General features: G+C 34.1%; 62 protein-coding genes and 1 pseudogene (2 of these 63 running past the window's edge). 8 read left to right on the forward strand and 55 right to left on the reverse strand.

The window, feature by feature from the left end; genetic code table 11:
- The 5 genes from BLT22_RS00540 to BLT22_RS00560 all read right to left on the reverse strand — a co-directional run.
- A protein-coding gene (locus tag BLT22_RS00540) for an iron chelate uptake ABC transporter family permease subunit (protein WP_091759470.1) crosses the window boundary here: on the reverse strand, positions 1-145 show its beginning. 815 nt of this gene lie to the left of the window's left edge; only the first 145 of its 960 coding nucleotides appear in the window; its start codon is at positions 143-145; its stop codon lies off the left edge, out of view.
- Positions 142-1,089 (reverse strand): ABC transporter permease, encoded by a 948-nt coding sequence (locus BLT22_RS00545; RefSeq protein WP_091759472.1) that lies wholly within the window; start codon positions 1,087-1,089, stop codon positions 142-144. The genes BLT22_RS00540 and BLT22_RS00545 overlap by 4 nt, the downstream gene beginning before the upstream one ends.
- Positions 1,090-1,258: 169 nt before the next feature.
- Positions 1,259-1,948, reverse strand: a complete 690-nt coding sequence (locus tag BLT22_RS00550) for a 5'-methylthioadenosine/adenosylhomocysteine nucleosidase (RefSeq protein WP_087057206.1) — start codon at positions 1,946-1,948, stop codon at positions 1,259-1,261.
- Between the two features lie 21 nt (positions 1,949-1,969).
- Entirely contained in the window at positions 1,970-2,218 is a 249-nt protein-coding gene (locus BLT22_RS00555) for a hypothetical protein (protein ID WP_087057205.1), read from the reverse strand.
- Between the two features lie 14 nt (positions 2,219-2,232).
- Entirely contained in the window at positions 2,233-2,787 is a 555-nt protein-coding gene (locus tag BLT22_RS00560) for an NUDIX hydrolase (protein WP_091759474.1), read from the reverse strand.
- 198 nt (positions 2,788-2,985) lie between these two features.
- Here BLT22_RS00560 and BLT22_RS00565 point away from each other — a divergent pair, with 198 nt between their 5' ends.
- The 3 genes from BLT22_RS00565 (at position 2,986) to BLT22_RS00575 (ending at position 6,145) form a co-directional block, all read left to right on the forward strand.
- Complete coding sequence (locus tag BLT22_RS00565; protein ID WP_091759477.1) at positions 2,986-3,687, forward strand: 5-bromo-4-chloroindolyl phosphate hydrolysis family protein; 702 nt, start codon at positions 2,986-2,988, stop codon at positions 3,685-3,687.
- 55 nt (positions 3,688-3,742) lie between these two features.
- Entirely contained in the window at positions 3,743-4,957 is a 1,215-nt protein-coding gene (locus tag BLT22_RS00570) for a toxic anion resistance protein (protein ID WP_091759479.1), read from the forward strand.
- 942 nt (positions 4,958-5,899) lie between these two features.
- The gene (locus tag BLT22_RS00575; RefSeq protein WP_087057201.1) at positions 5,900-6,145 is read left to right on the forward strand and encodes a GlsB/YeaQ/YmgE family stress response membrane protein; all 246 of its coding nucleotides are present in this window, start codon (positions 5,900-5,902) and stop codon (positions 6,143-6,145) included.
- Positions 6,146-6,233: 88 nt separating this feature from the next.
- Here BLT22_RS00575 and BLT22_RS00580 read toward each other — a convergent pair whose 3' ends face one another.
- The 28 genes from BLT22_RS00580 to BLT22_RS00715 form a co-directional block, all read right to left on the reverse strand.
- Positions 6,234-6,434 (reverse strand): cold-shock protein, encoded by a 201-nt coding sequence (locus BLT22_RS00580; RefSeq protein ID WP_087057200.1) that lies wholly within the window; start codon positions 6,432-6,434, stop codon positions 6,234-6,236.
- Positions 6,435-6,740: 306 nt separating this feature from the next.
- Complete coding sequence (gene ileS, locus BLT22_RS00585) at positions 6,741-9,518, reverse strand: isoleucine--tRNA ligase (RefSeq protein ID WP_091759482.1); 2,778 nt, start codon at positions 9,516-9,518, stop codon at positions 6,741-6,743.
- A 309-nt stretch (positions 9,519-9,827) separates the two neighbouring features.
- Positions 9,828-10,487, reverse strand: coding sequence for a DivIVA domain-containing protein (locus BLT22_RS00590; protein ID WP_087057198.1), 660 nt, complete (start codon positions 10,485-10,487; stop codon positions 9,828-9,830).
- An 89-nt stretch (positions 10,488-10,576) separates the two neighbouring features.
- Entirely contained in the window at positions 10,577-11,362 is a 786-nt protein-coding gene (locus tag BLT22_RS00595; protein WP_171034374.1) for a YlmH family RNA-binding protein, read from the reverse strand.
- A gap of 8 nt (positions 11,363-11,370) precedes the next feature.
- Positions 11,371-11,676 (reverse strand): YggT family protein, encoded by a 306-nt coding sequence (locus tag BLT22_RS00600; protein ID WP_091759485.1) that lies wholly within the window; start codon positions 11,674-11,676, stop codon positions 11,371-11,373.
- A gap of 21 nt (positions 11,677-11,697) precedes the next feature.
- Positions 11,698-12,180: a cell division protein SepF gene (locus BLT22_RS00605; protein WP_087057195.1), complete on the reverse strand. Its 483-nt coding sequence runs from the start codon at positions 12,178-12,180 to the stop codon at positions 11,698-11,700.
- Positions 12,181-12,212: 32 nt separating this feature from the next.
- Positions 12,213-13,442, reverse strand: a complete 1,230-nt coding sequence (gene ftsZ / locus BLT22_RS00610; RefSeq protein ID WP_091759487.1) for a cell division protein FtsZ — start codon at positions 13,440-13,442, stop codon at positions 12,213-12,215.
- Positions 13,443-13,466: 24 nt separating this feature from the next.
- The gene (gene ftsA, locus BLT22_RS00615) at positions 13,467-14,786 is read right to left on the reverse strand and encodes a cell division protein FtsA (RefSeq protein ID WP_091759489.1); all 1,320 of its coding nucleotides are present in this window, start codon (positions 14,784-14,786) and stop codon (positions 13,467-13,469) included.
- Between the two features lie 256 nt (positions 14,787-15,042).
- The gene (locus BLT22_RS00620; RefSeq protein ID WP_091759491.1) at positions 15,043-15,882 is read right to left on the reverse strand and encodes a cell division protein FtsQ/DivIB; all 840 of its coding nucleotides are present in this window, start codon (positions 15,880-15,882) and stop codon (positions 15,043-15,045) included.
- 23 nt (positions 15,883-15,905) lie between these two features.
- Complete coding sequence (gene murG / locus BLT22_RS00625) at positions 15,906-17,024, reverse strand: undecaprenyldiphospho-muramoylpentapeptide beta-N-acetylglucosaminyltransferase (protein ID WP_091759493.1); 1,119 nt, start codon at positions 17,022-17,024, stop codon at positions 15,906-15,908.
- A gap of 26 nt (positions 17,025-17,050) precedes the next feature.
- The gene (gene murD / locus BLT22_RS00630) at positions 17,051-18,436 is read right to left on the reverse strand and encodes a UDP-N-acetylmuramoyl-L-alanine--D-glutamate ligase (protein ID WP_091759495.1); all 1,386 of its coding nucleotides are present in this window, start codon (positions 18,434-18,436) and stop codon (positions 17,051-17,053) included.
- Between the two features lie 95 nt (positions 18,437-18,531).
- Positions 18,532-19,500 carry a phospho-N-acetylmuramoyl-pentapeptide-transferase gene (gene mraY, locus BLT22_RS00635; protein WP_091759498.1) on the reverse strand — a complete coding sequence of 323 codons (969 nt, stop codon included), beginning with the start codon at positions 19,498-19,500 and terminating at the stop codon, positions 18,532-18,534.
- Between the two features lie 32 nt (positions 19,501-19,532).
- Positions 19,533-21,731 carry a penicillin-binding protein gene (locus BLT22_RS00640; protein WP_236048732.1) on the reverse strand — a complete coding sequence of 733 codons (2,199 nt, stop codon included), beginning with the start codon at positions 21,729-21,731 and terminating at the stop codon, positions 19,533-19,535.
- Complete coding sequence (ftsL, locus tag BLT22_RS00645; RefSeq protein ID WP_171034373.1) at positions 21,728-22,111, reverse strand: cell division protein FtsL; 384 nt, start codon at positions 22,109-22,111, stop codon at positions 21,728-21,730. The genes BLT22_RS00640 and ftsL overlap by 4 nt, the downstream gene beginning before the upstream one ends.
- Before the next feature lie 33 nt (positions 22,112-22,144).
- On the reverse strand, positions 22,145-23,089 hold the full coding sequence (gene rsmH, locus BLT22_RS00650) for a 16S rRNA (cytosine(1402)-N(4))-methyltransferase RsmH (protein WP_091759501.1): 945 nt from the start codon (positions 23,087-23,089) through the stop codon (positions 22,145-22,147).
- A 51-nt stretch (positions 23,090-23,140) separates the two neighbouring features.
- Positions 23,141-23,572: a division/cell wall cluster transcriptional repressor MraZ gene (mraZ, locus tag BLT22_RS00655; RefSeq protein ID WP_087057186.1), complete on the reverse strand. Its 432-nt coding sequence runs from the start codon at positions 23,570-23,572 to the stop codon at positions 23,141-23,143.
- A gap of 286 nt (positions 23,573-23,858) precedes the next feature.
- Positions 23,859-24,239: a DUF3397 domain-containing protein gene (locus tag BLT22_RS12545; protein ID WP_091759503.1), complete on the reverse strand. Its 381-nt coding sequence runs from the start codon at positions 24,237-24,239 to the stop codon at positions 23,859-23,861.
- 127 nt (positions 24,240-24,366) lie between these two features.
- Positions 24,367-24,537 carry a 50S ribosomal protein L32 gene (gene rpmF, locus BLT22_RS00665; RefSeq protein WP_072694533.1) on the reverse strand — a complete coding sequence of 57 codons (171 nt, stop codon included), beginning with the start codon at positions 24,535-24,537 and terminating at the stop codon, positions 24,367-24,369.
- Between the two features lie 77 nt (positions 24,538-24,614).
- Positions 24,615-25,178, reverse strand: a complete 564-nt coding sequence (locus BLT22_RS00670) for a YceD family protein (protein WP_087057184.1) — start codon at positions 25,176-25,178, stop codon at positions 24,615-24,617.
- A 143-nt stretch (positions 25,179-25,321) separates the two neighbouring features.
- Positions 25,322-26,521 carry a nucleotidyltransferase gene (locus BLT22_RS00675; RefSeq protein WP_091759505.1) on the reverse strand — a complete coding sequence of 400 codons (1,200 nt, stop codon included), beginning with the start codon at positions 26,519-26,521 and terminating at the stop codon, positions 25,322-25,324.
- Between the two features lie 10 nt (positions 26,522-26,531).
- Positions 26,532-27,266: a class I SAM-dependent DNA methyltransferase gene (locus BLT22_RS00680; protein ID WP_087057182.1), complete on the reverse strand. Its 735-nt coding sequence runs from the start codon at positions 27,264-27,266 to the stop codon at positions 26,532-26,534.
- Positions 27,251-27,613 (reverse strand): ribosome silencing factor, encoded by a 363-nt coding sequence (rsfS, locus tag BLT22_RS00685; RefSeq protein ID WP_091759508.1) that lies wholly within the window; start codon positions 27,611-27,613, stop codon positions 27,251-27,253. Before rsfS ends, BLT22_RS00680 begins: the two co-directional genes overlap by 16 nt.
- Before the next feature lie 10 nt (positions 27,614-27,623).
- On the reverse strand, positions 27,624-28,226 hold the full coding sequence (yqeK, locus tag BLT22_RS00690) for a bis(5'-nucleosyl)-tetraphosphatase (symmetrical) YqeK (protein WP_091759682.1): 603 nt from the start codon (positions 28,224-28,226) through the stop codon (positions 27,624-27,626).
- Entirely contained in the window at positions 28,216-28,857 is a 642-nt protein-coding gene (locus tag BLT22_RS00695) for a nicotinate-nucleotide adenylyltransferase (RefSeq protein ID WP_091759510.1), read from the reverse strand. The genes yqeK and BLT22_RS00695 overlap by 11 nt, the downstream gene beginning before the upstream one ends.
- 54 nt (positions 28,858-28,911) lie before the next feature.
- Positions 28,912-29,229: a ribosome assembly RNA-binding protein YhbY gene (gene yhbY / locus BLT22_RS00700; protein WP_091759513.1), complete on the reverse strand. Its 318-nt coding sequence runs from the start codon at positions 29,227-29,229 to the stop codon at positions 28,912-28,914.
- A 38-nt stretch (positions 29,230-29,267) separates the two neighbouring features.
- Positions 29,268-30,398 carry a ribosome biogenesis GTPase YqeH gene (gene yqeH / locus BLT22_RS00705; protein WP_091759516.1) on the reverse strand — a complete coding sequence of 377 codons (1,131 nt, stop codon included), beginning with the start codon at positions 30,396-30,398 and terminating at the stop codon, positions 29,268-29,270.
- Entirely contained in the window at positions 30,379-30,921 is a 543-nt protein-coding gene (locus tag BLT22_RS00710) for a YqeG family HAD IIIA-type phosphatase (RefSeq protein WP_091759519.1), read from the reverse strand. Before BLT22_RS00710 ends, yqeH begins: the two co-directional genes overlap by 20 nt.
- Positions 30,922-31,082: 161 nt before the next feature.
- The gene (locus BLT22_RS00715; RefSeq protein WP_091759522.1) at positions 31,083-31,334 is read right to left on the reverse strand and encodes a YkuJ family protein; all 252 of its coding nucleotides are present in this window, start codon (positions 31,332-31,334) and stop codon (positions 31,083-31,085) included.
- Between the two features lie 194 nt (positions 31,335-31,528).
- On the opposite strand from BLT22_RS00715, the gene BLT22_RS00720 reads away from it, so the two are divergent.
- On the forward strand, positions 31,529-32,713 hold the full coding sequence (locus BLT22_RS00720; protein ID WP_087057210.1) for a pyridoxal phosphate-dependent aminotransferase: 1,185 nt from the start codon (positions 31,529-31,531) through the stop codon (positions 32,711-32,713).
- A 52-nt stretch (positions 32,714-32,765) separates the two neighbouring features.
- Here the strand turns inward: BLT22_RS00720 and BLT22_RS00725 are convergent, their stop codons facing one another.
- From BLT22_RS00725 to BLT22_RS00735, 3 genes are all read right to left on the reverse strand, one after another.
- Positions 32,766-33,632 carry an NAD(P)-dependent oxidoreductase gene (locus BLT22_RS00725; RefSeq protein WP_091759525.1) on the reverse strand — a complete coding sequence of 289 codons (867 nt, stop codon included), beginning with the start codon at positions 33,630-33,632 and terminating at the stop codon, positions 32,766-32,768.
- Positions 33,633-33,760: 128 nt separating this feature from the next.
- Positions 33,761-35,485, reverse strand: coding sequence for a phosphoenolpyruvate--protein phosphotransferase (gene ptsP, locus BLT22_RS00730; RefSeq protein WP_091759528.1), 1,725 nt, complete (start codon positions 35,483-35,485; stop codon positions 33,761-33,763).
- Positions 35,485-35,751 (reverse strand): phosphocarrier protein HPr, encoded by a 267-nt coding sequence (locus tag BLT22_RS00735; protein WP_087057174.1) that lies wholly within the window; start codon positions 35,749-35,751, stop codon positions 35,485-35,487. The genes ptsP and BLT22_RS00735 overlap by 1 nt, the downstream gene beginning before the upstream one ends.
- Positions 35,752-36,117: 366 nt before the next feature.
- Here BLT22_RS00735 and BLT22_RS00740 point away from each other — a divergent pair, with 366 nt between their 5' ends.
- Positions 36,118-38,388: an ATP-dependent Clp protease ATP-binding subunit gene (locus BLT22_RS00740; RefSeq protein ID WP_091759531.1), complete on the forward strand. Its 2,271-nt coding sequence runs from the start codon at positions 36,118-36,120 to the stop codon at positions 38,386-38,388.
- 96 nt (positions 38,389-38,484) lie between these two features.
- Here BLT22_RS00740 and BLT22_RS00745 read toward each other — a convergent pair whose 3' ends face one another.
- On the reverse strand, positions 38,485-40,083 hold the full coding sequence (locus BLT22_RS00745; RefSeq protein ID WP_091759533.1) for a peptide chain release factor 3: 1,599 nt from the start codon (positions 40,081-40,083) through the stop codon (positions 38,485-38,487).
- A gap of 71 nt (positions 40,084-40,154) precedes the next feature.
- Positions 40,155-41,246 (reverse strand): AI-2E family transporter, encoded by a 1,092-nt coding sequence (locus tag BLT22_RS00750; RefSeq protein WP_087057171.1) that lies wholly within the window; start codon positions 41,244-41,246, stop codon positions 40,155-40,157.
- Between the two features lie 146 nt (positions 41,247-41,392).
- Here BLT22_RS00750 and BLT22_RS00755 point away from each other — a divergent pair, with 146 nt between their 5' ends.
- On the forward strand, positions 41,393-41,824 hold the full coding sequence (locus tag BLT22_RS00755) for a GNAT family N-acetyltransferase (protein ID WP_087057170.1): 432 nt from the start codon (positions 41,393-41,395) through the stop codon (positions 41,822-41,824).
- 46 nt (positions 41,825-41,870) lie between these two features.
- Here the strand turns inward: BLT22_RS00755 and BLT22_RS00760 are convergent, their stop codons facing one another.
- The 5 genes from BLT22_RS00760 to yjbM are packed head-to-tail and all read right to left on the reverse strand — an operon-like array spanning position 41,871 to position 45,525.
- Entirely contained in the window at positions 41,871-42,119 is a 249-nt protein-coding gene (locus BLT22_RS00760; RefSeq protein WP_087057169.1) for a DUF3006 family protein, read from the reverse strand.
- Between the two features lie 53 nt (positions 42,120-42,172).
- Entirely contained in the window at positions 42,173-43,171 is a 999-nt protein-coding gene (locus tag BLT22_RS00765; protein WP_091759537.1) for a ComEC/Rec2 family competence protein, read from the reverse strand.
- A complete protein-coding gene (locus BLT22_RS00770; protein WP_087057167.1) occupies positions 43,172-44,065 on the reverse strand; it encodes an RluA family pseudouridine synthase in 894 nt (297 codons plus the stop codon).
- A complete protein-coding gene (locus BLT22_RS00775; RefSeq protein ID WP_236048730.1) occupies positions 44,055-44,867 on the reverse strand; it encodes an NAD kinase in 813 nt (270 codons plus the stop codon). The genes BLT22_RS00770 and BLT22_RS00775 overlap by 11 nt, the downstream gene beginning before the upstream one ends.
- Positions 44,868-44,871: 4 nt before the next feature.
- Positions 44,872-45,525, reverse strand: a complete 654-nt coding sequence (yjbM, locus tag BLT22_RS00780; protein ID WP_087057165.1) for a GTP diphosphokinase — start codon at positions 45,523-45,525, stop codon at positions 44,872-44,874.
- A gap of 102 nt (positions 45,526-45,627) precedes the next feature.
- On the opposite strand from yjbM, the gene BLT22_RS00785 reads away from it, so the two are divergent.
- Together BLT22_RS00785 and BLT22_RS00790 are read left to right on the forward strand one after the other, a co-directional pair.
- Positions 45,628-46,224, forward strand: a complete 597-nt coding sequence (locus tag BLT22_RS00785) for a CYTH domain-containing protein (RefSeq protein WP_087057164.1) — start codon at positions 45,628-45,630, stop codon at positions 46,222-46,224.
- A 213-nt stretch (positions 46,225-46,437) separates the two neighbouring features.
- Positions 46,438-47,067, forward strand: coding sequence for a DsbA family protein (locus BLT22_RS00790; RefSeq protein ID WP_091759540.1), 630 nt, complete (start codon positions 46,438-46,440; stop codon positions 47,065-47,067).
- 49 nt (positions 47,068-47,116) lie between these two features.
- Here BLT22_RS00790 and pepF read toward each other — a convergent pair whose 3' ends face one another.
- From pepF to thrS, 12 genes and pseudogenes are all read right to left on the reverse strand, one after another.
- On the reverse strand, positions 47,117-48,934 hold the full coding sequence (gene pepF, locus BLT22_RS00795; protein ID WP_091759543.1) for an oligoendopeptidase F: 1,818 nt from the start codon (positions 48,932-48,934) through the stop codon (positions 47,117-47,119).
- Between the two features lie 68 nt (positions 48,935-49,002).
- Positions 49,003-49,473 (reverse strand): hypothetical protein, encoded by a 471-nt coding sequence (locus BLT22_RS12585; protein WP_407142425.1) that lies wholly within the window; start codon positions 49,471-49,473, stop codon positions 49,003-49,005.
- A gap of 162 nt (positions 49,474-49,635) precedes the next feature.
- A pseudogene (locus tag BLT22_RS12590) lies at positions 49,636-50,168 on the reverse strand (competence protein CoiA); the annotation flags it as partial.
- Between the two features lie 93 nt (positions 50,169-50,261).
- Positions 50,262-50,921, reverse strand: a complete 660-nt coding sequence (locus BLT22_RS00810; RefSeq protein ID WP_087057159.1) for an adaptor protein MecA — start codon at positions 50,919-50,921, stop codon at positions 50,262-50,264.
- A gap of 281 nt (positions 50,922-51,202) precedes the next feature.
- Positions 51,203-51,610: a transcriptional regulator SpxA gene (gene spxA, locus BLT22_RS00815; protein ID WP_087057158.1), complete on the reverse strand. Its 408-nt coding sequence runs from the start codon at positions 51,608-51,610 to the stop codon at positions 51,203-51,205.
- A gap of 390 nt (positions 51,611-52,000) precedes the next feature.
- Positions 52,001-53,020, reverse strand: a complete 1,020-nt coding sequence (gene lplA / locus BLT22_RS00820) for a lipoate--protein ligase (protein ID WP_091759550.1) — start codon at positions 53,018-53,020, stop codon at positions 52,001-52,003.
- 13 nt (positions 53,021-53,033) lie between these two features.
- Complete coding sequence (locus BLT22_RS00825; RefSeq protein ID WP_087057156.1) at positions 53,034-53,777, reverse strand: MBL fold metallo-hydrolase; 744 nt, start codon at positions 53,775-53,777, stop codon at positions 53,034-53,036.
- A 117-nt stretch (positions 53,778-53,894) separates the two neighbouring features.
- Positions 53,895-55,292, reverse strand: a complete 1,398-nt coding sequence (gene hemG / locus BLT22_RS00830; protein WP_091759555.1) for a protoporphyrinogen oxidase — start codon at positions 55,290-55,292, stop codon at positions 53,895-53,897.
- A gap of 549 nt (positions 55,293-55,841) precedes the next feature.
- Positions 55,842-56,201 carry a 50S ribosomal protein L20 gene (rplT, locus tag BLT22_RS00835; protein ID WP_087057873.1) on the reverse strand — a complete coding sequence of 120 codons (360 nt, stop codon included), beginning with the start codon at positions 56,199-56,201 and terminating at the stop codon, positions 55,842-55,844.
- 54 nt (positions 56,202-56,255) lie between these two features.
- Entirely contained in the window at positions 56,256-56,456 is a 201-nt protein-coding gene (rpmI, locus tag BLT22_RS00840) for a 50S ribosomal protein L35 (RefSeq protein ID WP_072694501.1), read from the reverse strand.
- Positions 56,457-56,482: 26 nt separating this feature from the next.
- Positions 56,483-56,986: a translation initiation factor IF-3 gene (gene infC / locus BLT22_RS00845; protein WP_072694500.1), complete on the reverse strand. Its 504-nt coding sequence runs from the start codon at positions 56,984-56,986 to the stop codon at positions 56,483-56,485.
- A gap of 291 nt (positions 56,987-57,277) precedes the next feature.
- Positions 57,278-57,671: the 3' portion of a threonine--tRNA ligase gene (gene thrS / locus BLT22_RS00850; protein WP_091759558.1), read on the reverse strand. It continues 1,535 nt past the right edge of the window; 394 of the gene's 1,929 nt are visible here — the last part of the coding sequence; its start codon lies beyond the right edge, outside the window; the stop codon is at positions 57,278-57,280.

Consider the following 57,671-nt stretch of genomic DNA (forward strand, 5'->3'; position numbering starts at 1 on the left):
TAAAAGCGATAATCTTTTTTCCTCTTAATGGAAGTATATATCCCCAATTATTATTAGATTGAACCAGAAGATAAACGCCTACGCTAAATATTACAAGGAAAAATAATATAATAATACGTATAGGAGATTTGTAATTCTTTTTCATAATTGCTCTCCTTTTAGTAATAAGAACAAGAATAATCCCGTTCCAATAATTCCAACAATCAAACTAACTGGTACTTCATAAGGTGCAATAATCACTCGAGCAAAGATATCACACACAACAAGAAATAATCCTCCAAAATAAGCTGTTGGAAAAAGCACTTTTTTAAAATGATCTCCTTGTTTCATAGATATTAGGTTAGGAATAATTACGCCAATAAATGGAACATTTCCCGCTGTAAGTATAACTGCTGAGGTTGCAATAGATATAATAATAATGACAAGTATTTCAAGAATTAAAAAGGGGACTCCTAAACTTGTCACTTGATCTTTACCTAAATTCATTACAGAGAAGTAATGTGAAAATAAATAGATAATGATCATAAGCGGGAACACTAAAAAAATTAATTGATAATTATTCGAACTAATTAATGAAAAATTTCCCTGAAGCCATGCTGTAGCATTCTGTATAAGGTCATGCTGATAGGCTAAAAAAGTTCCGATAGCGCCTACAACATTACCGTACATTAGCCCAACTAATGGGATCATAATTGAGCTTTTCAGTTTCACTGAGTTTAAAAATGAAACAAAAATAAGCGTTCCAGCAATAGAAAATATAAAGGCAAATAGCGTTTTATGTAAAAGACTACTTTGATTAAATAAAATCATAGATAAAATAATTCCTAAACGAGCACTATCCATTGTTCCTGCAGTAGTTGGAGATACAAATTTGTTTTGTGTTAGCTGCTGCATCAGAACACCAGATACGGCAAGTGTAGCGCCTGCAAGTAGTAAACTAAGTGTCCGTGGAATCCTTAAAGAAAACAAAATAATTTTCTGTAACTCATTAGGTGAAAAAAGCTCGATAAACGTTATATCTTCTGCCCCTACTAATAAAGAAATCAGAATACTACACACTAAAAGAGAAAAGAAACCGATTTTTTCCATTTCCATCATCCTTCACTATATAGAGAATAGTTTAATAATGTAAAAACGCTCTAAATGAGAATGATTATCACTATCATAGATTAAGTATACTGAATTTCTAATGTATAATCAATCATTCACAATCTTTTATGCCAAAAAAAAAGAAGGCTTATTCAGCCCTCTTTAACAACTATAAGTCTTCTAATAAATTCAACACCATCTCAGCAGATCTTTCCCCCGCTTGTACAATAAATTCTTCAAAAGAAACAGACGCTTTTTCATCAGAAGTATCAGACAATGCTCGTATAACAACGACCGGAACGTTAAACTGGTAACAAGTTTGCGCTACAGCAGCACCCTCCATTTCCGTAACAAGTGTTTCAGGAAACTTTTCTATGATGTAATTGATTTTATCTGAATCAGCTATAAATGAATCTCCAGTAACAATCAACCCCTTGTGAATCGGCCACCCCACTTTTTTTGCGGCTCGTGAAACTTTACTAATTAACTCATTGTCCGCTTTATATCTGCTAGGCATCTGCGGTATTTGACCAAAATCATATCCGAATACTCTAGCATCTGCGTCATTATATGTTAGTTCAGTAGAAACTACTAAATCTCCAATTTGTAGATCCTTCCCAATACCACCAGCTGATCCTGTGTTGATAACCACATCAGCCTTATACTTTTCAATTAATAACGCTGTCGCAATTGTAGCATTTACTTTTCCAATTCCCGATTGAACTAAAACAACTTCTGTATGATTTATAATTCCATTATAGAAGGTCTGATTTGCACTCGTACTCACTGTCTTATCTTTTAATTTTTCTACTAAAATATTTACTTCTTGCTCCATGGCAGCAATAATCCCTATTTTCAACAGCCCAAACTCCTTTTATGTCTATGGTCCATAAATTGTATAAATTAATACAATAACCAATAGCAATGTAACTATAATGATCGCTTGCGTTAATCTTTTTTCAACTCGTCTATAACGCTCCATCTCATTTATTCTTTTTTTTGAAGTTCTACCTTCTTTAGATAATTGTCGTTCTTTCTTTCGATTCTCTTTTTTCAATTGCTTTTGAAGGCGATTTTTTTCTTTCGATTCTATTTGCTTCTGTTTTTTTAGTTCTTTCCTAGATTGCATAAGCTCATACCCTTTTAATTAAATCCTTGGATTTTCTTCATTTTCCAGTAAAATAATGCAAATACACTCTTAGAATCTCTCAAATGCCCTTCTTCATAAGCATGCCAAGCTTCTTCAAAAGTTAATGCTAATACTTCTATTGTTTCGTCTTCATCTTTTGGTAATGGGTTATCTACCTTTATTAGTTGTCGTGCTTCATAGATTTCTAAAAACTCATCTGTAAAACCTGGAGTGCTATAAAAAGATGTGATAAAAGACCAATCTTGTGCTTGAAATCCTGTTTCTTCTTCCAGTTCTCTTTTTGCTGTTTTTAAACCATTTTCATCTTCAGCATCTTTAAGTCCAGCAGGAATTTCGATACTAATCTTTTCAATTGCTTTACGATACTGTTTTACTAGCAGCAGCTTTTGATCATCAGTAAAAGCTATGACAGCAGCAGCACCATCGTGCCTAACAATCTCTCTTTTAGACTGTTTTCCATTTGGAAGTAATACATCTTCAACAATATATTTTGTTACTTTTCCATCATAAATAAGTTCGCTTTTAATTGTCTTTTCTTCAAATTCCATCTTATCAACTCCCCTATATACTATAGATATCATACAATAGATTACTTTATTTTTCATTAACGAATATCAACCTCTAAGATTATTCTATAAGCCTCTATGTAAATTAAGGAATATCATCCTTAGGTCCTATGTCACTCTTTTCAATATTTATGATAAAATAAATATACAAATCAAAACGAACTTTTTGGAGGAGCCAATATGAATAAAAATCGTTTAGCAGATACACTTATTTATCTTTTAACCTGTATTACCATCCTATTTATTTTTATTACGCTCGTGGCTGTTGATTTCCCTATTATACCAGCAGCATTATTTAGTGCAACAGTAGGGGTTTTATTGCTTTATATGCGAGGAAGAAAACACAATAATCATGATGAAAAAACCAAATTACCCAAATTATCCGCAGAAAAAGAGGCCTTCTATGAATCAAAAGGATTAGGTAAAGAAGATATTCAATACTTCCGTCAAACTATGCAGAATGCAAAAGCACAAATCAAGAAAATCGAAACAAACTTACAAGCAACTGGTAAATTAAAAGCGATTGAAAACCGTAACAATACGGTTCATTTAACAAAGTCTTTATTCAGAGAAATTATTAAGGAACCAAACCGATTGCATGAAGTTGATCAGTTTTTATACGTTCATTTGCCTTCTCTTGCTGATCTTTCTGAAAAGTATGTTGAAATTGACAATCATGAAGCTAAAAGTAAAGCAACCTATGATATGTTAGATAGATCTTCACAGACACTTGATGAAATGTGTCAACAAATAGCTGGTGATTATGTTGAATTCAAATCAGATGACATCGAAGATATGGAAGTAGAGGTTGAACTTGCAAAAAGATCTCTAGACAAGGATAATGGTCTTAATCAAGAATCGATTCAAAATGATGAAGTATAATTTATACGATGATTTAAACGAAATCGTAAATTTTCTCGAAAGGAAGTAAATGAATATGCCTGAAAATGATCATAATCAGAATATAACCAAAGTAAAAGATAAAAAATCAAGTGAACTGGATGATTTATTAGCAAACCCTTTTGGTGACACAATAAAAAATCCTCCTGCTCCTCATGTGAATACTAACAATCAGATGAATGAAGAAGAAAAAGAGGATACCAGAAAATTAATTGATACTTTACCAGAAGAACGTCAGAAACAAGCACGACTTTTAGCTAAACAAATTGCTGTTACAGATATTGATGCGGTTTTAAATTATGGTTCAGGTGCGCAACAAAAACTAGGTGATTTCTCTCATTCAGTTTTAAATCATGTCCAGAACCAAGAGACGGGACATATCGGCGAAACATTGAATGACTTAATGTTCAAATTGAAAGACAGTAATCCTGATGATTTAAGAGCGGATAATTCAAATATTTTCAAAAAAATGTTTAAGAAAATCAATCGTTCTATATACGAAACTACTGCTAAGTATCAGAAGATCGGTGCTCAAATAGATAAAATTGCCGTTAAACTTGATAAAGAAAAAGATCTTTTGCTCAAAGATAACGATATGCTTGAATCACTATATGAAAAAAACTTTGAATATTTTGAAGCACTCAATATTTATATTGCTGCTGGCGAAGTTAAACTCGAAGAACTTCAAAACCAAATTATTCCAGAAGCGATGAAGACAGCTGAAAGTAGTACTAATCAAATGGATGTTCAACGTGTTAATGATCTTAACCAATTCCAGAATCGACTGGAAAAGCGAGTATATGACCTAAAAGTAGCTAGACAGATGACCATTCAGCAGGCTCCACAAATTCGACTCATTCAAAACACAAATCAAGCCTTATCTGAAAAAATCCAAACTTCTGTCAATACTGCTATTCCTTTATGGAAGAATCAAATTGTTGTTGCGCTAACTTTATTACGTCAAAAAGAAGCCGTAACTGCTCAAAGGCAAGTCTCAGAGACAACAAATGATTTATTGACAAAAAATTCTGAAATGTTGAAACAATCTTCTATCGAAACTGCCCGCGAAAACGAACGAGGCATTATTGATATTGAAACTTTAGAGAAAACACAAACAGATTTAGTTGAAACTTTAGAAGAGACCCTATCTATACAAGAAGAAGGTCGTACAAAACGACAAGAAGCAGAACGCCAACTGGTTAGAATGGAAGATCGCCTGAAAGATCAATTACTTCGAATAAATGATAAGTAGCCTAAAAAGACTGGGACAAAAGTCTCTGAAAGACTTTAAGTATAGAGAAACCCTGAGAGAATTTTATTTACAATTCTCTCAGGGTTTCTTCTTTTTCTTAAATGCTTCTTGTTCGTTTGCTTGATCAATTTCTCTTTCATAATAACTATTCCATTGTTCGATTTAGTTTTCAGCTTGAATACGAGTGCTTCTTTAATTAGGCAAAGTTCAGACTATTATCAGATTATTTTTGTATCTGTTTGTTTTGGCTCTGAATTAATCTGCATGTGGCCTTTATTTTTACACAGTTAGATGAACTTTACTACATAAGAGTAGTTCAACACTTAACTCAATAAGAGAATATCACTCAGTTACCAGATAAGAGCACCTTATTCAGCAACTCACTAAGAGATCACCACTCAGTTAACAGATAAGAGCAGCATATCAATCAACTCAATAAGTAATCTCCACTCAGTTAACAGTTAAGAGCAGCATATCAATCAACTCAATAAATAATCTCCACTCAGTTACCGGATAAGAGCAGGATATCAATCAACTCAATAAATAATCTCCACTCAGTTAACAGATAAGAGCAGCATATCAATCAACTCAATAAGTAATCTCCACTCAGTTAACAGATAAGAGCAGTTCCTCACACCATTCAGCTCATCTCAGTCAGGTTTTTATACTCAAGCAAAGTAGCTATTTTTAGAGAAATCGGCATGCGTAACAATAAAGATAGAGGCTAACAGCAAACGAACTAGAAAGTAAAACATCGTCAAATCAAAATTAAACCCTTGATTTAACGGTGTTTTTGTTTATTCGACACTTCAAATTTTTAAACAATGAAGACTTTTGTCTCAGCTACTTTTTTTATAAGACGTAATGTTTGAACAAAATATGACAATAGTATATAGTTGTCTATAGAAACAAATTGAAGCAAAGAAGAAGGAGAGATTTTTTATGTTAGGATTTATTTTAATGTTGATCATTGGTGGAGTTGTAGGCTGGATAGGTCAACTAATAATCGGGAAAGATGTTCCAGGTGGAATTATAGGTAATATTATTTTAGGACTAATTGGTTCAGCTTTAGGGGGATATTTAATTCCTGAATTTGGTCCTACTATTGGAGGAATCACTCTTATCCCTGCAATTATTGGTGCAATAATTCTTGTATTTCTTTATAGCTTAATTGCTAAAAAAGCTTAATTAAATATATTTCAAACTAAGAAAAAGCTCTTTATGGTCAACACGATTAGACCATAAAGAGCTTTTTTGATTATCGTAATTTTCAGTATTAGACTTTAGTGACATTGGAAGCTTGTGGGCCTCTGTCTCCATCAACGATATCGAATTCAACCTCTTGGCCATCATCCAAAGATTTATAACCTTCGCTATTGATTGCACTAAAGTGAACAAATACATCTTCGCTACCCTCTACTTCAATAAACCCAAATCCTTTTTCTGCATTAAACCATTTTACATTTCCTCTTGCCATCCTGCATTTTCCTCCTAAGTAATACTTGCAACAGACCATTATTAAGTGCACTTTACCATCAGTTAACTATACAGCACATCTATTACACTTAAAAGTATACAAAATTTGGATATTTTTTGCAAGGGCTTTCTTAAATTTCTGTAATAACTAATTAACTATAAGTTTCGTTGTGTACCCTTATTATTTGTTAATCTTTCCCCTATATAATTAGCAAAAAAGAGCTGATCATTATGAGCAAACGCCTATACATTAGATTTTTGGTCTAATATATAGGGTCACTACACATGTCATCTCTTTTTATGGTTGCTATTCAAATAGTTCTGGATAGTGCTCTTTGCAAATATGATGGCATCTAGTACATAATTTTCCTACACCTTCAACTTCAATCAACTCTTTCGAAGTAATTCGGCATCTTTCACATACCTCACCTTCCATATGTTCAACTTTAATCGATACATGATCAAAATCAAGAATCGTTGTATCTCCTTCAGGTTTTTCTGAAAGATCTTTTACAGTAAAGTTGGATGCGATTAGAATTTGACGTAAGTCAGTATTCAGTGAATCAAGCAATAATTTTACTTCTTCAGTTGCATATAGTGTTGTATCAGCTTCAAAATCTTTACCGATTACTTTATTTTCACGAGCAACTTCATTAGCTTTTAGAATATGGTCTCTTAGGCGCATAAATTTATCCCATTTTTCGACTAGTTCTTCAGCATTTTCATATTGTTCTACTTCTGGCATTTCTGCTAATTGTACATAGTCTGTTTCTTCGTCTAGATAAGTCCAGATTTCTTCCGTCGTATGAGGAATAATTGGAGTTAACAGTTTAGTTAACTTCACAGTTACTTGATAAAACACCGTCTGCATTGCGCGACGTGAATGGGCATCTGGCGCATCTATATACAATACATCTTTAGAAAAGTTTACATAGAAGTTAGACATATCTACAGTACAAAATTGGTTGATTTCTTTATAAATATCTGAAAAATCATAATTATCATAAGCAGTCAAAACATTTTCAACCGTTCGATTCAAACGATTCATCATATATTGGTCAACTGTTCTTAACTCTTCATACGGTACTGTATGTTCAACAGGAGAAAAATCTTCTGTATTTTGAATTAAAAAACGGATTGTATTTCTAATTTTACGGTAAACTTCTGAAACTTGCTTTAAGATATCCATACTGACACGAACATCTGCTTGAGCATCTACACTAGAAACCCAGAGACGAACGATATCAGCACCCATCTGTTTGATTACCTTATTGGGTAAAATAGTATTTCCAAGAGATTTACTCATCTTACGGCCATCTCCGTCTAGAACCATACCTTGAGACAGAACAGACTTATAAGGAGTCGTATCATTAATTGCTACGCTTGTAGTAAGACTTGAGTTAAACCAACCACGGTACTGGTCTGAGCCTTCCAGATACATATCAGCTGGAAATGTCAGGTTTTCTCTAGCTTTAAGGACTGCTTGATGAGAAGAACCAGAATCAAACCACACATCCATAATGTCTGTTTCCTTTGTAAATCGACCATTCGGGCTAGAAGGAGATTCAAATCCTTCAGGTAATAAGTCTTTTGCTTCACGCTCGAACCAGACGTTAGAACCAAATTCAGCAAAGAGATTAGATACATGCTCAATAGTTTCTGGTGTAATAATTGCGTCTCCATTTTCAGCATAGAAAATTGGAAGTGGAACACCCCAAGCACGCTGACGAGAAATAACCCAATCTCCTCTATCTCTTACCATATTATAGATCCTTTGCATGCCCCAAGGTTGTAACCAATCAACTTCTTGAATAGCTTTTAAGATGTCCTCTCTGAAATCTTTGATTGAAGCAAACCATTGCGGTGTTGCACGATAAATTACTGGCTTTTTAGTTCTCCAGTCATGAGGATAACTGTGCGTGAAGAAACTCAATTTAAGTAAAGCATCATTTTCTTTCAACCAGTCTGTAATGATTTTATTCGCATCATCATAATAGACACCTTCTAGTCCTGGCGCTTCACTTGTAAAACAACCTTTCTCATCAACAGGAGACAACACTTTCAATCCATACTGCTGGGCAGCTATGAAGTCTTCCTCACCATGTCCTGGTGCTGTATGAACCAATCCTGTACCACTTTCCAGTGTTACATGATCTCCTAAGATGACTAAAGAATCTCTATCATAAAAAGGATGTTTAGTCGTTACATGTTCTAAATCTGATCCTTTTACTTCCTTGATTAGTTCTACATCTTCCCAACCTAATGTTTCAGCTACTTCTTCTGCCATTTTTGATGCCACAACAAATTTGCGACCATCCGCGTTTACGACTGCATAATCAAAATCTGTATTGACTGCTACTGCTAAATTAGAAGGTAACGTCCAAGGTGTAGTTGTCCAAATGATCAATGAAGTATCCTCATCTAAAACTTTTTTCCCATCGTTAACTTTAAATGCTACATAGATATTAGGAGACTTAACATCTTGATATTCAATTTCTGCTTCAGCTAAAGAAGATTCACTTGAAGGAGACCAATAAATAGGTTTTAATCCTCTATAAATAAATCCTTTTTCCGCCATTTTTCCGAAGACTTTAATTTGTTCTGCTTCATAGTCTTTAGTTAAAGTGACGTACGGATTATCCCACTCCCCTGCAACGCCTAATCGTTTAAAGTCTTCACGCTGAGTATTGACTTGTTCCCAAGCATAGGCCTCACAAAGCTTTCTATATTCGGCTACTGTCATAGATTTTCGATCTACCCCAGAGTTTGTCAAAGCTTGCTCAATAGGCAATCCATGTGTGTCCCATCCCGGTACATAAGGTGAACGAAATCCAGACATAGATTTATAACGAACAATGATATCCTTAGATACCTTATTTAAGGCATGTCCCATATGAATATTTCCATTTGCAAATGGAGGTCCATCATGTAATACAAAGGACTTTTTACCTTTATTCAGCTCTTGTCTTCTTTCATATAGGTTATTTTCTGTCCATTCTACTTGACGATCTGGCTCTTTGTTAGGCAAGCCGGCACGCATCGGAAACTTAGTTTTTAACAAATTCAAAGTATCTTTTACTTCCATTTTTTTACCCTCTTTACTCTTTTTTTGTAATAAAAAAGACTTCATCCTCAAAAGGACGAAATCTTCGTGGTACCACCTTACTTTAAAAACGCAGTAAATTACAGTATTGTTTAACAGAAACAATCATTAGCAATATACGTTGTTTTTCTCTTCTCTTTAACGCAGAGTAACGTTTTTAGTTACTTAAGTTCACTAAAAAAGTGACTGAATGATTATGGAACAAAAAGAACTTGCCAGCTTCACACCTTCGCCAGCTCTCTGAAAAGTATTTTGTCTCATCATGTTTCAGTTATCACATATATTAACTTTTTAAACGTTAGGTAATTCAACAGCTGGTGTCATACCTTCTTCATATCCTTCAGAATTATCATCCACAGGATCAGAATCAGCTGGTACTTCGGCCACTTCATCTTTCTGCTCAAGTTCTGACTTCACTTCATTAATTGTATTCGTTACCGGTTTTTCAGATGCGGGGGGTTGTAAAAGATCGTCCCATTCTTCTTTTTTCACGAGTTCCAATTGTGATTCGATCATAAGTTGCAAACGCTGGCGAAAAATACGGCTCTGTTTACGCAGAGCTTCCGTTTCTTCTTCGATTTTCCTTGCTTTTCCTACTGCTTCTTTAAGCAATTGATCCGCATGATTCTCAGCATCTTGACGCACGTTAGAAGCTTTATTCTCTGCTTCTTTTGAAATCATCTCTGCTTCTCTTTCAGCATTTTCTTTTAGACGATCAGCAGCATCTTGAGCTACGATAATTGATTTGTTAAGAGAATCTTGCATTTGATCATAGCTTGCCAATTTTTCTTCAGCGAACTCTAATTTTTTTTCAGTCTCTTTTTTTTGCTTCAATAACAATTCATAATCTTTAATGATTTGATCGAGATAGTCATTGACTTGATCTTGATCATAGCCTCTCATTTTAACAGAAAATTCTTTGTTATGTATGTCCATTGGAGTTAATGCCATTGTCGAATACCTCCGTAATTTTTTTGAAGTTCTAATTATAATATGATTTGTTTATTAGTATAATCAATATTATTTTTTAATACAAGAGCTTATTGGTTTCTATCCAGTACATCTAGTTCAAGACGAATTTTTTCTTTACGGGTCTTACCTTCGATAGATTTTAACTTTAACCTTCCAAATCCTCTAATCGAAATAACATCAAAAATTCCTAATGTTGTATCAGGTCTACTCGTTTCATTCCAATTAACTTTAACCTTATTAGAAGCGATAAGTTCTTTAGATTTTTGGCGTGACAAATTAAAAGCACTAGCTAACACTACATCAATTCTTAAAGAGGATACAATGATACTTCTGTTTTCCCATTTATCTTTAGGCAATATAATGTCCGTATACATTTTTTCTTCCAAATGTACTTTAATTTTCCCGATACTATCGATTTGGGATAGCAAAAAAGGCATCATCGGTTTATCTACAAATACTTGCCAATTTTCTCCATCGGTAATAATATCACCTAGATTGCCACGGTTAATACCTGACCCTGTCAGAGAGCCTAAAATATTGCCATGAGATAATGTAGCAAATTTAACTGGATAATTAATTTCACAAATAGTAATAGCATACTCGTTTTGTTCCGGTTCAAAATACGAAGGTGCTAAGAAAATCTTTTTCCTCTCAGCATCTTCATACCCTCCAAAACTATGCAACGTAATTTCGCTATTTTGGCCAGCGATAGATTCTACTATAAATTGCTGTCTTGGATCTAAAAATGGAGATAAATAAGGGGTATACTGTTCTTCTACTTGACGAACCCAGTCAACGACAGAATCGATAAATAACTGCTCATCTTTTCTAAAATGCTGGTATACATTATCCATAATTTACCTCACAATAAGCCCAACTGACTTAATAGATTTACTAAAATATTAAACACTGGCGCTATCCCCATTTTAATAAATGAAAGAGCAAACAATGCAACTAATCCCGCTAAACTGATCATTCCAATAGGTGGTACGAAACGACGAAAGAAACCTACATATGGTTCGCATATTCTAGTCAGTAATCGTCCAACACCCGATTGATAAGCTCCAGGAAGCCAGGACATCAAAAAATATACAACTAATAAAAGTCGATAAATATCAATAAGATTGATAAGAAAAGAATATAAATAACTTATAAATTGAAGCAGCATGGTTGTATATCTCCGTTCCGATTAAAAATCCTGTTTCTTCAAAGCTTGCAACTCTGCTCCATCAAGTTCAACAGACTGAGGTGTGCAAACAAATATTTCTTCACCAATTCTTTCAATGTCACCCTTAATAGCATAAGTAGTTCCCATCAAAAAATCAATGACTTTTTTCGCTTGGTCTTTTTCCATTCTTCTAAAGTTCAAAATAACAGACTGATTGTTCAATAAAATATCTGCTACTCCTTGAACCTCTGAATACGTACGTGGTTCTAAAACATTAATACGCGGTTTTTTTATTGCCTGTTGTTGATTTATCGCTACAATATTTTGATTTGAACTAGCTTTACGCATAGATTGATCTTTAGAATTACTTGTTTTTTCTTTTTTTACAGGTTCAGCAGTTTTTTCTTTGATATTCGTACTAGTCGTCTTTTCAAAAGGATTGTCCAATTCTTCAGAATCGTCTTCTAGAAAGAAAAAATTATTTAAGCGATCTTTCATTCCCATTTTATAAGTCTCCTTTCAAAGAGGCTTGATACTTATCTCTTTTTCCTTTTTCTAAAAAATGGTGGTGTGTCAACTTCATCATCAGAGCTTGTTCGGTCCGTTACATTTTCTCGGGAGAACAAGTCTTTTTCTTTATTATCTTGACTCGTTTCGGTTAATTGATCTAAATCTTCATTGTGACGATCTCTTAGATTTGGCTCTTTACGAATATCCCAGTTTCCAAATGGATCATTCTCAGTTTTTTTAACCGAATTCGATGATGTTTTACCTGCTTTATTTACAGAAGATTTTTTATTTTCTGTTTTTTCTCCATCAATACCAGTCGCAATGACAGTAACAACAACTTCATCACCCAAATCTTCATTAATTGATGTACCAAAAATAATATTGACTTCACTAGTCGCAGCAGCGGATACAATATCAGAAGCATCTTGGGCTTCGAATAAAGTTAAATCTGCTCCTCCTGTAATGTTCAATAAGACAGATTCAGCCCCGGCAACAGAAACTTCAAGCAGTGGAGACGAAATGGCTTTTTTAGTTGCTTCGGCGGTTCTATTTTCACCCGTAGCAGTACCAATACCCATTAGAGCAGAACCTTGATTTTCCATAACCGTTTTCACATCTGCAAAATCCAAGTTAACATACCCGGGATTAGTGATCAGATCAGAAATCCCTTGAACACCTTGACGTAAAACATTATCTGCTTCTCTGAATGCTTCCATCATTGGAGTTTTTTTATCAACTATTTCAAGTAATCGATTATTCGAGATAGTTACTAATGTATCAACATGCTCTCTCATAGATGCGATACCTTCAGCAGCAAAGCGACCTTTTTTAGGTCCTTCAAATGTAAATGGACGAGTAATTACTCCAACTGTTAAGGCTCCTTGTTCCTTAGCAATGCGTGCAACGATTCCAGCGGCTCCCGTTCCAGTACCGCCTCCCATTCCTGCAGTAACGAAAACCATATCAGCACCTTGTAATGACTCAGCGATAGCTTCTTCACTTTCTTCTGCAGATTTTCTTCCTACTTCCGGGTTTGCTCCCGCTCCAAGTCCTCTAGTTAATTTGGGACCTAATTGGATTTTAGTTTCTGCACTCATCATATCTAAAGCTTGAACATCTGTATTGGCTACTATAAATTCCACGCCTTGTACGCCGTCTTGAATCATTCTATTGACCGCGTTTCCTCCAGCACCTCCGACACCAATTACTTTTAATACTGCCCCTTGAGATGCGATTGAATCGAATTCTAATTCCATTCTTTTTCCTCCTGTGTACGATATTTAATCAAAAAATGTCGAAAAAAAGCTTTTAAGTTTATCTGTAAAAGATGGTCCTTTTTTATTTTCTGTTGAATTCTCATAGAATTCATCTTTCTTGGTACTTTGAGAAATTACTGGTTTAACTGAGCTATGAGATAGCTCTTTTGGATTATTTCTTATATTTGATAAGCTTATTTGATTAATCAGCTTTTGAATCCCATCTAATTGCCCTTCATAATAGACCAGTGAGATCGCATTAGTGAAAGATGGGTATCTTACCCCCATAAAATCGGGTATGTACACATCAACTTGTACTTCAAATATATCTTCAGCAAGTTCTCTAATCCCAGGTATTGCTGCAGCCCCACCAGTGAGCTTGATTTTCCCTGGTAAAGACAATGCATCTATTTGATCTAATTTATTTTTTAAAACTTCAAAAATCTGTTCAAGCCTAGCTTCTATGATTTCTGAGATGTAAGATTCTTTAACTTTGATAGAATCATTCTGACCTACTACATCAACGTGAACGAACTGATCATCAGCTACATGACTTGAGAAAGCATAACCAACATCTCTTTTTAGACTTTCTGCATTTTGAATGGATGTATTTAAAACCATTGAGATATCTTTTGTTACAAATTCTCCACCTTGCTGTTCAACATGGACAAATTTCAACTGATGATCATGAATAGCTGATGCGGTAGTTTGTCCGCCACCAATATCAATTTGAACAGTTCCAAATTGTCTTTCATCTTCAGACAAAACTAATTGCGCCATCGCTTGAGGTTGAATAATTAGATCTTTAATAGTAAAACCTGAAAGTTGAATACACTTTTTAATGTTATGGACAATAGATTTCGGAACTGCTAACACTGTACCATAGACCTCTAATCTTTCTCCAACCATTCCCCTAGGATCTTTTATTTCATCAAATCCATCTACTAAAAATTCTTCAATCATTACTGAGATGACTTCTTGGTCAGCCGGAATTGAATTCATACATGTTTCTTGAATAACTTTTTCGACATCTTGATCACCAATCTCTTCATGAGCTTGTTCAACTTGTATATATCCATTACAAGGAATGATCTGTGCACCTTGTGCCGGTATTCCAACAATAAGTTCTTCAATTTTGACGCCTGATTTTTCTTCAGCTTGTTTAACTGCCAAAGTTATCGCATTGCTTGTTGCTTCAATATCAACAATCATGCCTTTATTTAATCCTTTGGATCTTTCACTACCGACTCCAATCACGTTCATCTGCCCGTTTAATACTTCAGCAACTATAACTTTAATCGAAGTGGTTCCAATATCTAGACTCGCATATACACCGTTCTCCATTATTGATTGAAACCTCCAGTCTACACTAGGTATTACTTTAATAAATTTAGGTCTAACCCTAGAATGTTTTGATTATTTATTCGTTGTTTGTATGAAAGAACACTCCATACTTTATATATATATTAACTTTATGTTAATACTTATTTTACCATACATTACTATCGTTATAGAAGTTAGTTTATTGATTTCTCAATACAAAATATAACTTTTGTGTAACAATCGACTGTATGTTTGGTATAAAACCTAATGAGTACTCTTATTCATTAGAATTCTCGTCTAACTGAACACCATTTTCTTTATCAAATTTCTGATCATCTTCTGTTGAAAAAGGTAAAAAGTAAGCACCTGCTTCCAAGTCAAACAATCCGTTTTCTCCATTTACAGCTCTAACTAGTTGTGGATAACGTTGCAACCTTTGAGAGAAACTGGGAATAGAAGCTAATATTTCATTTCCATTATTCATATATGCTTTTACAAGCAAAGGATTACGATCATTTTTTATCCATTCCATTTCAGAGATCATAGTTTTAACATTTTTATCTAATTTATTATACTGATCTAACATTTGCTTGAGCACTTTATCATCTGAAAAACTAATAAATGTTGGCAATTCACTACCTGTTATAGTATTACTGTTCTCAATAAGTTTACCATTTTCTAAAACATGATAATATTTTTTACCATCCTTTAGATAAGCAACAGTTTTAAATTCTGTAATATCAAAGCGAAAATTATTCAATCCTTCAATGTAAAGCTGAATACTTTTAACTTGCGGTAATTCATTTTTAACATTCTGAAAAATCGTCTTTCTATCAAAATACGTTTCCCACACAGATTCACCTGATCGAACACCGCTACTATCAATAACTTCTTGATCAAATACCTCATTGGATCCTGAAACAGAGATTTCTCTAATTTCACTATAAGGACTTATAAAATAAATAGCAGAAATCATCATAGTCAAATAAAACAATACCAGTATAGTCCATTTAAATTTAATTATTCGATTTTGCTTTTTCTTTCCGGAAGGAGAGTCATTATTTTTTTTCGTATAACCCTCTTCTATATTAGTTACCGTAGGATGGTTTTTACCCATTTCTCTCCCTCCTTCCCTATTTTCTAAATAATTTGATTAATCACTTCGATCAATTCATCAGAAGCTTTTTGTTTGCCTAATTTTTTAGAATTATTTGCCATTTCTTTTCTCTTCTCTTCATCTTTCATTAACGTATTAATTTCTTCTACAAAATGCTCTACTGAAAGTTCGGATTCGCGTATCATCAATGCGGCTCCGTGATGAACTAAACTTAAAGCATTTTTTGTCTGGTGATCTTCTGTCACATTAGGACTAGGTATCAGAATGCTTGGTAGCCCTAATGAAGTAAGCTCTGCCAAAGTTGTCGCTCCGCTTCGACCGACAACTATTGAAACTGCCGCAAACACTTTAGGCATTTCTTGTATATAAGGAACAATCCGAATTGATTCTTTATGAACAGATTCTCCATAATTTTTCTCCAACTGATTTAAGATGGTTTTATGGTGTACTTCTCCAGTTACATAAAGAACTTGATAAGGTTGTTCAGATAACTTCTCAAAACTATCAATAAATGTTTGATTGATTTGCTGTGCGCCTCTGCTACCTCCAAAAATCAAGACTGTTTCTTTATTAGGATCTAACTCAAACTGTTCTAATATAGGTGTCTTTTTGATATTAGCTACTTCTTGTGCCCTAGGATTCCCTGTATACACTACCTTCGATTCATTACCTTTGAATTGGCTTGCCGCTTCTTCAAAGCAAATAGCAATTTTATCGACAAAACGTGCTAAGAATTTATTCGTAACACCAGCTACACTGTTTTGTTCGTGTATAATCGTTGGTATCTTTGCTTTGGCAGCAGCATAACAAACAGGTGCACAAACATATCCACCAGTTCCGATAACAATATCTGGAGCATATTCTTTAATAATTTTTTTTGATTGATTAATACTTGAAAGAAATAATCTTATAGTATTCAAATTATATAAAATACCTGAGAGATTTAATTTTCTTTTGAAACCTTCAACCTTAATCATTTTGAATGGAACACCATTTTCAGGAACGATTTTACTTTCCAATCCTCTTTCAGTTCCAATATATAAAAATTCAGAAGAAGGATAACGCTCTTCGATTCTTTTTTTCAGCGCTAAAGCTGGATAAATATGTCCACCTGTTCCGCCGCCTGTCAGCAATACTTTCATATCTAGTTAAACACACAACCGGTGTTTTATTCCTCCTCTTGTTTTGATTGGATAAATCGAGCAATACTTTCCATATATGCATTTCCTCTAATTTCGAAACTCGGATACTGATCCCAACTTGCACAGGCTGGTGAAAGTAAAATGACATCATTAGGCTCACTTAATCTATAAGCTTCTGGAACAGCTTGTTCCACGTTTACAACCTTAATTGTTTTATCTATACCAGCTTTATTAGCTGTTTGAATAATCTTATCAGCTGTTTCTCCAAAAGCGAGCACTGCTTTAACATTTCTTTTCATTGCTGGTATTAGTTCATCAAATGATATACCGCGATCTAATCCACCTGCTAATAAGATAATTGGCTTTTCAAATCCTTCTAGAGCATTAATTGTAGCTAACGAATTTGTTGCTTTTGAATCATTGTAAAATTCACGCTTCTCGAATGAACATACAAATTGTGTACGGTGTTTGACACCTTTAAATTGTGTTAAAGCAGTCTTAATAGATTCGTTAGATTTATTCATCAGTTTTGCTACGGCTATAGCCGCCAGTGCATTCTCCAAATTATGTTTCCCTGGCAGAAGAATGTCTTTCACTTTAAGAACCGCTTCTTCATTGAAATATATTTTTCCGTTTTCGACATATACCCCTTGTTCTAACTTCTTCTTGCGTGAAAAAGGTACTAATCTAGCTTGGCTATACTGATTTACCAGTTCTGATAATTCGCTTTGATCAGCATTATATATCAAATAATCATTTTCTGTCTGATTTTCTGTAATTTTCATTTTCGCTCTTACGTATTCTTCCCTAGTCCCATGATAATCTAAATGTGCAGAATACAAATTAGTAATTACGGATATAGCAGGTTTAAGATTAATGGTACCTAGAAGCTGAAAACTGGATAATTCTAGAACCGTTGTGTCGAGCTCTGTTGCTTTCATTGCAACCTTACTTGCTGGCGTACCAATGTTCCCAGCAGCATAGGCTGTTCCAGCTAAACGATTAGTATTCAATATTTCTGTAATCATTGTTGTTGTTGTTGTTTTGCCATTCGTACCAGTTATACCAATCATTTCACTTTCAATAACTTCATATGCCAGTTCAACTTCTGTAATAATAGGAATTCTTTTTTCAATAGCTTTTTTTATAATTGGATTTGAATACGGAATACCAGGGTTTTTGACGACTAATTCAAAATCTTCGTCCATCAACTCTATAGGATGCCCTCCAGTAATCACTCTTAGACCTTCGTTAATAAGTTCTCTAGCTTCTGGATTTTCATCAAGATTTTTATAATCATTGACCGTTACTAAAGCTTTCAACTTATGTAACAACTTAGCAGCACTTACACCGCTCAAAGCTAATCCTAGTACCAGGATTTTTTTATTCTCATACTTATCTAATTCTTTCATATTTATCCCTCTTTTTTAGAATTGATGCACGAATTTATAATGAATAGTTTAAAAACTGGAAGTAGATTCCTCTACATCCAGCTTTTTCCAGCTCATTATACCAAAATAAGTAGTACGACTAAAGCCATAAGAAATCCTATCATTGAAAAAATTCCTACGATTTTCCATTCACTCCATCCAACCATTTCAAAGTGGTGATGAATAGGACTCATTTTGAAAATTCTTTTTCCTCTAAGCTTAAAGGAGCCTACCTGCAACATTACGCTTGCTGTTTCACAGACAAAAATAATCCCAATAAAAATCAATGTCCATTCTACATTCAACAGGATTGATATTCCTGCTAACCCTGCTCCGAGTGCTAAGGATCCAACATCTCCCATAAAAACTTTTGCCGGTTTTTTGTTAAACAAAAAGAACCCAAGTAATCCCCCAAATACCGATAAAGAAAAAACCATGACATCCCACTGAGCTTGAATACTGGCAATGATTGCATATGCAAGATAGGCAATCATCCCAGTACTAGCCATTAATCCATCAATTCCATCGGTTAAATTTGTAGCATTTGAGAAGCCCACGAGCCAAAATAGCAAGAACAATCCATATCCCCATCCCAAGTTAATTGAACCTAAAGCTGGAACAGTTAAAACTGTTGGAAAATTTAATAACATAAGCCCTACAAAAAATACTATTCCACCAATGATTTGACCAATAAGTTTTTGAAGACTAGTTAAACCAAGGTTTCGTTTCATGATTACTTTAATGTAGTCATCTAAAAATCCAATCAATCCATAGAGTATCAAGATGAACGTTAGTAATAGTATTCCCGTTGTAAAGACATTAAGGAAGTAACTTAAAATAAACACTGTAATGGTGGAAGCAAATATAAATGAAACGCCCCCCATAGTCGGTGTACCCGATTTACTTTCATGCCATGTTGGACCTTCTTCTCTAGTTACTTGTCCTAATTGCTTCTTGCTGAAATACTGGATAACAAACGGCATAGAGACTATTGTAATAATAAAACTAACTAATACCGGTGCAACCATTCTTAATAAATCTAACATTTTTTATTCTATCCCCTTTAAACCGTTTATCTTTATTCTTCTTCATCTGATATAGGAGACAAAGATATCTTAACTTTTTTACCAGGCTCTATGAACGAATTAGGAGCAAATTCCTGTTTTGAAACATATCCTTCGCCCTCAAATTCAAATTCAACTCCAGTCATTTCAGCAACTTTCATTACATCACTTCTAGACCACCCATTCATATCAGGCAATGTCATCGCTCCATTAGTTAATAATATTGTCTTCTGTTCATCATATAGTGTTGAACCCTCTAATGGAAATTGTTGTACGATTTTGTCTCCCGCTCCAATAACAGCACTATTTAAGTTTTTATTCTGCATTTGTGCAACTGCTTCTAGAGCACTACTGTCAATCAAATTAGGCATTGTTTCGCTTTGAATAGTATCTGTACTTTCTTCATCTCCTGCACTCATATACTCCAAAGCTCTTTTCATTACCGGATTAAATATTTTCTGTACGACTTCACTACCATGACCCACTCCATTAAAATCAGGTTGCTGTACCGTCACATACAATATCACATCCGGGTCATCTACCGGAGCCATACCTACAACTGAATAAATGTAATTACTACCTCCACTATAATACTGTTTTGTGTCTGGATTATACAATTGAGCAGTTCCCGTTTTGGCAGCAATTTCATACCCATCGATTTTGTACCCTTTTGCCGTTCCATGTTCATTGTTTACTGTCTCAGTTAAATAATTAAGCGTCTTTTCTGCAGTCTCTTTTGAAATTAGACTCTTGGTATATTCTGGTTCAAATTGTGTCATTTCATTTGTCTCTTTATTTGATATGTGATCCACAAGGTAAGGTTTAACCATCTCACCTTTATTAGCAATAGCAGAAAATGCACGCATCATTTGAGCTGGCGTTACGCTAAGTCCTTGACCAAATGCTGTATTTACTTTTTCTAATGGCCATTCATATTTATTACTACCACTATACTCATTGGGCAAATTCATTCCGACCGCTTCGCCAAAACCATAGTTATCCAAATATTTTTTCCAAGTATCAAATCCCATTTCCTCCACTTGATGAACAAAAGCAACATTACTTGAACGGGCTAGTCCTTCAAGATAAGAAATTGGACCCCATCCATTCGGATTAAAATCATGGACAGTCCCGCCTGCTACAGAAATTTTCCCAGACATAAAATAATTATTAGGGTGGAAGGTTCCTTCCTGAATAGACGCTGCTAAGGTCATGACTTTCATAGTTGATCCAGGTTCGAAGGCATATTCGACTAACAAATTCTGCCAAGACTGATCGATCCCTTCTTTAGTCGTTCCGTTAAAAGAAGGTCGTTGTGCAGTTGCAAGAATTTCACCCGTTTTTGCTTTCATTAAAGTTGCTGTCATTTTTTGAGGAGAATGTTCTTTTTCAACTTTATCCATTACGTTTTCTAATAAAACTTGAAGTCTACGATCTAATGTTAAATAAATATCACTACCATCAACAGCTTCTTTCTTCTGTTCCTCTTGTCCAGGAATAACATAGCCATATCTATCTTTTTTATATTCACTTGTGCCATTTGTTCCTTTAAGAATATCATCATAAGCCTGTTCTAAACCCATGATTCCTTTAAGCTGCTGATAAGCCATGTCATCTTCATCGTCACTTTGCCTTTGAGCAAGTCCAATCGTATGTGATGCAAAAGTCCCATTAGGATATAGCCTTGTTTTTTTATCTTCAAAATTAATACCTGTCAGTTCTTGCTTATCAAGCTCTTCTTGAATTTGACTGACGATATCGTAAGATAAATTATTTCCAGCTGAACTAAACTCAACTTGGTCACTCTCTTGAGTTAATCTTTTTAGTATCTCTTCTTCGCTCATAGAGATATACTTCGCCAAAACCTTCGCTACTTTTTCCGGCTTTTGTACATGTTGAGGACGTGTAGGGCTAGACCATTTATCAGTCAGTACTGCAACCATTTTATAAGAACTGGCATCCATCGCTATTGGGTTACCATTTTTGTCATAGATCGTTCCTCTATTAGCTTGAATAACAGTCTTTCTTGAATAGAGATTATCTATATTTTGTATAAGGTCTTCTCCGTTAATTTCTCCCTTGACCATAATCCATGAAAAACGAAGAGCTACAAATCCAAATATTATAAAACATGCTAAATAGAGAAAGACAGCAATAATTTTACGGTTACGAAATGGATTCGTAGCTCTTATTTTTTTAGTGATCTTTTTCATGGGGATACATTCCTAATCTGTTCTTCATTCATTTTCAAACCATTATCTTTTGCAATTTTATAGACTCTGTCATAACGAGATAGTTCTTGGATGTTCTGTTCCAAATTTTCATTTACAACTTGAATGTCTGTCGCTTGTTGGTCCAAGTCCTGAGTCGTACGGTTAGTTGTAGACAACTGCATCGCCATAGTAATGTTTGCAACTAATAATCCGAACACTACGCATCCAAAAAAACTAATCAACCAAACTTCTAAACGAGTAATGCCTCTTTTAACAGTTTTCTTAATATGTACGTTCCCTGGTTGTGTTTCAGGATGCTGCCTAGGACTTGGAACAGCTTGCATATTAATCTCACGAGCTAAGTTGTCATTCATAGCCATAATAATTTTCCTTTCTATTTTCATTTTTTATATTTAAGTTTGTTTTTCAGCGATGCGTAATTTTGCACTTCTTGATCTATTATTATGCTCTAACTCTTCTTCGCTGGGTAATATTGGTTTTCTGTTTACTAGTTTTAACGCCGGCTTTTTGAAGTCAGGCATAACTGGTAATCCTCTTGGAACATCTGGTAATTTAGAATATTCTCTAAAGATCTGTTTTACTATTCTATCTTCTAATGAATGGAACGTTATAACACTGATACGCCCCTCTAATGTTAGCAATCCAACAGCTTGTTCCAGTGATTCCTCAACTGATGTTAATTCATCGTTAACAGCAATTCTGATCGCTTGAAAGACTCTCTTCGCTGGATGTCCTCCTTTACGCCTAGCAGGAGCAGGAATTGCTTCTTTAATAATATTCACAAGTTCTTGAGTTGTATTAATCGGTTGCGTTTCTCTATGTGCTTCTATTTTTCTAGCGATCTGTTTAGAAAACTTCTCTTCACCGTATCGGAAAAAAATTCTAACTAAATCTGAATATTCCCATTTGTTGACCACATCATGCGCACTCAATTCTTGATCTCTATTCATCCGCATGTCTAACACAGCATCTTGATGGTAACTAAAACCTCTCTCCGCATTATCTAGTTGTGGTGAAGAAACGCCTAAGTCGTACAAAATACCATCTACTTTAGAAACACTTAATTCATTTAATGATTCTTTTAAATATCTAAAATTGGATTGAATAAATGTTATTTTCTTTTTAGTTACTTGATCTTTCAATAATATTTTCGCATGTTCAATTGCTGTACTGTCTTGATCAAAAGCATATAAGTGACCTTCATCACTTAATTGTTCAAGTATAAGAGCCGCATGCCCTGCTCCACCTAATGTACAGTCTACGTATATGCCGTCTGGTTTTATATTCAATCCCTCTGTTGCTTCTCTCAGCAAAACTGTCTCATGGTTAAATTCCAAGCTTTAGCCTCCTATCTATACATCATTTCTTTAAATTTCCTATAGGTTTAATTAAAATCCAAAATCAACCATTTCTTCTGCCATATCTTCAAAAGAGCCTTCAGCTTCTTTTGAAAAGGCATCCCATCTTTCTTCGCTCCATATTTCGAACCGTTCAGAAACACCAACAACATAACAAGCTTTTTCTAATTTGGCGTGGTCACGCAAAGTCTGAGGAATATTTATTCTACCTTGCTTATCCAATGTACATTCAGTAGCTGCTGAGTAGAAAAATCTTGTAAAAGCTCTTGATTCCTTTTTTGCTAAGGGGAGTTGCTTTAATTTTTGTTCCAAAACTTCCCATTCTTTTTGAGGATACCCGAATAAACATCCGTCTAGTCCTCGAGTGACAATGAAATATTGGCCTAAATCCTCTCGAAATTTAGCGGGCACAATCAACCGACCTTTAGAATCTATATTATGTCTGTATTCTCCCAACAACATTTCACTGCCCCCTCTCCCCACATATATGGCATAGTCTACCACAATGCCCCACTTTCTACCACCCAATATTAGAAAAATACTCAAAAAATATGTAAAATATATAACTTATCGAGAATAAAAATAACTTACGTTCCCCTTTCATTCTCTAAGACTTAAAAAAAGAAAAATTAGGTTTGTTATTTTCAACCTATCAGTATGTATGTTCCCATACAAATAGCCTTCATCCAAAAATGGATGAAGGCTATTGATTAGTTTAATGATGAATCAGCAGAGTGAATAGTATACCTTATACAAGTAATAAAATACCTAAAGAAATATACAATAATAATGCACAGATAAAAACATATCTCCACCAGACTCTCAAAACTTTCAAAATAGTTAATTTTTTATACTTGAAAGCAAAAAGTGTAGCCAATATTAATCCAATAATCGAAATAACAAAAGTGAAATATGGAATAAAACTTATCCCCACAATCAGTACACTGAAGATATGAATAGAAAATATTAAAACAGGGACTATAAAATCTACCCCTCTAATTTTGATTTTATATTTTCTAAATACTTTATTGACTAACCAGCTAGGTATTAGTAACAGATACGGACAAAAATAGAATATAATAAAATATAGATCAATATGCACATTCTCCAAGTACTCACCTTCTTTCATCTAAGTAAGTATTTCATAAATACTAGCGGTTAAATTTTACGGCATAGGTATTATAAATAAAACTATTAACCTATTATACTAAAAAACCTCTATTTTTAAAAATAGAGGTTTTTTAGTATAATTTCTTTTATTTTGATACGTCTTTCCCAGCGTAAAAGCCACAAGATGGGCATACGTGGTGGTTACGTTTTACTTCTCCACATTTAGGACAATCACTCATATTTGGAAGATCCAATTTGATGTGAGTACGACGTTTAGCTTTTCTAGCTGTAGATGTTCTTCTTTTAGGTACTGCCATGTTCCAACACACCTCCTTAAAGGGTTCTTAGATAATGATTATCTAAAACTTGTTTAGGATATAATCCTTGTATAATTTTATTCATTTTCTTCAGAAAAAAATCCTTTTAATGCTGCAAATCTAGGATCTTCTTCTTCTGACAAACGTTCTCTCACTCCAGTACCATATGCATCTTCTGATACGACTTTCCAGTCGCTTCCACGAGGCATATCCCCATTTTCACGTTCTTTATCCGTAAAAACTTGAGTAGGGATTGCTGCTAAAACAGCATCTTCAAGTGGTTTCTGCAAATCTAACGTATCTGATTCGAGTTCAACAACGATTTCATCATTTCCGTACTTTTCAGCATCAACTACTGTTCCAGCAGCAAGATATGTCTCAGAAAATGGAATACGTAAATCAACTTTTACTGGCTCAAGAGAACGCGCAGACGGAAGAATCAAACTAATTGTTAAGTTTAAATCAACTAAAAATTCATCTGTGTTTTCAACAACCAAAATCCCATCCATTTGTAACGGTTCTGCATCAATAATAGAAGTATTTCTATCCTTTAATGACTTAGTTAAATCTACTTGACCAGATACCGGAAGAGGATCTCCGTTAAGTTTCTTTAATTCGTTCAAAGCCCATTTGATTTTCATATATTATCACCTCTTAGCCTTATTATAAATGGTTTTATCTATATCAAACAACTTCTTTAAATTGAGCAGCCAATAATCACTCAAAAAATTGTGATATTAAAAATAAAGTCCCTTTTGACTTTAAGGCAACAAAAATAATTATACTAGTCCCCAGTTGTAATGTCAATAATATTTAAAGGCTTTCGATTGAAATCTTGTTTTAATTTATTATTATCTAAAGCTAATTGATAGACTTCTCCAGCTTTGATATCTAAGGACCAATCATCTTTTGTTCTTTTATTGATCTTTGTCAATAAGTTGATACTAGAAGTCTTTTTTACTTTATTCAAATATTGTTGTCCTAATGGACTAAAACCTAATATGCGTGAAGTAGGTATCTGATTTAAAGCGGTTAAATCGCTCTGCTTAATCTGCAATAGTACATATATACATAAACGTTGTAAACGAGTCCGTGTCATTCTTTTGTTCTTTACAGTCTGTATAAACCTTTCAAATGAATCAGCACTTTGAGCAGCTTTTTTCAAGCGATTTTCAAGCCCTTCCTCCATTTGATAGATTTTCTGTAACTCATCCAATGAAGAAGAAATAATCTGATATTTCAGTAAATGCCAATAATTATTCCAATTAATCAACTGGCTTTGATCTAGTAATTCCAAACTTTTTGCAGGCATAAATCGAGAAGATTTTTGAACATTTAAGGGATTAAGCAATTGTTTTCTTATTGCTGTGGCGCTTGCAATTGTAGTGTTATTTGGCAAGTTTACGTCATGATAATCTGCTTGTTTTCTTCCGATTACTTCAAAATGAAATATATCACCATGAAAATAATTTTCCTTTGCATAAGCTAGACCTAGCTGATTATTTGGCTTTGATAAATTAATTGGAAAAGAAGGAATAACAGCAGCGATAGCTTGTTCCATTCTTACGGCATATGGTTTCCCTTTTTCATTTTGTTTTTTAAACTGGTAATCAATGTCTTCTGAGTATTCAATCAGCAGTTTTGCAGCTTTTTTAAAGGTCTCTCCGTTGCCAGATTCAGCTCCGAAACTTAAAGAGGCACAACCAAGACCCGCTAAAATTTCTATGGCTCCTTTAGCAAATAAATCTGCTGGCTGTACGCTATATGATACTGGCAATTCTACTATCAAATCAGCTCCACCCGCTAGTGCCAGTTGGGCTCTTTTCCATTTATCAACTATCGCAGGTTCTCCACGTTGTAGAAAATTACCGCTCATTACAACGATGATCACTTCCGCACCCGTTCTTTTTTTGGCTTCTTGGAGCTGATATAAGTGACCATTATGAAAAGGATTGTATTCAGCTATTATTCCGCACGCTTCCATACTAATTTCCTCACTTTTTAGCAGCAAAAAACCAGCGTTTGCTTTTATTATTCACTTTTTGACCAAAGTCAGCAGTAATTTCTATTGTTTTAAAGCCAGCTTTTTTTAATAATTCCGTATACATATCAAGTGAATGTGTCCATTCTTTGTGGATTTCTTCAAATCTTTCATATTGTCCATTTTCTTTTTCTACAAAAAATGTTAATTGATGTTCAATAGAATCGTCCTTATTTCCTGGGTAACTATCCCATAGAAAAACAATCCCATCAACTTCATCGTGATAAGAAAACTGGTCAAATTCTTTTATCTGATAAGTAGAATGTACATCAAATAAAAATACACCATCTTGATTTAATTTCTTATAAACTTCAGAAAATATTCTACCTTTTTCTTCCTCTGTTTCAATATAGCATAGGGCATCACTATAGCAAATAATACCATCAAAACTTTCCAGCTCAGATAAGTTTCGCATATCCATTTCAACTAGTGGAAATTTTATTCCCGATTCTAACTGACGATCATAAGCAAGGCTCAACATGTCTGAAGAAAGATCCAGAGCAGTTATATCAAACCCAGCTTTAGTTAATTCCAAGGCTAGTATCCCTGTACCACATCCTAGTTCGAGAATATGCTGATCTTTATTTAGGTACTGACTAGTATACTCTGCCCATTTAGGATATAGAGAATCATCCATTAGTTCATCGTAAACTTTTGCAAACCAATTATATTTCACTGTTCGATCCATTCAGATACATCTACATAGTCTGCATCTGTCCATAGACGTTCTAATTGATAAAACTCTCTTTCTTCCTCATTGAATAAGTGAACGATAACTTCTCCTAGATCAATCAGAATCCATTTCCCGCCTTCTTTACCTTCTATTTTTCTGATTTCTACATCATTTTTTTCAACAGAGTCTTTTATAGCGTTTGTTATTGCATCTATTTGTCTTTCATTATTTCCGTGAGTCACTACAAAATAATCTGCTAATAAAGAGACACCTTTCATATCTAAAGCTATAATTTCCTCTGCCTGCTTATCGTCAGCTGCTTTTACTACTAATTCCAAAATTTGTTCTGCTGTTTTTGTCATAAACATCCTCCTATTTCTGAACTACCCAAGCGTTATATGTTTCAATTGCACGTGGATAGATTTTAACATTTTTCTCAAGTAAATATTTTAACGTTTTAAGTGTTGAAAAAGCAATCGCTTCTTTTAGGCTGCTTTTTGATAGTGCTCTTGCTTCTTCTACCCCCTCGAAGATTCGATTTGGTTCAATATAATCTGCTACATAAATAATTTGCTCAATCAACCCCATTTGCGGAGCTCCAACTGTATGATGACGAATAGCATCCAGAATTTCACTATCCGTAACATTAAACCTGTTCCTTATTAGAATAGCGCCAACAGGTCCATGCCAAATATTATTACCATATTGAAGTAACTCTAGATCCATATTTTCACTAATAATAATATCTCGCATTTCTTCATCTAGCTGTTCTTTTGCATAATCATGTAATAAAGCAGCAATACTTACTTTCTCATAATCCACTCTGTATTGTCTTGCCAGTTCAAGTGCAGCTTTTTCTACTCCTTTTACATGAGTAAATCGTTTTGGACTCATTACTTGGCTAACAGCTTCTAACAGCTCTTCTCTAGAGCAATTAATATATTTTTTTGAATAAATTATGTTTTCAGACTCCATCATGGTACAACCCTTCTGCTTCTATATACTCAAGTACTTTATCAGGAAGTAAAAATTTAACTGAACATTGGTCTGATATCTTTTGTCTAATCGTACTTGAACTAATTTCAATATTGGGTACATCGATAAAAATCAGCGGAAAAGCTGTTTCTACTGAGTATTGAGGACGATTGACCGCTACGATTTGCACTAAATTAACTAATTCATCAATTTTATACCAAGAAGGTAAATCTTCAACCATATCAGCTCCAATAATAAAATAATATTCAATATCAGGATTCTGCTCAGTTAAAGATTTGATCGTATCAAACGTAAAGCTCTTCCCGCCACGATTAATTTCTGTAAAATCTAATTCAAACTGCGGTTCTAATTCTATTGCTTTTTCAACCATTCTAACACGATGTTTTGCATCTATAGTGGTTTTCCCTTTAGCATGTGGGGGATTAGCAGAAGGAAGAAAAATGATTTTTTCTAATCCAAGTTGATCACGCACTTGATCTGCAATGATCAGATGCCCTAAATGTGGAGGATTGAAAGTGCCCCCCAAAATACCTATTTTTCTTCTTTCTTCTACATGAATATTTTCTATTCTGATTTCCGGTTCAATTATTGTGGACGTTTTCTTTACCAACTTTTTTCGCCTACCTTAATCGATTTGTTTCTTATTCTACTTATTACTATCTTTTTAGTTATTTGAACGAGGTAATTTTGTTGAATATAGTTGATACTTTTCTTTTGTGGAAGGTTTAAAAAGAACAATTACTTTACCTATCGTCTGCACTACGTTTATATCCGAATTATCTTCGATGATTTTTTTTGCGTCTTCGGGTTTTACATCTGTATTTTGAAGCAACTGTACTTTCATTAACTCTCGTTTTTCCAGTGCCTCCTCAAACTCCATAACCATTTCAGAAGTCAATCCATTTTTTCCAATTTGAAACAAGGGAGACATATCGTTTACTTGTGCTCTTAAATACCTTTTCTGTTTTCCTGTCAATTGCATTCTATTGCTTCCTTTATATTCATATTTTTAAAAACTTATTATATCAAAGATTTTCTTAATACAATGTCTACACCTTTGGGGGCCCAACCCGCAACTACGGTCCCGGCGCTTTCTATCGAAATCCAGCCCAGTCCAGAAAATACCAAATCTGAAGGTTCTTTGACTGTAAACTCAAACCGCTTAAGTTCAGGTAATGATTCCAAATTATCTTTGTAAGGAGGAGTAAGTAGTTCTCCTTTTTGTGTAGCATAGAGCTGATCAGCTTTTTCTAACTTTGTACGATGAATATTTAATTCATTAGAAAGATAGCAGACAAATGACTGCTTCCCTGCTCCCTTCAGATAGTCAAAACGAGCTAGTCCACCAAGAAAAAGTGTCTGCTCTTGATTCAGCTGATATACTTTTGGTTTAATTTCTTTTCTTGGAGTTACTTGTTTCAATTCTTTCGGAGTCAGATAATGTGCAATCTGAGAAGACTGAATGATACCAGGAGTATCTACTAGTACTCGTTCATCGTCAAGAGGAATCTCTATCTTTCCTAGCGTTGTTCCAGGAAAGTATGAGGTAGTAATAACATCTTCTGTATCTGTCGCAAGTTTTATAATTTGGTTGATTAATGTTGATTTCCCAACATTAGTAGTTCCTACTACATATACATCTTGACCTTTTCTTTCTATCTCAATCTTCTTCATCAAAGCTTCCACTGACTCAGTATCCATAGCGCTAGTAAGTAAAACTTCTTTAGGATGCAGACCCGCTTCATGTGCGCGCTCAGTTACCCATTGTCTCATCTTGCCTTCTTTAAGTGATTTAGGTAATAGATCTATTTTATTGCCGACTAAAATAACTGGATTCTTTCCTGCGAATCGTTGAATTCCAGAAATAAAGCTGCCATTAAAATCAAATATATCCACTATATTGATGATTAAAGCTTGCTTATCACTAATCTCATGTAACATATTTAGAAAGTCATCATCCGTCAACTCTACATCTTGCACTTCATTATAATGTCTTAAGCGGAAACATCTCTTACAATATAAGTCTTCATTTGCATTTGCATTTTTCAGAAGAGATGCAGGTAAAAAGCCGGCTTTAGTCTCATCATCAGACTGTAAAGTTGCTCCGCATCCTATACAAATCATTTCTGGATCATGTTTCAACTGGTTCATGCAATGAATCCCTCCATTTCATATCAGGATTTTTTTTAATCAGATAGTTCATTATCTTTAGTTCAATCATTCGATTAAAGCGAGTATTCCAAGCGTCAGAGTCCAATATAGGCTTAACGAGAACACTTCTAATCCCCGCATGATTTGCCCCTTTAATATCCGTTATAATCTGATCTCCAACCATCAATAATTCATCCTTTGATAAATTGAACTTTTCTTGTGCTTGCTTAAATCCTTTTTGGAACGGTTTCATGGCATTAGGGATAAATTCAAGTTCTAAAATCGTTGCCACCTTACTGACTCTTTTAGCTTTATTATTCGAAATAATAACAACATTAATTCCACTTGCTTTCATCCGTTCTATCCATTCTAAGGTTTCTTCAGTTGCCTCAGGGTTATTCCAAGCTATCAATGTGTTGTCTAGATCCGTCAAGACAGTTTTTATGTTTTTACGCTTTAATTGCTCAGGAGTAATTTGATATATGGAATTAACCATCCATGTTGGTTTGAAGCTATTTAGCATCCTCTTCTTCCTTTTCTTTATTCTATTGACCTAATCAATTTTCAGATCAATAGATTTATATAGTAGATCATTTTTTAGAGAAGCTCAATCATAAAAATGCATTCATTATAAAAAATCATAAAAATAGGAAGTACTAATAAGCACTTCCTATGTGAGTGACATTAGTCTTCAGTCGAACTAGCTGGTTGAACAAGTTCTAAGATCTCCACAGCGACATAGTCAATGTTATCAAATTCATAAGTTTGTCCACTTGTACGATCTTCTAATTCGTACATGCGGGAAGACTTGTCGTAACGAACAATACATTGTTCGTTACCGTCCTTTTCAAATCTTCTGACTTGAATCTCATCACTTTCATCTTCTCTCATCGCATCTAATCTTCTTATAATTGGTATAAGTTGGGATGGTTTCATCTGGTATTCCCCTTCCTGCTTCTCTGCTAACTTTCACTTTCTTATTTTACCAGATTTCAAGAAAAATTACAGTAAGAGGGCTAGTTCTTTTTATACTTGGATACTTTAATGAAAAAAAATACAGCAAATACTATTTTTATTTTCATAATATGATAAAATGGTTCCTAATATGATTAGGAGGACTTAATATGAATATGACTGAATTACATAAATTGTTTAATGCACAAACTCAAGAAATCGAAGTTTCTCTCATTCGTCAATTTGACGAAAAAGTTGCTGGTATTGACAACATGATTCGCTTAACGTTGGGCCAACCTGATTTCCCTACACCTCAACATGTTAAAGAAGCTGGTATTGAAGCTATTAATAATAACTTTTCCTTTTATACAGGTATGGCCGGGGATATTCGCTTACGTAAGGCAATGGCAAATTTCGTTAAAGTGAAATATAACGTTTCTTACGATCCTGAAACAGAAATTTTATCTACCGTTGGGGCAACAGAAGCACTCGCTTCCTCTTTATTAGGGATTTTGAATCCCGGAGACAAAGTATTAATTCCTTCCCCTTTCTTTTCCTTGTATGAACCTTTGGTTACATTAGGACACGGTAAGGCTGTTTTCATAGATACAACAAAAAATGATTTTATTTTATCTCCTAAAATGATTGAATCAGCAATGGAAGAACATGGTGATAAAGTGAAAGCAATCATTTTAAATTATCCTACTAACCCAACTGGAGTAACTTGGAACCGCGAGGAAGTCCAGGCAATTGCAAATACGATTAAGAAGTATCCAAATGTATTTGCGATAAGTGATGAAATCTATAGTGAACTTGTTTACGAAGGTTCTCATATTTCACTAGGAGAATACCTTTTTGATCAAACAATTGTTATCAATGGATTATCTAAATCTCACGCCATGACTGGATGGCGCTTAGGGTTTACTTTAGCTCCTAAAGATATTACAGATCAAATAAAAAAAGTACACCAGAATCTAGTAACTAGTGCTTCAAGCATTACACAGTACGCTGGTATTGAAGCTTTAAAAAATGGGATGGATGACGCTGTCCCAATGCGTCTGGAATACAGGAAACGTCGGGACTTGATATATGAGGTCATGAGTGATCTAGGATTCAAAATTGCCAAACCTAATGGCGCTTTTTATATTTTTGCTAGGATTCCAGATGGATACATTCAGAATAGCTTTAGTTTCTGTTATGACTTAGCTCAAAAAGCAAAAATCGGATTCATACCTGGTGTAGCTTTTGGAAAAGCTGGTGAAGGTTATGTAAGATTAAGCTACGCATCTAGTATGAGCGAAATTAAAGAAGCTATGGAACGCTTGACTACTTACATGAAAGAAAATGCGCCAGAAATTTAACTATAAAAGCCAATCGACTGTAATGTCGATTGGCTTTTATATTATCAACTTTCTACTTTTCCCACCAAAGTTTAATTAAGGCTTGAGTACCATCATCACCATTACCGGCATCTTCCAACTGGTCATATAACTTCTTGGCATTTAGAGTTGACGGTAAATTCACGCCAAGTTTTTCCGCTTCATTTAATGCAATTCCTAAATCTTTAATAAAATGTTTCACAAAAAATCCTGCTGAGTAATCTTCTTTCAAGATTCTTGGGCCATAATTTTGTAGAGACCAATTCGCTGCACTCCCGCCACCAACAGTTTTAAGAACTTTCTCCAAATTCAATCCTGCTGCTTTTGCATAAACTAACAATTCAGTCAAACCTGTCATTGTTCCAGCAATCATGATCTGATTCGCCATCTTTGTATGTTGCCCACTACCAGCAGGGCCTTGTAATTCCAGTGTCCCTGAAAAGGTCATAAATATAGGTTTCATTGTTTCAAATGCTTCTTCATCTCCACCAACCATTGTTGTTAGAGTTCCGTTTCTCGCTCCTAAATCTCCACCTGATACTGGAGCATCCAGAGAAAATGTCCCTTTTTCTTTAGCTGTTTCATAAATTTTTTCAGCTAATGATGGCTGACTCGTTGTAAGATCAATCAAAATTGAACCAGATTGAACGCCATTAAAAATTCCGTTTTCGCTATAATAAACCTCTTCGACATCTTCCGGAAATCCAACCATTGTAAAAATCAGTTCGCTTGCTTGAGCAATATCTCTTGGCGTATCTTTCCATATAGCTCCAAGCTCTACTAATTCGTCTGTTTTACTTTTCGTTCTATTATAAACATGAACTTCATATCCCGCAGACAATAGATGTTTAACAATCGAAGCACCCATGACGCCAGTTCCAATAAATCCGATTTTTTTCATTTATTTTAACTCTCCTCTTTTACTTTATTTTCTTATTATATCACTTCGATAATTTATGTATAAAGCAGATTTATTATTTTTATAAAAAAAACACTTTAAGAGAGCTAACCCTCTTAAAGTGTAAATAATTATTTAGAAGTGTATTGTTCTACTAATTTAACGACTTCTTCTGCTGTTGTACATTCATTAAGCGCTTGTTCACTTAATTTTTTCATTTCAGCAGTATCTAAGTGCGTTAGTAGACTACGCGTTTTAAGAATGCTTGTAGCACTCATAGAGAACTCATCTAAACCTAATCCAACTAGTAATGGAACAGCAATTTGATCTCCTGCCATTTCTCCGCACATACCTGCCCATTTACCTTCTTTATGCGCTGCATCTATTACGTTTTTAACCAAACGTAATATGGAAGGATTATAAGGTTGATACAAGTAAGAAACGCGTTCGTTCATACGATCTGCTGCCATAGTGTATTGTATCAAATCATTTGTTCCAATACTAAAGAAGTCAACTTCTTTAGCAAATTGATCCGCCAATACAGCTGCAGCCGGAATTTCAATCATGATACCAACTTGAATATCATCTGCGACTTTTATATCAGCTTTAGCTAAATTAGCTTTTTCTTCTTCTAAAATAGCTTTGGCATCTCTAAATTCTGGAAGTGTTGCAATCATTGGAAACATGATTCTTAAAGTTCCATGCACCGAAGCACGTAATAACGCGCGAATCTGAGTGCGGAAAATCTCATCTTGATCCAAACTGACTCGAATTGCACGATATCCTAAAAATGGATTCATCTCTTTGGGCAACTCTAAATAAGGAAGTTCCTTGTCCCCGCCAATATCCATCGTACGAACCACAACAGGTTTACCATCCATACCTTCTAAAACTGCTTTATAAGCAGTATATTGCTCATCTTCAGTAGGTAATTCCTTAGAATCCATGTATAAGAATTCTGTACGATACAAACCGATTGCTTCTCCACCATTATCAATTACCCCAGTTAAATCTTTAGGAGTTCCGATATTAGCAGCTAATTCAACGTGTTTTCCATCTTTAGTAACACTTTTCTCATCTTTCAAGCGGTCCCATTCAAGTTTTAGCTCTGCAAATTCATTTGCCTTTTTGTTGTATGTTTCAATAGTAGACTCTGAAGGATTAATGAACACATCACCTTCCATACCATCTACTACCAAAAAGTCTCCTTCTGCAACCATTTCTGTAATATTATTCGTTCCTACGATTGCAGGAATTTCTAATGAACGAGCCATGATAGCAGAGTGAGAAGTACGTCCACCAACGTTAGTCACAAAAGCCTTTACATATTGTTTATTTAACTGAGCCGTATCACTTGGTGTCAAATCTTCTGCAATAATGATCACTTCTTCATCAATTGTAGCAGGAGTGGGAAGTTTTACATTTAGCAGATGAGACATGACACGTTTACGTACGTCTCGTATATCTGCTGCTCTTTCTTGCATATAAGGATTATCTTCCATTGCTTCAAACATCGTAATAAAATTATCAGATGTTTGTTGAAAAGCAGCTTCAGCATTTACCTTATCATTCTTAATTACTGTATTTGTTTGACCAATCAAATCAGGATCAGAAAGCACCATTGCATGTGCATCGAACACTTGTGCTTCTTCTTCTCCAAGTGACTTTGCTGCGATGGAGCGAATGTTAGCAAGCTCTTCCTTAGCAGTATCGATAGCAGCCTGTAAACGATTCACTTCAGAATCAATATCTGAAATCGTTTTTTTGTCAAATGATAAATCAGGTTCTACTAGTAAATAAGCCTTAGCTTGAGCAATACCATCACTTGCAGCAATACCAGATACTTGTGATGCCATTATTCAGCCATTCCCTCATTTTTAATTGTTTGTTCGATTCCTTCAATTGCTTCTTTTTCGTCTGCACCTTCAGCAGAAATTGTAACGTCTGCACCTTGACCAACACCAAGTGACATAACACCCATGATTGATTTCAAGTTAACAGATTTACCTTTGTACTCTAAAGTAATATCTGAATTGTATTTGCTTGCAGTTTGCACAAGTAATGTTGCTGGACGTGCATGAATACCTGTTTCTGCTGTTACATTATAGTTACGTTTTTCCATTGTTAGTTTCCCCTTTACAAATATAATAGTTTTTGAAAATAGTGAATAGAACGATCGCCTAATAGTTAGATAAACTATAAAAACGGCATAATAAGTCATTATTCACCTTTCTTCCTATACAGATTACCATTTTTCTGATTACCCTACAACTATTTTTTACTATTTCGAGGTATTTATCACTTGAAAGTCAAAATAGGTCAGAGTATAATGATAATTAGCAATAGGTCAGATTTGGTCAAAAACGATCCGTATAGCTATTTTATTTGCAAATAACTCTTAAAATAAATGCTTTCTACCTGACCTTTTGCAAATACACTAGTATAATGAAAGTAAATAGCAGACTCAAAAGAAAGGTTGTGCAGCAGCATGATATGCCAAAGATGTATGCAACGCAATGCAACTATTCATCTAACCACAAATATAAATGGAAGAAGTAGAGAAATCGATTTATGCCAGAAATGTTATAGAGAAATCAGACAGCAGGAGGAGCAAGGTAGAATGAATCAAGGAAACGCACAAGATCCATTTGGTTTTGGAAACTTTGATGATCTTTTTAGAGCAATCTCTCAAGGCAACACTCAGAATCCTAACCAACAGACTCCACCTAACCAAGCATTCAGAGGAAATGGTCAGCAACCCCCTCGCAATAATGCTTCAGGAAGAGGAGGATTGCTGGGAGAATACGGCGTAGACCTAACCCAAATGGCTAAAGATGGTAAAATTGATCCTGTCATTGGCCGAGATAAAGAAATAGAAAGAGTTATCGAAATACTAAATCGTCGTACAAAAAATAACCCTGTTTTAACCGGAGAAGCAGGGGTAGGTAAAACCGCTATTGTAGAAGGTTTGGCCCTTAAGATTGTAAATGATGAAGTTCCGCAGAAATTATTGAATAAAGAAGTTATCCGCTTAGATGTTGCTTCGCTTGTTCAAGGAACTGGTATCAGAGGACAATTTGAAGAACGGATGCAGCAATTAATAAAAGAATTACGTGAAAATGATTCTATCATTCTCTTTATTGATGAAGTTCACGAGTTAGTAGGCGCTGGAACTGCTGAGGGTAGCAGCATGGACGCAGGAAACATTTTAAAACCTGCCCTTGCTCGCGGTGAGTTGCAAATGGTTGGAGCCACAACTTTAAATGAATATAGAAAAATTGAAAAAGATCCTGCATTAGAAAGACGTTTGCAGCCAGTCAGAGTCAATGAACCAACTCCGGATGAAACAATCACAATATTAAAAGGTATTCAAAATCAGTACGAGAATTATCATCACGTACACTATACTGATAAAGCAATACAAAGTGCTGTGGAATTATCTCATCGGTATATCCAAGATCGTTTTTTACCTGATAAAGCAATTGATTTACTTGATGAGGCTGGATCTAAGAAAAACTTGACGATTCGTACAGTAGACCCCGCAGCAATAACAAAAAAAATAGAAGAAGCCGAAAAACAAAAACAATCTTCATTACAACAAGAAGATTATGAAAAAGCAGCATTTTATCGTGATCAGGTAACTAAGCATAAAGAAATGTTGGATCAACAAACACCGGATTCCGAGCTACCTGAGATCACAGAAAAAGATATGGTTCATATTATTGAACAAAAAACGGGTATTCCGGTTGGTGAATTAAAAGAAAAAGAACAAGAACAATTACGTGACTTAGATCAATCTCTACGCAATCATGTAATAGGACAAGATGATGCTGTCGAAAAAGTAGCTAAAGCGATTCGTAGAAATCGTATTGGATTAAGACAAAAAAATCGACCAATTGGTTCTTTCCTTTTCGTAGGACCAACAGGCGTGGGTAAAACAGAGTTAGCTAAAACTTTAGCACTCGAATTATTTGGCAGTAAAAATTCTTATGTACGTTTGGATATGAGTGAATATATGGAAAAACACAGCACTTCTAAACTTATCGGTTCTCCTCCTGGCTACGTAGGTTACGATGAAGCTGGGCAATTAACTGAAAAAATTCGCCGTAATCCATACAGCCTGATTCTCGTCGATGAAGTCGAAAAAGCGCATCCGGATGTCCTGCACATGTTCTTACAGATTCTAGATGATGGAAGATTAACTGATGCACAAGGCCGTACGGTTAATTTTAAAGAAACCATTATCATTATGACAAGTAATGCTGGAACTACAAACGTCGAATCAAGCGTTGGTTTTGGAGCACAATTAAGCGGAAAACAGCATTCACTTCTCAATAATCTTGGTGAATTCTTTAAACCGGAATTCTTGAATCGATTAGATGGCATTGTGGAATTCCATTCTTTATCAAAAGAACATCTAATGGAAATCGTTTCATTAATGTTAGAAGAAATTAATGCTGCACTGAAACAACACAATATAACGGTGACTGTAGATAATAAAGCTAAAGAAAAACTGGTAGATTTAGGATACGATCCTAAGATGGGCGCTCGTCCACTTCGCAGAGTCATCGAAGAACAAATTGAAGATAAAGTTGCCGAATATTACTTGAATCATCCTCAAGCAAGCAATATTCTTGCAACAGTAAATGATGATGATATGATCGTTATCGAAAAGATTTCAAATTCAGAAGAATCTCATTCTGATATAGAAGATACTGAAGGAACTAACCATAATAACCCTTCTTCACAAGACTCATAATAAAAAAATGAAAAAAGCATGACTACTATCAGCCGACTATAGGCTCGGTAGTAGATCATGCTTTTTTTTTAAAAATAAATACTTTTAATTTTCAATTTATAAAAGAGAAGTAAGTTGAACTTCTGGGTATTTATCGCTAAACCAACGTTCTGCAAATTGATTTTCAAACAAGAATAATGGGCGACCAAATCGGTCTCTAACCAACATATTACGACTCGACCCCATGTTTTCATCCAATTGTTCTGGATCTATCCAACGAGCAATTCGACTACCAATAGAAGTCATGACTACTTCTGAATTATATTCATTTAACATACGGTGCTGAAAAACTTCAAATTGCAACTGACCAACAGCGCCAATAATATATGTTTCAGTATGGTATGTTTTATATAATTGAATAGCGCCTTCTTGAACTAGTTGATTGATTCCTTTATGGAATGACTTTTGTTTCATGACATTTTTAGGTTCAACTTTAATAAATAACTCTGGTGTAAATTGTGGCAGGCTTTCAAATTTTATCGCTTGTTTTCCTTCATAGATCGTATCACCAATTTGGAAATTCCCAGTATCATATAATCCAATAATATCTCCTGCTACAGCACCTTTAACTGATTCTCTATTTTCGGCCATAAACTGAGTTGAATTTGACAACTTCATTTTTTTGTTGGTCCTGGCTAAAGTAACATCAATTCCTCTTTCAAAATCTCCGGAACATATTCTTACAAAGGCAATACGGTCCCGGTGCTTAGGATCCATATTAGCTTGAATTTTGAAGATAAACCCAGAAAATTCTTCTTTAGTAGGTGAGACTTCTTTTCCATCTACATCGATATGCTCAGTCGGTGCCGGGGCAAATTGTAAAAACGTCTCTAAAAAGGTCTGAACACCAAAATTTGTCAGAGCAGAACCAAAGAATACAGGCGTCAGTTTTCCATCTAGTATGGCTTTCTCAGAAAAGTCATTTCCCGCTTCTCTTAGTAACATCGCTTCTTCTAAAACTTGATCATATAAACTTTCTCGTTTAAGTTTATGTTCGCCTTCAATTGCCCCTTCATTATTTAAAGGTATGAAACGTTCTCCCTGATTTGATTCATCCGGGCGAAACATTTCAATACGATTATGATATAAGTCATATAAGCCTAGAAAGTTTTTCCCTGATCCTATTGGCCAATTCATTGGGTATGCATCAATTTCTAGCACTTCTTCTAGCTCTTCTACTAATTCTAATGGTTCTCTTCCATCTCGATCTAACTTATTCATGAATGTGAAGATTGGTATGCCGCGCATACGACAAACCTTAAATAATTTTTTTGTTTGCTCTTCAATCCCTTTAGCACTATCTACAACCATAACAGCAGCATCTACAGCCATCAAAGTACGATAAGTGTCTTCAGAAAAATCTTCATGTCCTGGTGTATCAAGTATATTAATTCTTTTCTCATCATAATCAAACTGCATTACAGAACTCGTCACAGAGATACCACGTTGCTTCTCGATTTCCATCCAATCTGACTTTGCAAATTTGCCTGATTTTTTTGCTTTTACGGTACCAGCTTGTCTAATTGCTCCACCGAATAAAAGTAATTGTTCCGTTATAGTTGTTTTCCCAGCATCAGGATGAGAGATAATGGCAAACGTCCTTCTAGACTCTACTTCTTTTTTTAATTCCTTATTTTCTTTTGTTTCGTTTATCATAATAACTTCCTTTATCTATAATAATTTCTTATTAACTTGATCATTTTATTGTTCGCTGAATAGTTACTCAGCTAAGACAAGGTGATCTTCTTTTCTTTTTTTATTTTTATAACATAGACTACAATCGTCTTAATAATTGCAAATACTGGCACTCCAATCAACATCCCAAGTAACCCTGCTATATCTGCTGAAGCTAAAAGAATCAAAATTACTGTAAGAGGATGAATCGAAAGAGATTTTCCTACCAAAAAAGGTGTAAACAAATTCCCATCTAACTGTTGAACAATCAATACAAAAATCGCTGCCAAAACTGCTTTTGCTGGAGAATCAATTAGTCCTACTATAATGGCTGGCGCTGCTCCTAAGAAAGGACCAATATAGGGAATGAAATTTGTAATTGCTGCAAACACAGAGAGTAAAAACGCAGACGGGAAACCTGCTATAGTATACATGACAAAAAGAATGATACCAACAAGTAATGAAGCCATCCCCTTACCACTAATATAGCTGGAAATTGTGTCATTTATTTGAAGGGCAAGTTCTTTAGCGTTCTTTTTAAACTTTTCTGGACTGATTTTTTCAATATAACTCGGGAATCTATGTCCGTCGTATAGCATATAAAACAAAATAACAGGAACTGTGATGAATAAAAATAAAAATTGCGTCAAGCTTTGGATTACACCACCTACACTCGTTACCATACCATCTAGAAATCCTGTTCCCAGATTTCGTAACCACGAGTCTATATTTAAAAGAATCGTATCAAAATCGACTTGCTCCATCCAAGGTTCTTCTGAAAGTTTCCGGAAATAGAAATCCAGTTCATTGATAAACTGAGGAATACCTGAAATAAGTAAACTAGTTTGCTCTACTAACATTGGGATACCTCTTAATACTGTGAGGACAACTACTCCTACAAGCAATACCATTACTAGAGATACTCCGTATATTCTTTTAACTTTTATTTTTTCAAGTAATTTAACAATTGGATTTAATAAATAAAACAAAAATCCGGCCATTAATAAGGGCATAAATAATGAAGTTAAGATAGCTAATAGAGGGTTTAAAATAAAATCTATTTGTTGAAGAATGAATATCAACAATGCGACTGCTAGAAACCACACAGTCCAGAACATTATTTTTGAGTTTTGCCAATTTATCACTTACATTTCTCCTCTACCGTTTAATGACTACAACCTATTATATGACAGCTACTACTTAAATAAAAGAGGCAGTTATCACTATTAATTGACGCAAATACAAATTTAATGATAAAATTATAAAAATCTATATTTTGAGGAGTTTTTTTATGGAATTCAAGTGGGCCGATGATATATCAAATAAAGTATACAAAGACGCTATACATATAAGAAAAGAAGTCTTCGTAAAAGAACAAAAGGTAGATCCATCGCTAGAAATTGATGAACTGGAAGATCAAACGCTGCACCTTGTAGGTTATATAAACTCAGTTCCTTCAGCTACAGCAAGGATCTATGAAAAAGCGCCTCATTTATTTAAGATCCAAAGAGTTGCCGTTGTTAGTAGTGCACGAAAGACAGGGGCTGGCAAGAAATTAATGGCGGAATTAGAACGGTATATACGAACTCAAAATGCAGAGATCATGATATTAGATTCTCAAGATCAAGCAATTCCTTTCTATGAAAAATCTGGATTTTCCATGGAAGGAGACGGGTTTATGGATGCTGGAATTCCACATCATCGAATGACAAAAAGAATTTAAAGGCGAAGCACGCTTCGTCTTTAACCATACACTGTTCACTAATTACTTAATGCTTTCTTTTCAAAAGTTTTTCCCTTCTTTTTTTATTATTCTGCAATCTTTTTTGAGTCTCTGCTCGTAATACTTTTATGAAAAGTTTGTTATCACCATCAATAACAGTAGGCTCTATTTCTAAAACATCCCCAACTTTACAATCGTCAGGTAATTTATCTTTTGTCAAAATGATTTCATCACTTTTATCATCCGGGACTAATTTAGCTTTATTATTCTCCAAAGATTCAAAAACTACTATCATAGGAACCACCTTATCTGATTATATATTCAGAATTTCTTGCAGTATTAAGTTATTTACTTACTTTTTTCTAATTCTATATCCATCTTATCCGACTCATTCACTTGTATAGAGATTGTTCCATTTTTTATTGTATTATATAAAGGAACTCCCTGTTTCTCTAACCGAGCCAAAGTTTCTTTATGCGGATGACCATAAGAATTATTTGCTCCTGCTTGCACAATTGCAATTTGTGGGTTTACTGCATTAAGCCATTCATTACTGGTACTATCCTTAGAACCATGGTGTCCGACTAGAAGTATATCTGCTACTAGATCAAAGTATTGTTCCATTAACCGAGTTTCAACTTTAGAAGAAACATCGCCAGTTACCATAGTTCGTATACCATTTAAAGTTATTTTTGTTACAATAGATTCTTCATTCTGATCTTCTGTTACAGCTTTTTTGAACGGGCTGAATACCTCGATTTTAAACGGCCCTACAGTTTTTTCTTCTTGCGCTTTAGGTTCATAGTATAGAGCACCTGAATCTTCGATAGCATCCAATAAATCTTCATAAATCACTGTAGTATGGTCAACTCCGTTCATCCAAACTTCTTTTACGTTATAATAATCCAGAACTAAATCACCATTACCAATGTGGTCTGCATCATTGTGGGTAAAAATCAATAAATCGATCGTTCCTCCAGTACCTATATATTGATCAAGATATTTAATAATTCTTTTATCAGGATCATCATATCTACCAGTATCAATCAAGATATTTGTTCCATCACTGGCCTGCATTAAAGTAGCCGAACCTTGCCCCACATCAAAAAATCGAATGGTCCCTTCAGCACTCTTTTCTTCACCCGCTATACGATGATTCAATTCAGAAAAAACAGAAGTCACATCATCCGTTATTTCTTGAGCTCTTTTTGAAAAGTACTTTACATCATACGGATTATCTCCGAAAAACAAGCCCATTAAAAAAGCAACACCTAAAAGTAGTGTTGTAAGGACAATTTGTAATCGTTGCTGCTTTTGTTTTTTAGTTAATTTTTTCTTTCTAACCATTTATTTCCCTCGCAGTACTTCGATCAATTCTTTTAAATCATTAGGAAGTGGTGCATATATTTTTAAGAATTGCTCAGTAAACGGATGCTGAAATGATAATTCACTGCAATGAAGAGCTTGCCTAAAAAAATAGTCGCTTTCCTCTCCATACAAATTATCACCTAATAGCGGACAATCAATATGAGAAAAATGGACTCTGATTTGATGTGTTCTACCAGTGTGCAGCTTTACTTTTACTAATGTAGCATGACTATATCTTTCCTCAACCCAATACTCTGTTAGTGAAGGCTTTCCGTCTGCTCTTACTTCTCGTGTAATAATTGAATCTGCTGTACGTCCTATAGGCGCTTCAATAAAGTCATGATTTTCAATTAATACGTCAGAAATAATCGCCTGATAAAGCTTTTCTACTTCTTGCTTTCTCATCTTTTGATCGATCATCGAATGCGCAAGGGCATTTTTGGCAAAAATCATTGCTCCAGATGTTTCTCTATCCAGTCTTGTAACCACATGCACAGTTTTATGCGTATAATAATTTCGCTCAACATAGCCTCTGATTCTATTAGCCATTGTGTCTTCTCGATGGGTTGAAGAAGGAACAGACGCTACTCCAGCAGGTTTATTTACAATAAGATAATGTTCATCTTCAAATAAAATATCTAATGGCTTTTCAGATGGCTTCAAATAAGGATTAGCCGGTTCTATCGGTATTGACATTCGAATAGTATCACCAATATTAAGCGTATGTCTTACCCTTACCTCTTCGCCATTCACTTCCAGTTGCCCACCTCTAAATTTAACTTTTGCGAGCATTTTTTTTGATATTTTCTTTTCTTTTAAAAAAGTTTTTAGCATTCTTGGTTCAGTCTCTTCATATTTCCATTCAATGATCATTTCTTTTTCTCGCTCCCAAAAATGCATCTTCTACTCTATTCCAGAAATGAGTATGCTGATAACGTGCAAATCGAATTCGCTCATCTGCAATTTTAAACCTAAGTTCAGAAACTTCTGATTCAGTGGTCACTACTTGATCAATGGTAAAAACAAAATCAGTTGTTTCAATAGGTATTATTTTGATCCATTCATCAGGAGCTATAACCATTGGAGAACTTAAAGTACGAAACACACGATTATTTAATGAAGCCATTTCCGTTAACTGAAGAGCTTCCAACCGCGGATGTAAAACTGCTCCACCAATTGATTTATTATATCCTGTAGATCCCGTGGGAGTAGAGATACACAGGCCATCACCACGAAAGCGCTCAAACTGTTCGTCTCTAATATAAACATCACACACTAGAGTACCGTCGACTCTTTTAATTGTAGATTCATTCAGGGCAAGAAAATGTGCAGGAGCTGTTTTGTTTTTGAAATAAATTTCAACATCTAATAGTGGATACTGAACGAATTCTCCATTGTCTTTTTTTAGACTCTCAATCAATTCCCCAATATTGTACTCACGCCAGTCTGTATAAAATCCTAAGTGTCCGGTGTGAACCCCTATAAAGCGCACTTGATTCAAAATATGAGCATAACGATGAAATGCAGATAAGAGTGTACCATCTCCCCCAACAGAAATGACAATCGCAGGATTTTTCTGATCGATAATAAATCCATTCTCTTTAAGCATTGCACGTAATTTTTTATATACTTTATTTGATTCTCCCGTTGAGTTAGACACAATTGCTACTCTCACTATACTATTCCTTCCATTCGTTTCTATTAAAAGGTGATTTACCATCTTTAAATCTAAAATTACTTTGTGCTTCTTTTATTTCCTCTCTTATAGTCGACATTTCTTCATCTAACTGGAAAGCTGATTCAGCAGCTTTTTGAAGCCTTAAGTTAATTTCGTGTGGAAATTCCCCTTGATACTTATAATTTAAAGAATGCTCAATTGAAGCCCAGAAGTTCATTGCTAAAGTTCTAATTTGTATCTCAACTAAAACATATTTCACTTCATCAATCAGTTGAACAGGGTATTCACAAATCAAATGATATGATCGGTATCCACTATTTTTTTTATTTGTCACATAATCTTTTTCTTGAACCACTTTAAAGTCATGACGATTTTTTAATAGTGTTACAACATCATAGATATCTTCTACAAACGGACACATAATTCGAATGCCCGCTAAATCTTCCATCTCTGTTTCTAACTTTTCCAATGAAACATTTCTAGTTCTAGATTTTAATAAAATACTATTAACTGGTTTGACACGCCCAGTTACAAATTCGATCGGTCCGTGCTGTTTGCTTAATTGATAAGAAGTTCTAATTCCTTTAAGTTTAACTTTCAATTCATTCACTGTTTGAGTATACGGAAGTAAAAATAATTCCCAGTCTCTATCCATTTATATTACCTTCTTTTCATTTCCTTCTTTCATTCTTCTCTGATCTATTGTAACATATTTATGGATAAAACCGTAATATAGACCCCGGAATGAGGATTACATATGAAGCAAAATATTGAAATTGAATTTAAAAATTTATTGACCGAAAATGAATATAACAGTTTATTTGAAGGATTACATTTAAAAACCAAAGATGTCTTCTCACAAGAAAATATTTACTTTGATACTGTAAATTTTGACTTAAAAAGCAAAAAACTGGCCTTAAGGATTAGAATAAAAGAAGACACTGCCGAGATTACTTTAAAATCTCCTCACAAAAAGCATTTATTGGAAACAAATATAACAATTAGTTTAGCTGAAGCTTACTCTATTAAAAAGAGCACTGTCTATTTTGCTTCGGGTATGATCGCTGATGTCTTAAAATCATATGATCTTGACCCTAGAACCCCTCTTAAAATTTTTGCGCAGTTAAAAACTGAACGTGTCGAACAAATAAACAGGAATAGTATTATTGTTCTAGACAAAAATTACTACGCTGACAAGATAGATTACGAATTAGAAGTTGAAAGCTTGAGTGCAGAAGAAGGAGAACAGCTTATTGATAATTTGATGAATGATTTTTCTATCCCCAAGCGAAAAACACTTAATAAAATTATTCGAGCTTATAACGCGCTGCATTCAAAAACCGCTGATGATTAAATGTCTTGTTCTAATTGTGACGATTTTGTCACATACCAATAAACTTTATGACAAAATCTATGCAGATGATTATTAATATTTTCTCGTCTTTGTTAATCTAGTAATTGTAAAGATAAATCACACAAGTTATTCTAAATTTATATATTACTAATTAGACATTAAGCACTTCAGACGAGAAACTAACAAAATAAATTATTGTAAGGTGAGTATAAAATGGTATTAAATAACGTTATAGAATTGTTTTTATTTATAAATCCTTTAGGGACAAATAGTTTTGATGCAGAAGAAACGGTGGAAGCTTTTTCTAAAGAAAGAGAAGAAAAAGTAAAAATTAGTTTTATTCCCCTTTTAAATTTTAATTCAGTAAAAAAACAATTAATAAGTGAAAAAAATGGACTAACCTCTATTGAAGATCGTAATAAGATGTACACTGACTCTTTCAATGCTAGTTTAGCTTTTGCCGCTGCTTCTATGCAAGGCAAAAAGAAAGCCAGAAAATTTTTAATGACGCTTCAGAAAAACATTATTGAAAATAACAATACTTTTTCTAAATCACTAGTCTTAAAAAGTGCACAAGCAGCTAAATTGGATATTGAAATGTTTGAAGAAGATTTCAATTCTGATTTAGTTAAAACGGCTTTTACTAAAGACCAGAAATTAGCTCAAGAAATGTCTGTACAAGATACACCTGCTTGTGTTTTATTTACTGGAACTGGTGAAAAATATGGATACCGTGTTGATTCTATTCTCTCTAAACAGTTATTACATGGGTTATGTTCAAATAATCCTATCCCTCCTGAAATATCAGAGATAAAAAATAAATATAAATTCCAGACCGTTTAACTACCAATGAAAAGCCCTCTAAATAAACTTAGAGGGCTTTTTTATCTAATTAGAGATTTAAATCTTTTAGTGTATCTTCAAATTCATTCAATCTTGCTTCAAAAACTTTCATTGCTTTCACAATATAGTCTTTATTTGTCATATCAACCCCAGCTTTTTTCATTACCTCAATTGGAAAGTCGCTACTTCCAGCTTTCAGATAATTTAAATATTTTTCCAGAGCATCGTCTTTTCCATTCAAAATATTATCTGCTAAAGCAGTGGCAGCACAAAAGCCTGTAGAATATTGATAAACATAATAATTATAATAGAAATGAGGAATCCGAGCCCATTCATACTGAATCTCAGTGTCTTTTTCTACAGCCTTCCCATAATATTTACTATTAATTTCTGCATAATTTTTGCTCAAATAATCTGCAGTCAAAGGTATTCCTTTAGCTGCTTCTTCATGCATGAAATGTTCAAATTCTGCGAATTGCGTTTGGCGGAAGACCGTTCCTTTAAATCCGTCAAGGTAGTGATTTAATACATAAGCACGTGCTTTTGGATCTTCAGTTGTTTTCAGTAAATAATCAGTTAGAATATTTTCGTTTGTTGTAGAAGCAATTTCTGCTAAGAAAATTGAATAATCACCATAAACAAACGGTTGATTATCTCGCGTAAAGTAACTATGCGCACTATGACCAAGTTCATGTACTAATGTATATAAATGATTAAGGGAATCATGCCAGTTCAATAAGATATATGGATTAGTATCGTAATCTCCTGAGGAATATGCTCCACTACGCTTCCCTTTATTTTCAATAACATCAATCCAACGATGGTTAAAAGCTTTTTCTAATACATTTTTATATTCAGAACCAAGTGGAGCAAGTCCTTTTAGCGTCTCTTTCTTCGCTTCATCATAGGTATATTTCAAACTCGCTTCTCCAGTTATTGGAGTATATAAATCATACATGTGCAATTCACTAACATTTAAGATCTTTTTGCGTAATTCCATATAACGATGCAGTAAAGGTAAATGTTCATTAACAACATCAACAAGCGTTTCGTGAACCGACTCGGGAATATGATTAGCAGAGAGCGCTCTTTCTCGAGCAGAATTAAACTTGTGTACTGATGCTTGATAATTATGATTTTTCACATTTGCAGACAACGTGCTGGCAAATGTATTCTTTAATCCTTCATAGATTTCATACATTTTCTGAAATGCTTCTTCTCTGACTTCTCTATTTGTGCTTTCTAGTAACTGACCATACATTCCATGAGAAAGTTGAACTTCTTCTCCATGTTCTCCTTTCACTTTAGGAAAAGTCAAGTCAGCATTATTTAACACACTAAAAGTCTGGCTAGAAGCTGTCAAAATATCACTGGCCCCAGCTAATAATGCCTCCATTTCTGCAGATAAAACATGCTCTCGATTTGCAGTCAGCTGATCGATATAATGTTTGTAAATAGTCAATTCTTTTTTTTCTTCGAAATATCCTTTTAATTTATCTTCTGATAAAGATAATAGTTCTGGTTCAAACCAAGAAGTTGCTTCTCCAGCTTTAGTAGCTAGCAAACGAGCGCGGTCATTCATTGCCTGATAAGTACCATTAGAGGTATCTTGATCGTTTTTTAAATGGGAGTAGACATATACTGATCCTAATGAACGGTAAACATCAAGAATAGATTCAAGTGCTTCGAAAAAATCCTCTGCTCTATTTGCTAGTGTTCCTTGTAAACTAGAAATTTTTTGAACCTTATTCTCAGCATCTTTAATGGCATTTTCCCATTCTTGATCTGACTTAAAGATCACAGTCAAATCCCAGGTTAATTCTTTTGAAACTTCTTCACGTTTTGGTAACGATTTTACTTCTGACATTGAAGTCCCTCCTAATATTAGCTATGAAATAATGATAACACACTTTAAAAATCATTAGAATATACAAACTATTCTGATTGTTCATTATTTGAAGATTTCATTGATGAGTTTTTTGTTAATGTTTCTAGTTTTACTTCTTCATTATTAAAACGTTTTGCTCGTTTTTGTACACTCCATTTGTTTTTTCGAATCATTTTTATAATATTATGTTGAGCTAATACTTCCATGTATTCATAACATATAATTTTACTAATATTTCCATGGATTTGAGGCATTCTATAACACTTTATTTTTCCTTTTATTATGAGCAGTTCAATAAATCTATCAAGATTTTTACTGGTAATTACTTGGCCGATTTGATGATTTTCTATCCATTTAAGTAAATAATATTTCCATTGAAAAGCTAAGGTTTCAATAAGCCATTCATGTTTTACTGGTATATAAAGTTCTACTGGCATGTTAAGTAATGTTTCATTATCTAAGTATAGTTCTTGACAAAATTGCCGAATTTTAGAATTAGAATAGTGCGCAGCCCCCATTAAATTAAAATGTATCTCCTTTAAATCAAAAAAAAGCTTATCTGTGTCAGGAATCACTTCTTTCGTTGTACTTTCTTCTACTAATTCAATTAAGTAACTTAATTCTACAGTTAACGAATTGTAATGCCACTTTTTACCATAAGACTTCTGGATATGACTTAATATCTGAAGACTTTGATTTTTTGCGGAATAGTGCATTATATAAAAGGAAAATACTGGATGTACTCGTATAAAACTTTTCTGTAAGTCCGTAATCCGAGGACCTGGTTTCAGGTTATTTCCTAAAATCCAAATCACTTTATATCCGCTTGCTTTGTAGCTATTTGTCCTTTCAATCACTTTTTCTATTGGAATTGGGCTACACTGATATTCAATTACAATTTTTTTTTACTCTCTATGAGTATATCTGGTCTCTGATTTAAATTTTTTAAATATGCTTCTAATTTTACTTTGTACCCTTTTTTCTTGAAAAAGTTATACAGCGCTAGTTTTCCTTCCAGATGTTCTCTGGTTTCTCCTTCCGTAAATACCTTACAAGCTTCCTTAGGATGATGTGAAAAATGAGGAATCTTACTTTCTCCTTTCTTAAGAAAAACCCTTTTCCCACAACTTGGACATATTAAGTCTTTAAGAAGCTGTGCTTTATTATCACCAGCTTGTATATATTCATTAGTCTTCGTCAGCGCAATTATCATTTATATCAACCCTTTCTATTATTACTACTGTTTTATTAAATAAAAATTAATCAAAAAACCACAGAACTATAAGCTCTGTGGTTTCAAAGATTCTTATTTAAAGTAGTGTCTAATTAATTCTAGGGCACTGTTATCCATAATTACTTCTGCATATTCATCTAATACTTCAGAAGAAATTCTACTTTTCTCTCCAAATTCAAGAATATGGGCTATTTCTTCTTCCATTGTTCTTATAACCATTTCTTCTACAAAAAATACAATGTGCAAGTAATACTGGTCTTTATATTTGTATAAAGTAGATGCTCCACTCTCTAGAGAAAATTCTTGAGCCATCATAATGACCTGTTCAAAATTTCGAAACATAAAAATTACTTCTCGTGATTTAACATCCTGAGCTTTTAAATACTCTTCTAATCCATCAGGTTTAACGTTTTGAGATAATTTTTCATTCAACATTCTTACAGGATCCGTTGTTGACTCTTCATCTATCTCATCATTTAATTCTTCTTTAAATTGAGCACCCTTACTGATAAAGAGTTCTAAACCATTGTTATTTGGCATAACTTGAAAAGTAACAGCATCCGATTCTTGAAATTCTTCGTCTATATCTACTTCTTCAAGAATACTGTAGAAAAAACTCTCGATTTGTTTTTGGTTTCCTAATAAATCAAGAAAGGTGATGCCTCTTTCTTCGAGGTCCCTATTTTCTATTTTTACACGGATCGTATCATCATTAATATGTTCGATTTCCATCTTTCTAGCACCTCATTCCTTTAATCAGTGTTAGGCATATATAGATTATAGTGTTTGCCGAATCGTAGGGTAAATTTAATTATTATTCTAACTACATCTCTTCAATGTAAATGTTTGTAAAAATAAAGCTTAAACGTTGAATCATTAAGAGCCTACGCTCTTGCTATTATACAAAATGGAAGAAACGAATACAAGCGAATGATTCACATAAAATAAAAAAGATTCGACTTGGTTTTGAACCGTCGAATCTTATAACAGTTGTATTTGCTCTTAACTCAATACTAGCTGTTAGAAAGAGCAACTAGTCTTTGAGCTCTTTCTAACTCTAAAGCTCTTACTTCTCTAGGAATGAACTGACGAATTTCGTCTTCATTATATCCAATCTGCATACGTTTCTCATCGAGTACGATGGGTCTGCGTAACAAACTTGGTGTCTCTTGAATTAGTGTATATAACTCTTTTAAAGATAATTCATCTATATCAAGATCCAATTCTTGAAAAGCTTTAGAACGAGTTGAAATAATTTCTTCTGTACCCTCTTCTGTCATTCGCATAATTGATTTAATTTCTTGGATGCTAATTGGAGTTGACGCAATATTTCTTTCTTCATAAGGGATCCCGTATTCTTCTAACCATGCCTTCGCTTTTCTGCATGATGCACAACTCGGTGATGTAAATAATGTTACCATTATGTATTTCTCCCTTCTAAATTCTGTATATTTAGTAGTTGAATTTCTTACATATTGACTACACTTATAACTATAAACGAATTGTGAACACTTGTAAAGTCCTTTTGTCATTTTTCTGTCAAACATTATATTACTTTTATGTAATAATCATGTAAAAAACATTAAAAAGGTTGTGTTTATACCTTTATCTTATAATTATTCATATTCGACAAAAAACTACTTTATTTATAATCATTACAATTTGAAACTATAGTTTGTCACATCCATTTTGTCTTTTAAAATATCTATTCCTATCCCCTAGATATTAAAACACTTTCTTTTTAAAAAAATTATGTACATCAAAAAACAACACGAGTAGAAATTTTTACCCGTGTTGTTTTTTGATGTAGTTTAATAGAATAGTTGAACTAATTCATCTACGCTAACTTTTCCAAAATATTTATTTATATCTATTTCTTCAAAAGTATCTCGTATTGATTTTTCTTCATAGGTTTTTCCAATCAATTTACTTTCGACATCTGAAATTTCTCCTAATCCAAAGAAGTCTCCATATATTTTCAGATCTTCTATAATTCCTCTGTTAACATTCATTTTTACTTCAACTGTTCCCACAGAAAGACGTTCGCTACGTTCTAGATCAAATTTAGGTGACTTTCCATAATTCCAATCCCAGTTTGCAGTGTATTTTTCAGCAAACTTATCAATTTTTTGCCAGTCTTCCTCTGTTAATTTATACTCTTTAACTTCTGATATATTATCCACATCAAATATATTCAGCAAAAGTTTTTCTTTAAAATCTTTAGCGTTCATATACTGATACTCGTCGCTAAGATACGGTTTAATGTTTGTTACACGACTTCTAATAGATTTTATACCTTTAGACTCCAACTTATGCTTTTTAGGTCTTAACGCTCCTACAACTGCTTCAATTTCAGAATCAAACATTAATGTTCCATGTGCTGTTAATCTACCATTCTTGGAATACATTGCATTACCAGAGAATTTTTTATCATCAATAACTAAATCATTACGTCCTCTCAGTTCTGCTCCTTCAACACCCATTTTATGGAGCCCATCTATCACTGGAGAAGTAAATTTTTTGAAGTCTCTAAAAGAGTTTCCATCATCTTTAGTCAAAAAACAAAAACATAAAACTCCTAAATCATGATAAACTGCGCCGCCCCCAGAAAAGCGTCTAACTACAGTTACATCATGCTCATTCACGTAATCTGTATTCACTTCCTCGAAAGTATTCTGATTCTTACCAACAATGATTGAATTATCATTTATATAAAAAAGTAAAATTGGTTCATCCAACTCAACTTCATTTAATAAATAGTATTCAACAGCAAGATTGACTCTCGCATCATGAATTTCTTGACCATTTCTTTCGTTTTTCACATAGTACATGTACTCTACCCCTTTAAATTATTAATTCTAAGTTTTTTTCTGCTAAGATTGTCTTTGTCTTCGGTGCCTCTTCAGCTGCTTCTCTTCTTAATTTCTGTAGATCCCCTTCTTGTGGCAAATGACTTAAAACCAAAGTTTTCACGTTGGCTTTATTAGCTATTTGACCACATTCTTTTGAGGTCATATGAACAGAATGGTTTTCCATCCCTTTAAAGAAATTAGAATCTGCAATTAAAAGATCTGCATCTTTTGCTAATGGAATCAACTCTTCAATAAACCCTGAATCGGCTGTAAACACCATTACTTTACCGGTTTTTCTTTCTAGAATTCTAAATGCATAGCAAGGCACTGGATGAAGCGTTTTTAAGTGAAAAATATCAAACGGGCCAATCGAAATCTGATCTTGTTTTGTATAATCAATTCCCTGACTCACTTCATCCATAGTTATTTTCGAAAACGCCTGCTCATCATCATTGTGTCCATAAATGGGTAAAATAGAAGATCTATTCCCGTCACCATCCCTTTTTAGCAGTCTGGTAAATTGTAACACGCCTAAATCAGCAACATGGTCATGATGATAATGGGTAATTAGGACTGAATCTAAATCTAATGGATCCAGATGGTGTTCCAATGCTAATAATGATCCACTTCCAGCATCAAGTAATAAATGATATCCTTCTGATTCCAATAAGTATGAACTAGTCCCAATGTCTCTAGTTGGATAGCCACCATAATAGCCTAAAACGATTACTCTCATATTGATCTTCCTTTCTTATTTACTCTAGAATACTCCAGATTAAAATAAAAAAACAGCCAAAACTATAGAATGCTTATAGTTTAGCTGTTATATATAATAATTCCTAATTAATATATACTATTTTGTTTTTTTTAGATATGCAATTACTTTCTCACTCACTTTGTTTCCTTGTTCTATACAACTATTGATTCCAAATCCATTGACTCCATTACCTGCAAGATAGATACCTGGATAGTCATTTTTAATGGCATCAAGCAATCTTGGCTTCTCGTCTTGATTTTTAAATGAAGATTTAAGATATGAATTCGTCCATCTTTTTACAACATGATAAATTGGTTCTTCAGTAATTCCCAATATTCTTTCAAGATCCTTAAGTAATAACTCTTCAATTTGTTTATTACTTAGCGAGAGCATAATTTCTTCATTCCCTCGTCCAAAATAGACCCCTATCAGTTCTTCTTCTTTTTCTTTTAAGTTTTCCCATTTCTTATTTAACCAAACGATACTTGAAATGTGAGAATCATTTCGTCTAGAACACAATACCCCATTTCCTTGTGGTTCATTTTTTATTGTGCCTTTAGGGAAGCTGAACATAGAGTAACCTATAGAAGTTGTCCTGATATCTTTAAAATAATCAATTAATTCAGGATCATTAAAAAGCTCTCTATAAACACTTGGATCAGTCGCAACAATCACCGCTCCAACTCTAACTTGTTCTTTCTGATTGATATCTATAATATACGTATCTTCTATACTTTTCTTGATTTCGGTTACTTTTTTAGAAAATAGAACATGTTCTTTAACTTCTTTTAATAGAGCTTTTGTCAAGGTTTCTAGCCCTTGCTTAAACGATATCTGATTTCCGTTACCGTCTAACAAATTCGGATTTGCTTCTATAGCTTTCGTTAGATCCCCATATTGTTGTTCTAATTCTACTATTTGTTTATTAAGTACTTCTATACTTGTTGATTCCATGTCTGTCACATATATTTCAGAAAAATACGGTTCAGCTACGTACTCAGTTAATTCTGATCCAATTCTAGCAGTAAGGTAGTCCATTACACTGGTTTTTTCATGTACTTCACTTTCTGACAAATACGTATCTTTTAGATAAGATATTTTCCCTTGAAAAGAAAGAATATCATACTTCCATATGTCAGATCGTTTAGCAGGGATTCCATTATACGAAGGATTTTCAATATGGTATAGCTTATTAAATGCATAAATATCTTGTTTGCCGTATTGACTACGTATTACTTCTTTTTGAAGATTTAATTCTTCTATTAGATCCATGGTGTGATTTGTTCTTATATCTATAGATTCTGCTCCAATATCTAAATAGTCTTCTCCTATTTTCATAGTATGTATCTTTCCGCCTGAACGAATAGATCCTTCTAAGACCAATAATTCTAATGGTAAATTTTCTTCTTTAATTATTTTCTTCAAACGATATGCTACCGTAAGTCCTGTAATTCCAGTACCGATAACGGCTATTCTTTTCTTTGACCTTTCCATCGCCTCATACCTTCCGTATACATATAAGGTGTTACTGTTTTATAACCTTACCATTTTATAAAGGTACTAGATTACTTATCAAATGTAATATTGATTTTTATTTTAAAAAAATTTTTTTTATTTAAGATGAGTCTGTTTCTATACACTTAAACTTTCCAAATAGACAGTTTAGTATTTATTAGATTTGTAAATACTAAAACTATTTTCTCTAGTAAGATTGTTTTCTTGTGATAAATTTAAGATTATGCAGTAGTAACTATTATATCATGGATGAAGTTTTAATATTTGAATTTTTTTATTAATTCTCTGTGAGTTTATTACTCATTACATATTTTTTAATCAGAATTCATAATTTTACTATAACCGTGTTTATATAACTATCCCCTTTTATTACAGGATGGTTCACGTTGTCATTCTAATATTTTTATAAATTAGTTTTTCCAGTTGGATGTCTCTACGATATCATATTTAGTAGAATCAATCCATATACTTTTTCAGACAAAAAAATCCTCGTTTAAGTAAACGAGGATAGGTAATTTGTAATGAAAACTATTTAGATAGTGCTTCTTTAGCTTGGTCAGCTAATGTAGTAAATGCAGCTGCATCACTCACTGCTAATTCAGCTAACATTTTACGGTTCATATCGATTTCAGCAAGTTTAAGTCCGTGCATGAATTTTGAGTAGCTTAAACCGTTCATGCGTGCCGCAGCATTAATACGTGCGATCCATAATCTACGGAAGTTACGTTTATTTTGTTTACGGTCTCTATATGCATATTGATATGATTTCATTACTTGTTGTTTTGCAACTTTGAACAAGCGATGCTTTGCTCCGTAGTACCCTTTAGCTAACTTCAAGACGCGATTACGACGTCTACGAGTAACTACTCCACCTTTAACTCGTGCCATTCTTTATTTCCTCCTTGGTTGCGCTCTTGAAAGATAAAAGCGCTCGTACAATTCTTATTTCATTTTAGCAAGTTGTTGTCTAATACGTTTAAAGTCACTATGTGAAACCATTGCAGACTTACGTAAGTGACGTTTTTGTTTTTGAGATTTATTTGCAAACATGTGGCTACGTTTTGCGTGGCTACGTTTCAGTTTGCCAGAACCTGTTCTTTTAAAACGTTTTGCTGAACCTTTATGTGTTTTTTGCTTAGGCATTATTGTCTTCCTCCTACACTATTGTCTTATTTCTCAGATGTCGGTGCAAGCATTAAGAACATGCTACGGCCATCCATTTTAGCTTTTGATTCGACTTGTGAAATGTCAGACGCTTCTTCCGCCATACGTTCTAATACTTCACGTCCTATTTCCTTGTGAGTAATCGCACGTCCACGGAATCGAATAGATACTTTCACTTTATCGCCTTTTTCCAAAAATTTACGAGCGTTACGCAATTTCGTATTGAAATCGTGATCATCAATAGTTGGACTCAAGCGAATCTCTTTGACGTTAACGACTTTCTGATTCTTTCTTGCTTCACGTTCTTTCTTTTGTAATTCGTAGCGATATTTACCATAATCCATAACACGAGCCACTGGTGGTTTAGCATTTGGTGCAACTAGAACTAAATCTAAATTGGCATCTTCAGCTAACCTCATTGCCTCGTTGCGTTGGATTACCCCAATCTGTTCACCGTCTTTGCCGATCAAACGTACTTCTTTTGCACGAATACGATCGTTGACAATCATGTCTTTTGCTATGGTGGTTCACCTCCAAAATATTTGCGAGAAAGCACGGCAGAAAAAAAGAGGGGACTTTGTAATAAAAGCCCCCTCTTTATCTCCGCTATCAGAGAATGAATTGCTTCATCCAGTCTGATACTCAAAGTAACTCTTGGTTACTCTGAATTATATACGTTCGATATCTGCCCTAGGATTTAGATCCTAAAGGCGAGAAGCGGGCGCTTCTGCTTCGTTTTCTCAACTCTTATATAGTACCAGAATGGTAAGAGTATGTCAATACATACTTAGTTATTTAATTTATTTTACTGATTCTGATAGAAATCGAGAGATGAATTCTGCTTTAGGATAAGTGTTTGTTTCTTTTTCACCATATTTTCGAACACTTACACTATTACTTTCAACTTCACTATCGCCTACAATAATTTGATAAGGAATTTTAAGTGTTTGAGCATGTCGAATCTTATATCCCATCTTTTCATTGCGATTATCAATTTCAATACGTAAGCCCTTTGCAGCTAATTCTTCATTTAATTCATTGGCATAATCAGCATGAATGTCTAAATTAACTGGAATGATTTTTGCTTGTACAGGAGCCAACCATGTCGGGAATGCGCCTTTGTATCTTTCTATCAGATAAGCAACAAACCGTTCCATAGTCGAAACTACACCACGATGGATTACAACAGGTCGA

The sequence above is a fragment of the Marinilactibacillus psychrotolerans genome (assembly GCF_900101525.1).
GTDB lineage: Bacteria > Bacillota > Bacilli > Lactobacillales > Carnobacteriaceae_A > Marinilactibacillus > Marinilactibacillus psychrotolerans.

Bases quoted from the DNA above. Each gene is read 5' to 3' on its own strand.
- BLT22_RS00545 (WP_091759472.1), bottom strand. From the start codon at position 1,089: ATGGAAAAAATCGGTTTCTTTTCTCTTTTAGTGTGTAGTATTCTGATT.
- BLT22_RS00555 (WP_087057205.1), bottom strand. From the start codon at position 2,218: ATGCAATCTAGGAAAGAACTAAAAAAACAGAAGCAAATAGAATCGAAA.
- BLT22_RS00560 (WP_091759474.1), bottom strand. From the start codon at position 2,787: ATGGAATTTGAAGAAAAGACAATTAAAAGCGAACTTATTTATGATGGA.
- BLT22_RS00565 (WP_091759477.1), top strand. From the start codon at position 2,986: ATGAATAAAAATCGTTTAGCAGATACACTTATTTATCTTTTAACCTGT.
- BLT22_RS00570 (WP_091759479.1), top strand. From the start codon at position 3,743: ATGCCTGAAAATGATCATAATCAGAATATAACCAAAGTAAAAGATAAA.
- BLT22_RS00575 (WP_087057201.1), top strand. From the start codon at position 5,900: ATGTTAGGATTTATTTTAATGTTGATCATTGGTGGAGTTGTAGGCTGG.
- BLT22_RS00580 (WP_087057200.1), bottom strand. From the start codon at position 6,434: ATGGCAAGAGGAAATGTAAAATGGTTTAATGCAGAAAAAGGATTTGGG.
- ileS (WP_091759482.1), bottom strand. From the start codon at position 9,518: ATGGAAGTAAAAGATACTTTGAATTTGTTAAAAACTAAGTTTCCGATG.
- BLT22_RS00590 (WP_087057198.1), bottom strand. From the start codon at position 10,487: ATGGCATTAACTCCAATGGACATACATAACAAAGAATTTTCTGTTAAA.
- BLT22_RS00595 (WP_171034374.1), bottom strand. From the start codon at position 11,362: ATGGATAATGTATACCAGCATTTTAGAAAAGATGAGCAGTTATTTATC.
- BLT22_RS00600 (WP_091759485.1), bottom strand. From the start codon at position 11,676: ATGCTGCTTCAATTTATAAGTTATTTATATTCTTTTCTTATCAATCTT.
- BLT22_RS00605 (WP_087057195.1), bottom strand. From the start codon at position 12,180: ATGGGAATGAAAGATCGCTTAAATAATTTTTTCTTTCTAGAAGACGAT.
- ftsZ (WP_091759487.1), bottom strand. From the start codon at position 13,442: ATGGAATTAGAATTCGATTCAATCGCATCTCAAGGGGCAGTATTAAAA.
- ftsA (WP_091759489.1), bottom strand. From the start codon at position 14,786: ATGGAGAACGGTGTATATGCGAGTCTAGATATTGGAACCACTTCGATT.
- BLT22_RS00620 (WP_091759491.1), bottom strand. From the start codon at position 15,882: ATGGGTAAAAACCATCCTACGGTAACTAATATAGAAGAGGGTTATACG.
- murG (WP_091759493.1), bottom strand. From the start codon at position 17,024: ATGAAAGTATTGCTGACAGGCGGCGGAACAGGTGGACATATTTATCCA.
- murD (WP_091759495.1), bottom strand. From the start codon at position 18,436: ATGAAAGAATTAGATAAGTATGAGAATAAAAAAATCCTGGTACTAGGA.
- mraY (WP_091759498.1), bottom strand. From the start codon at position 19,500: ATGTTAGATTTATTAAGAATGGTTGCACCGGTATTAGTTAGTTTTATT.
- BLT22_RS00640 (WP_236048732.1), bottom strand. From the start codon at position 21,731: ATGAAAAAGATCACTAAAAAAATAAGAGCTACGAATCCATTTCGTAAC.
- ftsL (WP_171034373.1), bottom strand. From the start codon at position 22,111: ATGGCTATGAATGACAACTTAGCTCGTGAGATTAATATGCAAGCTGTT.
- mraZ (WP_087057186.1), bottom strand. From the start codon at position 23,572: ATGTTGTTGGGAGAATACAGACATAATATAGATTCTAAAGGTCGGTTG.
- BLT22_RS12545 (WP_091759503.1), bottom strand. From the start codon at position 24,239: ATGAAAGAAGGTGAGTACTTGGAGAATGTGCATATTGATCTATATTTT.
- rpmF (WP_072694533.1), bottom strand. From the start codon at position 24,537: ATGGCAGTACCTAAAAGAAGAACATCTACAGCTAGAAAAGCTAAACGT.
- BLT22_RS00670 (WP_087057184.1), bottom strand. From the start codon at position 25,178: ATGAAAATCAAATGGGCTTTGAACGAATTAAAGAAACTTAACGGAGAT.
- BLT22_RS00675 (WP_091759505.1), bottom strand. From the start codon at position 26,521: ATGGAAGCGTGCGGAATAATAGCTGAATACAATCCTTTTCATAATGGT.
- BLT22_RS00680 (WP_087057182.1), bottom strand. From the start codon at position 27,266: ATGGATCGAACAGTGAAATATAATTGGTTTGCAAAAGTTTACGATGAA.
- rsfS (WP_091759508.1), bottom strand. From the start codon at position 27,613: ATGACAAAAACAGCAGAACAAATTTTGGAATTAGTAGTAAAAGCAGCT.
- yqeK (WP_091759682.1), bottom strand. From the start codon at position 28,226: ATGGAGTCTGAAAACATAATTTATTCAAAAAAATATATTAATTGCTCT.
- yhbY (WP_091759513.1), bottom strand. From the start codon at position 29,229: ATGCAATTGACAGGAAAACAGAAAAGGTATTTAAGAGCACAAGTAAAC.
- yqeH (WP_091759516.1), bottom strand. From the start codon at position 30,398: ATGAACCAGTTGAAACATGATCCAGAAATGATTTGTATAGGATGCGGA.
- BLT22_RS00710 (WP_091759519.1), bottom strand. From the start codon at position 30,921: ATGCTAAATAGCTTCAAACCAACATGGATGGTTAATTCCATATATCAA.
- BLT22_RS00715 (WP_091759522.1), bottom strand. From the start codon at position 31,334: ATGAAACCATCCCAACTTATACCAATTATAAGAAGATTAGATGCGATG.
- BLT22_RS00720 (WP_087057210.1), top strand. From the start codon at position 31,529: ATGACTGAATTACATAAATTGTTTAATGCACAAACTCAAGAAATCGAA.
- BLT22_RS00725 (WP_091759525.1), bottom strand. From the start codon at position 33,632: ATGAAAAAAATCGGATTTATTGGAACTGGCGTCATGGGTGCTTCGATT.
- ptsP (WP_091759528.1), bottom strand. From the start codon at position 35,485: ATGGCATCACAAGTATCTGGTATTGCTGCAAGTGATGGTATTGCTCAA.
- BLT22_RS00735 (WP_087057174.1), bottom strand. From the start codon at position 35,751: ATGGAAAAACGTAACTATAATGTAACAGCAGAAACAGGTATTCATGCA.
- BLT22_RS00740 (WP_091759531.1), top strand. From the start codon at position 36,118: ATGATATGCCAAAGATGTATGCAACGCAATGCAACTATTCATCTAACC.
- BLT22_RS00745 (WP_091759533.1), bottom strand. From the start codon at position 40,083: ATGATAAACGAAACAAAAGAAAATAAGGAATTAAAAAAAGAAGTAGAG.
- BLT22_RS00755 (WP_087057170.1), top strand. From the start codon at position 41,393: ATGGAATTCAAGTGGGCCGATGATATATCAAATAAAGTATACAAAGAC.
- BLT22_RS00760 (WP_087057169.1), bottom strand. From the start codon at position 42,119: ATGATAGTAGTTTTTGAATCTTTGGAGAATAATAAAGCTAAATTAGTC.
- BLT22_RS00765 (WP_091759537.1), bottom strand. From the start codon at position 43,171: ATGGTTAGAAAGAAAAAATTAACTAAAAAACAAAAGCAGCAACGATTA.
- BLT22_RS00770 (WP_087057167.1), bottom strand. From the start codon at position 44,065: ATGATCATTGAATGGAAATATGAAGAGACTGAACCAAGAATGCTAAAA.
- yjbM (WP_087057165.1), bottom strand. From the start codon at position 45,525: ATGGATAGAGACTGGGAATTATTTTTACTTCCGTATACTCAAACAGTG.
- BLT22_RS00785 (WP_087057164.1), top strand. From the start codon at position 45,628: ATGAAGCAAAATATTGAAATTGAATTTAAAAATTTATTGACCGAAAAT.
- BLT22_RS00790 (WP_091759540.1), top strand. From the start codon at position 46,438: ATGGTATTAAATAACGTTATAGAATTGTTTTTATTTATAAATCCTTTA.
- pepF (WP_091759543.1), bottom strand. From the start codon at position 48,934: ATGTCAGAAGTAAAATCGTTACCAAAACGTGAAGAAGTTTCAAAAGAA.
- BLT22_RS12585 (WP_407142425.1), bottom strand. From the start codon at position 49,473: ATGGGGGCTGCGCACTATTCTAATTCTAAAATTCGGCAATTTTGTCAA.
- BLT22_RS00810 (WP_087057159.1), bottom strand. From the start codon at position 50,921: ATGGAAATCGAACATATTAATGATGATACGATCCGTGTAAAAATAGAA.
- spxA (WP_087057158.1), bottom strand. From the start codon at position 51,610: ATGGTAACATTATTTACATCACCGAGTTGTGCATCATGCAGAAAAGCG.
- lplA (WP_091759550.1), bottom strand. From the start codon at position 53,020: ATGTACTATGTGAAAAACGAAAGAAATGGTCAAGAAATTCATGATGCG.
- BLT22_RS00825 (WP_087057156.1), bottom strand. From the start codon at position 53,777: ATGAGAGTAATCGTTTTAGGCTATTATGGTGGCTATCCAACTAGAGAC.
- hemG (WP_091759555.1), bottom strand. From the start codon at position 55,292: ATGGAAAGGTCAAAGAAAAGAATAGCCGTTATCGGTACTGGAATTACA.
- rplT (WP_087057873.1), bottom strand. From the start codon at position 56,201: ATGGCACGAGTTAAAGGTGGAGTAGTTACTCGTAGACGTCGTAATCGC.
- rpmI (WP_072694501.1), bottom strand. From the start codon at position 56,456: ATGCCTAAGCAAAAAACACATAAAGGTTCAGCAAAACGTTTTAAAAGA.
- infC (WP_072694500.1), bottom strand. From the start codon at position 56,986: ATGATTGTCAACGATCGTATTCGTGCAAAAGAAGTACGTTTGATCGGC.